Genomic DNA, 55,748 nt, shown 5'->3' with positions numbered 1-55,748 from the left:
CTCGTCGTCGACGTCCACGAGCGCGTGCAGCCCGGCCGCGATCCCCCGTACGCGCCGCCACGCCCCCGGAGGGTCCAGCAGGTCCTGTCGGCCCGACCGACCCGAGAGGCCAGTGAGGCCAGAGAGGCGCGACTGCTCCAGTCGGGCCAGGAGCTGGTCCCGGCGGCGCCGGTACCGCAGTCGGCAGGCCCGCACATGCCGGTCGTAGGCATGGCTGTCGATCAGCTCGGCCAGCGCCAACTGGCCGATGGACTCGGTGTGGTGGTCGCTGTGCAGCTTGGCGTCGGCCACCGCGTCCACCAGGTGCGGCGGCAGCACCATCCAGCCGAGCCGCAGCGCGGGCCCCAGCGTCTTGGAGACGGTACCCAGGTACGCCACGTGCCCCGGCGCCATCCCCTGGAGCGCGCCGACGGGCTGCCGGTCGTAACGGAACTCCCCGTCGTAGTCGTCCTCGACGACCAACGCTCCCCGCGCGCGGGCCCAGTCGGTGAGCGCCCGCCGGCGTTCCGGGTGCAGCGTCACGCCGGTCGGGTACTGGTGCGCGGGTGTGACGACCACGGCGGCCACCCGCCCCAACTCCTCCACCACGCAGCCCCGTTCGTCCACCCGGACCGGCACCACGCGCCCCCCGCCCCGCCGCACCACCTCCCGGTGGAAGGGCAGCCCGGGGTCCTCCATGGCGATCCGGGCCCCCTCCAGTACGCGGATGAGCAGCGAGAGCCCCTGCACGGCCCCGGAGGTGACGACGATCCGCTCCGGTGGCGCGACCACCCCGCGCGCCCGCCCCAGGTACCCCGACAACGCCGTCCGCAGCTCGATCCGTCCCCGCGGATCGCCGTAGGCGTACGCCGACGAGGGCGCCGTCGCGACGGCCCGCCGCAGGGCCCGTGACCAGGCGGCCACCGGGAACGCCCCGGTGTCCGGGCTGCCGGGCCGCAGATCGAACCGCGGCACCCGCGCCCGTGCGGCTGCCTGCTGCGGCTCGGCGGTGGCGGAGGGCAGCGGTGCGACCCGCGTACCGGCCCCCTGCCGAGCGGTCAGATAGCCCTCGGCGACGAGCTGGTCGTAGGCCGCCTTGACGGTCCCCCGCGACACCCCCAGCTCCTCCGCGAGCCGCCGGGTGGCCGGCAACCGCGCCCCGGGCGCCAGCCGCCCGTCGCGAACGGCGTCACGCAGGGCACGCTCGAGCCCGGCGCGACGCCCTTCGCCGGGGTCGGCCTCCAGGTGCAGGTCCACACCAGCACGCCCGGGGGCGGGGGTCGTCAGCTCTTCTTCAGGGCCGCCATCCACGTCTCGACCTCATCGGACCGGCGAGGCAGCCCGGCCGACAGATTCCGGTTCCCGTCCTCGGTCACCAGGATGTCGTCCTCGATCCGCACCCCGATCCCGCGGTACTCCTCGGGCACGGTCAGGTCGTCGGCCTGGAAGTACAGCCCCGGCTCGACCGTCAGCACCATTCCCGGCTCCAGCGTGCCGTCCACATACGACTCCACCCGCGCGGCGGCGCAGTCGTGGACGTCCATGCCGAGCATGTGCCCGGTGCCGTGCAGGGTCCACCGGCGCTGCAACCCCAGCTCCAGCACCCGCTCGACGGGTCCTTCGACGAGCCCCCACTGCACGAGCCGCTCGGTCAGCACCCGCTGGGCCGCGTCATGGAAGTCGCGGTACTTCCCACCGGGCCGCACCGCCGCGATACCGGCCTCCTGGGCCTCGTACACCGCGTCGTAGATCTTCTTCTGGATCTCGCTGTACCGGCCGTTGACCGGCAGCGTGCGCGTGACGTCCGCGGTGTAGTACGTGTGCGTCTCGACGCCCGCGTCGAGCAGCAGCAGGTCACCGGAGCGCACGGGCCCGTCGTTGCGCACCCAGTGCAGGGTGCAGGCGTGCGGACCGGCGGCGCAGATGGAGCCGTAGCCGACGTCGTTGCCCTCCACCCGCGCGCGGAGGAAGAACGTGCCCTCGATGTACCGCTCGGAGGTCGCCTCCGCCTTGTCGAGCACTCGGACGACGTCCTCGAACCCGCGGACCGTCGAGTCGACCGCCTTCTGCAGCTCACCGATCTCGAACTTGTCCTTGACCAGCCGCGCCTCGGACAGGAAGACCCGCAGTTCCTCGTCGCGCTCGGCGGTGACCTTGTCGGTCAGCGCGGCCTCGATACCGGCGTCGTGGCCGCGCACGACCCGGACCGGGCCGGTGGCCTCGCGCAGCCGGTCCGCCAGTTCGCGGACGTCGGAGGCGGGGATGCCGTACAGCTTCTCGGCCTCGGTCAGGGAGTGGCGGCGGCCGACCCACAGCTCCCCCTGGCCGGACAGCCAGAACTCGCCGTTCTCGCGGTCGGAGCGCGGCAGGAGGTAGATCGTCGCCTTGTGGCCGTCGGCGGTGGGCTCCAGGACGAGGACACCGTCCTCGGTCTGGTTTCCGGTGAGGTACGCGTACTCGACCGAGGCCCGGAAGGGGTACTCCGTGTCGTTCGAGCGGGTCTTCAGCTTGCCCGCGGGGACGACCAGACGCTCGCCGGGGAAGCGCGCGGAGAGCGCGGCGCGGCGGGCGGCGGTCTCGGCGGCCTGGGCGATCGGCTGCAGGTCGTGCAGCTCCGTGTCGGCCCAGCCGGACTTCATGTTCTCTGCCAGCTCGTCCGACACGCCCGGGTACAGTCCGTTCTTCCGCTGCTTGATCGGCTTTTCCGACTCGTCCGGCTCTTCCGGGACCGCTGCGGTAGCAGCGACATCCGAAGCTGCCGGGGTGAGCTCGTCGGCCACGGTCATCCTCCTAGATACGGCACTGGACCCCCTCCATCGTACGGTCGTACGGAAGGGGGCCCAGGGCCGAAGGGCCTGTTACCGACTCCGGTCAGCGCGGGCCCTACTCGAAGTGAGCGGCGAGCAGTACCACGTCCTCCGCGCTGTCCGCCTCGTCCAGCCCGTCCGGCAGAACGGCCCGCAGGACGTGGTCGACGACGGTGTCCGGGTCGTGCCGCAGCGCCTTGGGGACCGCGGCCGCCGCCGCGTGCAGCCGCGCGAAGGCACGGTCGGTGGGGTCGCCGGTGCGGTGCAGCAGACCGTCGGTGTACAGCAGAACCGTCTCTCCGGCCTCCGCCTGGATCTCCACGCTCGGTGCCTCCCAGCAGGCGAGCATGCCCAGCGGCGCCGACACCGAGGTCTCCACGAACTCCGTGCGCCGCTCGCCGATCAGCAGCGGCGGGCTGTGCCCGGCACCGGCGAGGGTGATCTTGCGCAGCGCGGGTTCGCAGTAGGCGAAGAGGGCGGTGGCGGAGCGGGCGGGCTCGGTGAGCCGCAGCAGCAGCTCCAGATCGGACAGCACCGCGACCGGGTCCTCGCCCTCCATCACGGCGTACGCCCGCAGGGACGCCCGCAGTCGGCCCATCGCGGCGATCGCGCTGGGCCCGGAACCCGTCACCGACCCGACGGCGAGCCCGAGCGCGGCGTCCGGCAGCGGCAGCGCGTCGTACCAGTCGCCGCCGCCGCGCGGGCCGCTGCGGTGCCGGGCGGCGAGCCGCACTCCGGCGACGCGGGGGAGCCGGGACGGCAGCAGTTCCTCGGCGATCGTCGCCAGGCACGCGCGGGTGCGCTCGAGCTCGACCAGCCGGGCCAGGTGCTCGCCCGCGTAACGGGCGTACAGGCCGACGAGGTGACGCTGGCGCTCGGTCGGCTGGGCGGCCTCGTCGTAGAGCCACACGGCGGCACCGAGACGGCCGACGCCCTTGCTGGAGATTCTGGGCGTGCCCCGGGTGTTGCCGCCCAGGGTGCCGTGGCCGATGACGCCGATGGTGCGGTCGGTTCCTTCGGCGGGGCCTTCGAGGGGCCCCTCGGCGGTCAGGGGAAGCGTGTAGCTGGCCGCGTATCCGAGGCGGGCGGCCACTTCGCGGTGCCGGGGGTCGAGTCCGTCCGCGGCGAACAGGTCGGGTTCGGTGATCTCACCCTCGCCGCCCGGCAGTCCGTCGAGGATGCGGCCGTACGCCAGTGAACTGCGCGGCACGGTCTCGATGTGGCCGACGTCGGCGCGGCCGAGGCCCAGGCCGATGGTGGTGTCGGGGCCGAGTCCGTCGCCCGGTTCCAGGACGGCCAGTCCGCGACGGGCCCCCACCAAGGCGGCGCCGGCGCTCAGGAGTTCCTGGAGGGCGTCGGCGAGCACGTCCGTGCGTGCCAGTCGTTCGGTGAGTTCGTGCAGCGTGGTGAGGTCCGAGACCCAGCCGGCCAGGCGGTCCTGGAGCAGGGCGCCCGGTGCGGTGGGCGAGAAGACCGCGGAGGCGCCAGAGGTGTCAGAGGCGCCCGAGGCGGCAGGCGCGGGCGCGACAGTGTGTGTGGGCGAGGGAACGGTTGAATCGATTCCAGCCACTTTCGAAGGGTGAGGGGCGGTCATGGCGTCCGGCCTTCCGACCGGTGCGTATTGCTCAAAAGCATCGCAAACCCCCATGTCATTCTGCGCCGCTAGCAGTGTCTCCACATGTACACGCACTCGTGAGGGGATGTCCAGCATTGTCCTGCCGGGATTACTGGTGTCCGTGGGCCACCAGTGGACGACGTGCGGAATGGTAAACTTGGCTTAAAAATGCCCCAGGTAAGGGCCTATTGAGGTCGACTGGGCTTGCTCCACAGAGCGTCACACCGGTCGTGATGGGTACGTACTCGGAGAAGGCCAGGGGTGGTTGGGATTCACCCGGAACCTGGCGACGGACCCGGGCGTCTTAGCCATCGACGATCGAGCCCCATCCTCCCGTGGCGGAGGCGAAGAGATACACGCGCGACAGCAAACGCCATACTTCGCCACCCCCACGCCAGCCCATGCTTTTGGTAGACCGCAGTATGGGCGAGGCTGCCGCGGACGCAGCCGACGTTCGACCCATAGGGGTTCCCCTTGTTTCCCACAGGGGTGTGATGCGCCAACAGGTACGCACAGTGAAGTGATCGACACATGTTGTGATGTGGTCCACGGTGTTGCCAGCGGTGCAACGGAAAGGAACGAGCGCTCATGCGCGAGATCCTCGGAAAGCGACGCAGGCTCCTGTCCCAGCGCAGCGACGGGAGGCCTGAGTTGATCAGCGCGGCCCTGACCTTCGCCACGGAATGGCAGTGGCCCGTACTCCCCGGTGTGGCGCCGGACCCGCAGGGGCGGGCCCGCTGCGGCTGCCCCGACCCCGAGTGCACGGTGCCCGGTGCCCACCCCTTCGACCCCGGCCTCCTCGCGGCCACCACCGACGAGCGCATGGTGCGCTGGTGGTGGGCCAACCGGCCCGCCGCCCCCATCGTCATGGCCACCGGTGACAAGGCGCCCTGCGCGGTCAGCCTGCCGGCGCTCCCGGCCGCCGACGCGCTCGGCGAGCTCGACCGTACGGGCATTCGCCTGGGGCCGGTCGTCGCCGCGCCCACCCGCTGGGCGATCCTCGTGAAGCCTTACTCCCTGGAGCAGTTGGGCGAACTCCTGTACGCCCAGGACCACGTCCCCGGCTCTCTCCGCTTCCACGGCGAGGGCGGCTACCTCGCCCTGCCCCCCTCGGAGACCGGCCAGGGTGAGATCCGCTGGGAACGCGCTCCCCTGCCCGGCTCGTCCTCCCCCTGGTTGCCCGACGTGGAGGCCGTGGTGGACGCGGTGGTCGAGGCCCTCACTCGTACGGGTGTGAGCGCACCCGACTTGTAAGGGTGTCGGGCGCGGCCGAACCGACCGGCCGTCGCCGCTCGTTATCTTCCGGTACATGAACTGTCGTCTGCTCGCCCTCGCGGGCGTCGCGGTATGCGCGGTCGCGCTGCCGTTGGCCGTGGCGTCCGCGGGACAGGTGGGCGACGAGCGGCGCCCGTCCGCTCGCGGTGCCGTACGTCCTTCCGCGCCCACCGACGCCCGCGGCGCCGTAGGCCCTTCCGCATCCACCGACGCCCGGGGCGCGGTGCTTCCTTCCGCATCGGCTGGAACGCGCGATGCCCTACGCCCTTCCGCACGCGCCGATGCCGAGATCCGCTCCGCCGAGCCCACCGGTTCCCCGCGGCTGCTCGGCCTGGGGCTGGCCACTGCGGCCCGCTGCGGTCCCGAACTCACCTCTCCCGACGGTGTCGAGGCCCAGACCTGCGTGTTGACGCAGGGTGAGGAGAACTGGGCGCGCACCTACTACCGCAACGTGACCGGCGAGTCGCTGAACGTGATGCTGAGCATGATGGGGCCCGGCGGCCGGACCGTGCAGATGCGCTGTGCCGTGGCCGCCGAGGACGACCCCGGAATGTGCGAGACACCTCGGGAACGCGGCCGGTCAGATGTGGACGCGTACACGGCCGTCGCGGAGTTCGCTCAGTCCGCGACGAAGGGCGGGCGCGGACCGCTGCTGCTGCGTTCCGGGAGCAACTCCGGTACGTCTACGGGCAGTTGACGCGCGATTCCATTCCGTAAAGGGAGTCCGCGCAAAGAAAGGCCCGGTTGCTGGCGACGGGGGATGCACCAGCAACCGGGCTACTCGAACGGTAACAAGAGATCGGCGGTTCGCAAATTCGATCTCGCTTTTTCCTCGGCTATTCGGACACCGACTGGCTTGTCCTGAGCGGGAGTTGAGAGCCGGTCCACCGAAGCGGGCGTGATCGCGTGCGGCTGACCGGTCAGTCAGCCGCACGGACTTCGTCAACTCAGCGTGACCTGCCGGTTGGTCAGTCCGCCGCGCGCGCGGCGCTCCTCGGCGGTCAGCGGCGCGTCCGACGCCAGGGCGGCGGAGAGGCGCTCGGCGAACTCGGTGGCGGGCTTCTCGATGTCCTCCGCCGTGACGTCGCTCGGCAGGTCCCAGACCGGCACGATGAGCCCGTGAGCGCGGAAGGAACCCACGAGTCGGGTGCCCTCGCCCAGGTTCGACCGGCCCGCCGCGTGCAGTCGCGCGAGAGCGTCCAGAAGCTGCTCCTCGGGGTGCGGCATGACCCAGCGCAGGTGGTTCTTCTCCGGGGTCTCGCACCAGTACGCCGCGTCCACGCCGGTCAGCCGCACGGTCGGGACGGCGGCGGCGTTGGCTCGCTCCAGGGAGGCGGCCACCTCCGGCGTCGCGTTCTCCGCGTCCGGGACCCAGAACTCGAAGCCCGCGTGCACAACTGGCTCGAACACGCCTTCGGGGTCGAGCAGGTCCTGCAGCCGCGGACCGTCGGCCGGTGCGCGGCGGCCCTCCACCGGAGTGCCCGGGTCCGCCGTGAGGGCGCGCTGCAGGGTGTCGGCGAGGTCGCGGCTGATGTCGCCGGACGCCGTGTCGTTCTGCAGGCCGAGCAGCACCGAACCGTCGTCACGGCGCAGGGCGGGCCAGGCCATCGGCAGGACCGTCGCCAGCGTGACCGACGGGACGCCCTCGGGGAGGCCGTCCTTCAGCGTCAGCGCGACCGTCGAGGCCGGCACCAGCTCGCGCAGGGCCACCCAGTCGCACTCGCCCGACAGTCCTTCGAAGGGCCGGTGCACCAGCTCGGTCGCGGCGTGCGCGGCCGCCCGGCCGTGGCAGGCCTTGTAGCGGCGGCCACTGCCGCACGGGCAGGGTTCGCGGGCACCGACGACCGGAACGGGCCCGTCAGCGCCTGCGGCGCGGGCCCCGTTGGTGGGCTGTGGCCGTGTGGCCTTCGTCTGGGGGCGCTTCTTGGCCATGGTGGGTGTCTCCCGGTTACGGCTCGTCTCGTACGGGCGCGAGCCTAGCCGTTCACGACGTCACGGACGGGAGCCTGTGGACAACGGGGCGGACGTGCCTCCGCCGAGCCGTGGCCTCGTCTTCGCCCTGTCAGCCGACCGCGCCTTCGCCCCCGTCGACCGGTCGGGTCACCTGGGTCCGTCGCTCGTGGTCAGTCCAGGTCGTCGAACGCGTCCGCGAAGTCCAGGCCTGGCACCGATGACACCGAGGGCCCCAGGGAGGCGCCTCCCGCCCGGGCGAAGTCGCGAGCCGGGGAGCGGGCGGCGAAGTCGTCGTGGCGGTGCCCGGCGTCCGGATCGTGCACGTCGACATGGACCACGACCCACACCGTGACCTCGCCCCGGGTGTCGTCGCGTACGCCCCAGTCGTCCGCCAGCGCGGTGATGATGTTCAGCCCGCGGCCGCCGTGCGCGGTGACCGAGGGCGTGGCCGGAGCGGGGCGGGTGGGCCCACCGCCGTCCGTGACCTCGACCGTGAGTCTGCCCAGGGGGTCCACCTGCCAGGCGGCGCGGACATCGCCGTCCCCGGCAAGGGCGTCGCCCAGCGGCCGGCCGTGCCTGCACGCGTTACTCAAGAGTTCGGACAGGATCAGTACGGCGTCGTCGATGACCGATTCCGACACACCGCCCCTGCGTAGCTGCGCCCGCATGCGGTGCCGCGCCTCGCCCACGCCCGCAGGGCCATGGGGTACGGCCATGCTCGACGACGCGGGCACCTCCTGTGCCACCACCAACGCCACCCCCGAGACCTCCTTTGCCCCACGCCACGGTGTGGATGCCCCATTGGCCTGAACCGGAAACCGGCCAATCCAGGTCCGATGACGCATTCGCACACTTCGAACACGGAACGAACGCGCCGGAGCACACCCTGTAGTGGTCTGGCCGGATTTCGTCGTTATGGCCGAGCTGGAGGATGGCGTCAGGGGAGTGGCTGGGTCAAGGGTTCTTTCACAGGTCTTGACCAATCAGCGGCCGAGGCGGTGCAGCACCGCCGCCGGACGGTTGGTGATGATGGCGTCGACCCCCAGGTCGAGGCAGAGGTCGACGTCCTCCGGCTCGTTCACGGTCCACACGTGCACCTGGTGGCCGACCCGCTTCAGACGCTCGATGTACGCGGGATGGTTGCGCACGATCCGGATCGACGGGCCCGCGATCCGGACACCGGCGGGCAGCCGCCCGTCGCGCAGCCGGGGCGAGACGAACTGCATCAGATAGACCGTCGGCAGGGTCGACGAGGCGGCCCGCACCCGGTGCAGCGAGCGCGCCGAGAAGCTCATGACCCGTACCGGCGAGTCACCGCAGGAGTCGGGGGCGTCGAGCCCGAAGCGCTTCAGCAGGAGCATCAGCCGCTCCTCGACCTGCCCCGCCCACCGGGTGGGGTGTTTGGTCTCGATGGCCAGCTCCACCCGCCGCCCGGAGTCCGCCACCAGCTCCAGCAGCCGCTCCAGGGTCAGCACCGAGGTCTCCTCGCGGTCCTCCGGACGGAACTCCCAGTCGGGCTCCTCGTCGCGCGTGCGCCAGAAGTCCCGCGTCCTGCGCGAGCCGAAGTCCAGAGCGGCGAGGTCGGCGAGCTCCAGCGCGGAGACGGCTCCGCGGCCGTTGGACGTACGGTTGACGCGACGGTCGTGGACGCAGACGAGATGGCCGTCCGCGGTGAGGCGTACATCGCATTCGAGGGCGTCGGCGCCGTCCTCGATCGCCTTCCTGTACGCGGCCAGCGTGTGTTCGGGGGCCTCCTCGGAGGCTCCGCGGTGGGCGACGACCTGAGTGCGGTGCTGTCGTACGTGGGTCACCGCGTCATGGTGCCACCGCCTGCGGGTACGCGTGCGAACGGAGGCCTCGGAATTGCGCCTCATATGTCCGAGGTGGCCTATATAAAGAGTGATCCCGGACGCACAGGCACCGCTTATGGTGCTCTGACGGCCCGTGGGAAAAGCTGACGGCATACAAATACACATGCACAGCTGCATCGCGCCGGACCGTTGAGCTACGTGACGAGCGTGACCGAGTGCGACCGAAAACAACAGCCGTGGACCGAGGAGACAAGCTGTGAGCACAGAGAACGAGGGCACCGCGGTACCCCCGGCCCCGTCCGCACCCCCTGTGCCGGTGGCTGCTCCCGCTGCGTCGGCGCCCGAGGAGCACCCCGCTCCCCCGCAGGGAGCCCCGACGACTCCGATCCCTCCGGTTCCGTCGGACAACCACGGCGGTCAGGAGCAGGCACCGCCGCATGCCGGCCAGACGCCCGCGTACCCCGCGGCGAGCGGCGGCGCTCCCCAGGGGCCGTACGGACAGCCCCAGGGACAGCAGCCCCAAGGCTCCGCCCCGCAGGGCGACTGGCCGCCGCCGGCACCGCCGACCGTCCCGTCGTACGGCGGCGGCTCCGGTGGCGGGGGTTCCGACTGGGGCGCCTCCTACCAGCAGCCCGCGCCGAAGCCCCGCAGCGGTCGTGGCGGACTGGTCGCCGGGATCCTGGTGGCCGCGCTGGTGGCGGGCGGCCTGGGCGGCGGTCTCGGTTACACCCTCGCCAAGGACAACGACTCCAGCTCCTCGACGACCGTCTCCGCCTCCGACAGCGGCGGCACCGTCAAGCGTGACCCCGGCACGGTCGCCGGCGTGGCCGCCAAGGCGCTGCCCAGCACCGTCACCATCGAGGCCGAGAGCAGCAGCGGCGAGGGCGGCACCGGCACCGGCTTCGTCTTCGACACCGAGGGCCACATCGTCACCAACAACCACGTGGTGGCGGACGCGGTCGACGGCGGCAAGGTCACGGCGACCTTCCCGACCGGCAAGAAGTTCGACGCGGAGGTCGTCGGCCACGCCCAGGGCTACGACGTGGCGGTCATCAAGCTCAAGAACGCGCCGTCGGACCTCAAGCCGCTGACGCTCGGCAACTCCGACCAGGTCGCCGTCGGCGACTCCACGATCGCCATCGGCGCCCCGTTCGGACTGTCCAACACGGTCACGACGGGCATCATCAGCGCCAAGAACCGCCCCGTGGCCTCCAGCGACGGAAGCGGCTCCAACGCCTCCTACATGAGCGCCCTCCAGACGGACGCCTCGATCAACCCGGGCAACTCCGGCGGCCCGCTGCTCGACGCCCAGGGCAACGTCATCGGAATCAACTCCGCGATCCAGTCCAGCAGCGGCGGCGGCCTCGGCGGCACCACCCAGTCCGGCTCGATCGGCCTCGGCTTCGCCATCCCGATCAACCAGGCCAAGTACGTCGCCCAGCAACTGATCCAGACCGGCAAGCCGGTCTACGCGAAGATCGGCGCGTCGGTCTCCCTGGAGGACGGCACGGGCGGCGCCCAGATCACCGAGAAGGGCGCCAGCGGCTCCGAAGCGGTCGAGGCCGGCGGCCCCGCCGCCAAGGCCGGCCTCAAGCCCGGCGACGTCATCACCAAGCTCGACGACCACGTGATCGACTCCGGCCCCACCCTGATCGGCGAGATCTGGACCCACAAGCCCGGCGACAAGGTCACGGTCACCTACGAGCGCGGCGGCAAGAGCCACACCGTGGACCTCACCCTGGGCTCCCGCCAGGGCGACAGCTGACACCCACCCGCCCGCACCGACCCGTTACTCTTGTCCCCGCGCCGCCGATCAGCCGGCGACGCGGGGTGGGTTGCCCGAGCGGCCTAAGGGAACGGTCTTGAAAACCGTCGTGGCAGCGATGTCACCGTGGGTTCAAATCCCACACCCACCGCAGTAGGTAAGAAAGTGCGGGTCAGAAGGGGTGCTCCGGTCACGGGGTGCCCCTTCCGCGTGTGTGGGGTGCCCACTCGCCGGTGCGCCGGCGGCCAGGAACGGTGCCGGAGTCGGTGGGCGGCCGGTCAGGCGGCGGTCGGGGCTGAGGACGCCGATCGCAGCAGCCGCAGTTGGCCGATCTCCGCCGCGTTCTTCATCAGCTCGGCGTTGGCCCAGGCGAGCATGTCGGCGAGGGTGTGTTCGGGGTCGTTCGGCCAGGGGAAGGGGGCCGTGGTGTCCAGGTCGTGGTCGGTGAGGCCGGCGAGGCGGGTCAGCCAGGACGTGCGCAGGTCGCGCAGCCAGTCCACGGTCGGCTTTCCGGGGCCGGGCCAGGTGACGTCGGTGCGGTCCCGGGGCGGGCGGCCCTCCAGGTGGTCGAGGGTCACGCTCCACCACCAGCCGATGTGCCAGCTCAGCCAGCCGACGGTGGGCACGGGCACGGGGTCGGGCTCGGTCTCCGCCCAGTCCGGTACCCAGGCGCCCTCGGCGGTCCGGCGGACCGTCCAGCAGTGGGGCGCCGGTTCCCACAGGAAGTCCTCGGGCTCCAGCCGGTCCAGGTGATATTCGAACAGGGACCAGGTCAGGTCGAACTGCCGGCGCAGCAGGTCGGATCGGGAGACGGTCACCGACCGACCTTGGCACACCGGCCGGTGTCCTGGGAAAGGGATTTCTACGGCTCCGATCCGGGAGGGGGATCTGGGAGGGGCTACAGCTCGTAGTCCGAGGCCAGCTCCTCCCAGGGGAGTTCCCGCAGCGTGGGTTCGGCCTCGCAGTCGTACGGCACTCGGGGAGTGGACTGGAACCAGATGACGGTGAGGGTGGAGCGGTGCAGGGTCGGGTCGCTGCCCGGGGCCAGCGCCGTGGAGTGGAACACTCCGACGCACGCCACCGACGGCAGCACCTCCACGGGGCCGAACGCGCCGGTGTATTGGTGGGGACGCTCACGCGGCGGCGGCACCAGATGCGTCGGCGCGGCCGGGAACGCCCGCTGGGCCGACCGTACGAGGCCCTCGATCCGTACGTCGTTCACCGGCTTGCAGGGATAGTGCTCCGGCATCCCGCCGTACGTCGAGGAGAGCCGCAGCTCGGCGAGGTCGAGTGAACGGCCGGATGTGAGGACCACGCGGCTGAGGGACATGGTCGGCGCTGCGGGACGGCGGCGGTGCATGGTGGTGCTCCTGTGTTCTTCACGACCTCACGGCCGGTGTCCCGACATCCGTGCCGCCGACGCGATCGTCGCCCGTGCCTCGCGTTCGCTGAGCCCCGTGTTCACGGCCGCGTCGACGAGCGGGGCGACGAGGTCGGGGCCGATGCCGTTCTCGTAGGCGCGGCAGGCGGCCCAGAACAGGCGGGTGTTGCGCTGGCCCGCGTGCGCGCCGAGGACGAACTGGACCAGGCCCTGGCCGTGGGCGCCAGAGGCCTGCGGCGTGGACTGGGGCGTGGGGTGGTGGGTTCGGGGCGGGGGCAGCAGGAGCCGCAGGAGCTCGGGTGGGCAGGGCGCGGGGGCGAGGTGGGCGGTGCCGGGGACGGTGGTGTACTCGCCGTGGTCGGTGCGCGAGCCGGGGCCGACGAGGTAGCCGCCGGCGCCCCGGATGTCGATGCCGGGGGCGAGCCGGCCGGCTGAGTTGGGGACGACCACGTCCGGCGGACCGCTCAGCCAGAGGTGCCGGCCGCCGCTCGGGGTGAGTACGACGACCGTGTCGGGGATCGTGAACAGGTGCCGGAGGGCGAGCTCGCGCAGGGCGGCCGAGGCGTCCGTACCGGACTTCGTGTCGAGGTCGACACCGACCAGGTGGTGGGGCGGGAGGCCGCACGCGATGCCGTACCCCGTGGCCCAGGGCGCGGCGGCGAACAGGTCGCGGATGCGCGCCGGGTCGGTGGCGGCGTCGTAGACGCCGTGGCCGAAGCGTCCGCACTCGCCGTGGCAGGGCGGGGCCGCGGGGTCGTCGCGGTGGGGTGAGCGCAGGGCCGGGAGCTTCGTCCGGGACAGGGGGAAGACGGCCAGTCCGCGTTCGGCGGCTGACAGGGCGTGCGCGAGGGCCAGCGTCGTGGCCTGCCGGTTGGTGGTGGCCATGGCTCTATTTTCGTACGGATGTTCGAAAAAGGGAAGAGGGGGTGACCATGGCTCCCGAGAGGTGGGGTGGGGGGAGTGGCTCTGGTCTCGCGGCGGTGGGCGGGGAGGGGGGCGTCGGAGCGGCCTGTCCGTGGGGCGATGCCTTGACACCTCTCCGTATCTGACGGACAGTCAGAAACCTTCGTGGGCACGTGATGTGGACGGTGAGGGGGCGAGGATGGGTGAGAAGGCGGAGGTGCGCGGGGCTCCCGAGCGCGGCCGGTCCGGTGACGGCACCCTGGACCTGCGGCTGAAGGCTTTCGAGGGGCGGCGGGCAGCCGTGGCCGGCATCGGCAAGGACCCCGTCAACGCGCCCATGATCCGGCACTGGTGCGAGGCGATGGGCGACGCCAATCCGGCGTACACCGGCGTGGACGCGATCGCCCCACCGACCATGCTCCAGGTGTGGACCATGGGCGGCCTGTCCGGTCACACCGCGCGGACCGGGGCGTACGACGAACTGCTCGCCCTCCTCGACGAGGCGGGCTGCACATCGGTGGTCGCCACCGACTGCGAGCAGGAGTACGGCAGAGCTCTGCGTCCCGGTGACGAGGTCACCTTCGATGCGGTCATCGAGTCGGTGTCCGAGCGGAAGACGACCAAGCTCGGCACCGGGTACTTCGTCACGACCCGGATGGACGTCCGGGCGGGCGACGACCTGGTCGGCACCCACCGCTTCCGCATCCTCAAGTACGCCCCGGCACGCAGACCGCCGTCCTCGGACAAGCCGCCACGATCCCGCCCCGCCACGCGCCCCCGTCCCGTCGTCAACCGTGACAACGCCGGGTTCTGGGACGGCGTACGACAGCACCGGCTGCTCATCCAGCGGTGTACCGCCTGCGCGACGCTCCGTCTCCCCTGGCTGCCGGGCTGCAACGCGTGCGGCTCCCCCGACTGGGACACCGTCGAGGCGGGCGGCGAGGGCCGGGTCTTCTCGTACGTCGTCCTGCACCATCCGCCCTTCCCCGCCTTCGACCCGCCCTACGCGGTGGCCCTGATCGAACTCGCGGAAGGCGTCCGCATGATCAGCAACGTGGTCGGCGTGCCGTACGACAAGGTGCGGATCGGGCAGCCGGTGCGACTCGAGTTCCAGGAGTACGAGGACGAGTTGGTGCTGCCGGTCTTCCGCGTCGGAGAGGAGACCGGATGAGGGCGGCCGGACATCGCATCAAGGCCGGGGACCAACTCCCGCCCCTGGAGATCCCGATCACCCGCACCCTCGTCGTCGCCGGCGCGATCGCCTCCCGCGACTACCAGGACGTGCACCACGACGCCGAGCTGGCCCGGCAGAAGGGCTCCCCCGACATCTTCATGAACATCCTGACGACGAACGGCCTGGTCGGCCGGTACATCACCGACCACTTCGGCCCCCGGGCGGTGCTCCGCAAGGTGGCCATCAGGCTCGGCGCCCCCAACTACCCAGGCGACTCGATGGTGTTGACGGGCACCGTCGAGGACGTGACCGACGAGGTGGGCGGCGAGGGGGGCGGCGACACCGTGACCGTCCGCGTGGTCGGAGCCAACGCGATCGGCAGACACGTGACCGGCACCGTGACGGTCACCGTGCCGAGAGCGGAGCCCGGGGAGCCGAGGAGGCCGCGGTGAGCGCCCGTTCGCGGGACGCCCTCGGCGGACGGGCGGCGATCGTCGGCATCGGGGCCACGGAGTTCTCCAAGGACTCGGGGCGCAGCGAGCTGCGGCTGGCGGCGGAGGCGGTGCGGGCGGCGCTGGACGACGCCGGCCTCGGGCCGGACGACGTGGACGGCATGGTGACCTTCACGATGGACACCAGCCCGGAGATCACCGTCGCCCAGGCCTGCGGGATGGGGGAGCTGTCCTTCTTCTCCCGAGTCCACTACGGCGGCGGGGCGGCCTGCGCCACCGTCCAGCAGGCCGCGCTCGCCGTGGCCACGGGCGTGGCCGAGGTGGTCGTCTGCTATCGCGCCTTCAACGAGCGGTCGGGCCGGAGATTCGGCTCGGGCGTGCAGCACCGGGAGCCGTCGGCCGAGGGGGTCGCCCTGGGCTGGTCCCTGCCCTTCGGGCTGCTCACTCCGGCGTCCTGGGTGGCGATGGCGGCCCAGCGGTACCTGCACACGTACGGTCTGACCCCGGAGGCCTTCGGGCAGGTGGCGGTGACGGACCGCCGATACGCGGCGACCAACCCTGCCGCCTACTTCCACGGCCGCCCCATCACCCTCGCCGACCACGCCGCCTCCCGCTGGATCGCGGAGCCGCTGCGCCTGCTGGACTGCTGCCAGGAGACCGACGGCGGCCAGGCCCTCGTCGTCACCTCCGTCGAGCGGGCACGGGACCTGCCCCACCCGCCGACCGTCGTCTCGGCGGCGGCCCAGGGCGCGGGCCGGGGACAGGAGCAGATGACGAGCTTCTACCGTGACGACCTGACCGGCCTGCCGGAGATGGGCGTGGTGGCCCGGCAACTGTGGCGGACCTCGGGTCTCGCCCCCGCCGACATCGACGTGGGGATCCTGTACGACCACTTCACGCCGTTCGTGCTGATGCAGCTGGAGGAGTTCGGCTTCTGCGAGAGGGGAGAGGCCGCGGATTTCGTCCGCCGGGCCGCGTTGCCGTTGAACACACACGGGGGGCAGCTCGGCGAGGCGTATCTGCACGGTATGAACGGCATCGCGGAAGGCGTACGACAGATTCGCGGCACGGCCGTGAACCAGGTACCGGGGGCGAGCCGGGTCCTGGTGACCGCGGGGACGGGGGTGCCGACATCGGGCCTGGTCCTGGCCTCGGACGGGTGAACCGTGGAGATCGCGGAGGGGATGACCCTCAGGGGTTATCCCGCAGTACGTCCGGTCTGCTCGTCCACCTTCAGGAGGTGCAGCCAGCTCCACCCCTACAACCTGAGGGGGACTCGTCTTCGGGACCTACGGCCGATGAGCCGCAGGTGCCCTCGCTCATAGCGTTGAGCCATGACCACAACCGTCTGCCCCAGCGCTTCGACGGCCGCCGCACCGGCGACGCAGACCCGTTCGTACCCCACTTCGTACCCCACGTTCGCGTCGTACGTGAAGGCCCGCCAGCCCGTGCTGCTGCGCACCGCCCGGTCGCTGACCGCGAATCCGAGCGACGCGGAAGACCTGCTGCAGACCGCGCTCACCAAGACGTACGTGGCCTGGGAGCGCATCGAGGACCACCGTGCGCTCGACGGCTATGTGCGCCGCGCGCTGCTCAACACGCGCACCTCGCAGTGGCGCAAGCGCAAGGTCGACGAGTTCGCGTGCGACGAGTTGCCCGAGCCGGAACCGATGCCCGCCGGCGACGACCCGGCCGAGCAGCAGGCACTGCACGACGCGATGTGGCAGGCGATCATGAAGCTGCCCGCCCGGCAGCGGGCGATGGTCGTCCTCAGGTACTACGAGGACCTCAGCGAGGTCCAGACGGCAGAGGTACTCGGGGTCTCCGTCGGCACGGTGAAGTCGGCGGTGTCCCGCGCCCTGGGCAAGCTCCGCGAGGACCCCGAGCTGGTCCTGGTCCGCTAGGTCCCGTCCGACGGGCCCTCGCACGGTTGCAACTCCTACGACCCATACGACCCCTCCGCCCCCTACCGTCCTCACGCCATGAGCGCAACATGACGTGATCGATCACCCTCCCTAGTGACATACCGAGCGGTATGCGCGCAGAATCTGCGGTGACCTTACTACCGCGTAGGCGATGTCGCCACGGGAGGACGCCGTGCTGAGCACCATGCAGGACGTACCGCTGCTGATCTCCAGGATCCTGACCCATGGGTCCACGATCCACGGCACATCGCAGGTGATCACATGGACCGGTGACGACGATCCGCACCGGCGCTCCTTCGCCGAGATCGGCGCGCGGGCCGCGCAGTTGGCGCACGCCCTGCGGGAGGACCTCGCGGTCTCCGGGGACGAACGGGTGGCGACGCTCGCCTGGAACAACGCCGAGCACGTCGAGTGCTACTTCGCGATCCCCTCCATGGGCGCGGTCCTGCACACGCTCAACCTCCGCCTCCCGCCGGAGCAACTGGCCTGGATCGTCAACCACGCCGCCGACCGGGTGGTGATCGCCAACGGTTCGCTGCTCCCGCTGCTCGCCCCGCTGCTCCCGCACCTCAAGACGGTCGAGCACGTGGTGGTGACCGGGCCGGGGGACCGCTCCCTCCTCGCGGACGCCGCCGTCCAGGTGCACGAGTACGAGGACCTGATCGCCGGGAAGCCGACGACGTACGACTGGCCGGAGCTGGACGAACGCCAGGCGGCCGCCATGTGTTACACCTCCGGGACGACGGGCGACCCCAAGGGCGTGGTCTACTCCCACCGTTCGGTCTACCTGCACTCCATGCAGGTCAACATGGCCCAGTCGATGGGCCTGACCGACCAGGACACCACGCTCGTCGTGGTCCCCCAGTTCCATGTGAACGCCTGGGGCCTGCCGCACGCGACCTTCATGACCGGCGTGAACATGCTGATGCCGGACCGCTTCCTGCAGCCCGCCCCGCTCGCCGAGATGATCGAGCGTGAGAAGCCGACGCACGCGGCCGCCGTCCCCACCATCTGGCAGGGCCTGCTGGGCGAGCTCTCCGCCAAGCCGCGCGATGTCTCCTCCCTCGTCCAGGTCACCATCGGCGGCTCGGCCTGCCCTCCCTCGCTCATGGAGGCGTTCGACAAGCTGGGCATGCGGGTCTGTCACGCCTGGGGAATGACGGAGACCTCGCCGCTCGGCACGATCGCCCGTCCTCCGGCCCACGTGGTGGGTACGGACGAGGAGTTCGGGTACCGGCTCACGCAGGGCCGTTTCCCGACGAGTGTCGAGGCGCGCCTGACCGGCCCCGGCGGCGAACGCCTCCCCTGGGACGGCGAGTCGGCGGGCGAGCTGGAGGTCCGGGGCCCCTGGATCGCCGGTTCCTACTACAACGGCCACGGCGCCGAACCTCTCCGCCCCGCCGACAAGTTCAGCGAGGACGGCTGGCTGAAGACGGGCGACGTGGGGTCGATCTCGGCGGACGGCTATCTCACCCTCACCGACCGCGCCAAGGACGTCATCAAGTCCGGCGGGGAGTGGATCTCCTCGGTGGATCTGGAGAACGCGCTGATGTCCCACCCGGCCGTCGCCGAGGCGGCCGTCGTCGCCGTCCCCGACGACAGGTGGGGCGAGCGCCCGCTGGCCACGGTCGTCCTCAAGGAGGGCGCCACCGCCGACTTCGAGTCCCTGCGCGCCTTCCTCGCCGACGAGGGACACATCGCCAAGTGGCAGCTCCCGGAGCGCTGGTCGATCGTCGAGGCGGTACCGAAGACGAGCGTCGGCAAGTTCGACAAGAAGGTGCTGCGCAGGCGGTACGCGGACGGAGAGTTGGACATCACACAGCTGTGAAGGTCACGCAGCTCTGATGGACGCAGAAGGCCGGGCAGGCGGTCGCAGCGCACAGTTCTCGGCGCCTGCCCGGCACCCGTCCGTCCCTGTCGTCGTAGGCGACCTCGCCACCGTCAGGGCGAGAAGGCGTCAGACGTGGCCGAGGCCTCGCAATCGCTCCTGCAGCCGCGCCGAGGCATTCTGGTAACGCTGTTCCAGATCCGCGAGGGGCGTGCCATACCGTTCGCCCCAAGACAGGTAAGTGTCGACCATCTTCTGTCGCTCGGCGGCGACGACGTCCTTCACGAGCCGTTGGAAGCTGAGCCCAAAGGTATGCAGCACCAGTTCCTGCAACGAACCGAGCTCGTCAGCGTCGTGTGCCTCGTCTCCCTCGCCTGCCCAGGGTTGCCCACGCCTGGAGAGGCTGACGCGCCCCGGCCTTGTCTGCCAGCGGTCGAGCACTCCCTGGAAACCGTCGGCCGTCAGCCTTCTGAGGTCGTCCCAGTGCATCGACCACCAGGAGGCCACGACGCCGATCACCTGCTGTCGATCCAGGAGGTCCGCGGACACCAGGGCGGCATGGAGCGAATCCTCCAGCTGGTCGTGCAACCGGGAGGTCAAGGAATGATTCCCGTCGGCCAGCTTCGTGACCAGAGGGGTCTGGCGCTGCCACCACCGTTGCACGTCCAGGAGGAAGGACTCTTCGCGCGGTTTGGCCAGTACGGGGATGCGAGCGGCCGTCGCCTCGTAGCCCTCAGGAAGGAAGTCGAGGTATCCGGGACGACCCGGGTCGAACAGGCTTTCCGCGTTGATGGCGAACACGTCGAATGCGTGGGCGTGTGCCTCGACCTCGGCCCGAGGAACACCGCCGACCAGGGCAGCGCTGATGTCCAACAGCGGTGCGGCGGGGGGGGCGGTATCGACGTACCGCCGAATGTTGAGGTTGAAGTCGTGGGCCGCGAGTTCCCCAACGGACACCACACGGGAGAATCCGGGGAGGTCCTGACGGCGGCGATACGCATCGACGATCTTCGCCACGTGCTGAGCTTCCATTCGATTCTTGGTCCGCCCTTTGGTCACCTCGCGTTCCGCGTTGATGAAGAGAACATTGTCCGGGCCCTCTGCTGGGGAGGTGCCGCGGCCGCGCAGGACGAGAATGCAGGCCGGGATACCGGTGTTGTAGAAGACGTTGGGGCCGATGCCGATCACGGCGTCAAGGCGGCCGTCCAGCACGATCCCTCGGCGGATCCCGGCTTCGGCGCCTCCTCTGAACAGCACCCCGTGCGGGGTCACCACCGCACCGACGCCTTGTGGGCGCAGCGCCGCGAGTGCGAGCTGCACGAACATGAGGTCTGCCTTGGACTCGGGCGCCCAGCCATATCTCACGCGTTCCGGGTGAGTGACTTCCTGCTGTGAGTACTTGACGGACAGGGGTGGTGCCATGAGGACACGGTCGAAGCGTGCGGGGTCGTCGGTGGTCGGGAGTGGGCCGACGAGGGAGTCACCGTGGGTCACGGTCGCGTTCCTGATTCCGTGCAGAAGCAGGTCGAGTTGCCCGGTGCGCCACACGGAGCTGTTGATCTCCTGGCCGTACAGGGCGAGAGACGAGTCCCTCCCGGTGTGCTCGGCGACGTACTGGGCTGCCTCCAGGAGCATGCCCCCGGTCCCCGCGCACGGGTCGGACACCGACTGCCCCTCCTGCGGGGCCGCCAGTTCCACCATCAGTCGGCACACCGCTCGCGGGGTGAAAAACTCCCCACCGCTCGGCCCGGCCGCTGTCGAGAAGTCGGCGAGGAAGCGGTCGTACGCCAGGCCGAGTCCGTCCGGAAACTCGAGATCCTCATCACCGAGGGGCAGTTGGTCGAGGTGTCCGACCAGCCGGTGGAGCGAGCGGACGCCGGGCACGCGGTCGAATCGGACCGTCTCGGAAAGGTCGGGGACGTCGGCCGGATTGCTGGCGTGGAACGCGGACAACGCCCGGTCGAGCGCCTCGCCCAAAGCGTTGCTGTGAGCGGTGACGCGTGGCCATCGGGCATCGTCCGGCACGAGCAGCAGGCCGGGTTGGTCCGACGCCCTCTTCAGGAGCAGCAGCGAGCCGATGACCTCGGGATAAGCCGTATTGCTGACGAGCCCACGCAGCTCGTCCACGGCGAGATCGATGTGTTCCTGCAGTTGGTCGACCGTGAGTCGCCCCGTGCGCGATTCCGCCATTGATCATTCTTCCTTGGTCAGCTGATCGAAAACCGACGGCCGCAGTGCCGTCAGACGGTCGAGCATCTGTTGTTGTACGGAGATCTGCTCGTCGATGTCGGCAAGTGCCGCCACCACCTCCCGCTGCCGGTGCAGGGGGACGACGGTCACGGGGAACTGCTTCAGGATCGACGAGTTCAGCGAGGGAACCGTGCCGTGCAGAGCCTGTCCGATCAGTTCTCGTTGAACCGGGGGGTGAGCCAGGCAGGCGGCCAGGTATTGGGGCAGGATCTGGTCCTGGTCGGGACGGATCCGGAGGCACGAGGAACTGTAGAACCAGTTGGTCTGGTCGGCTTCGATCAGCGCCAGTCGACCGAGCGTCCCCTGCCGGACCAGAAGGAGGTCTCCCTCGCGGACAGCGAACCGGTCGAGCCGTTCGGCCTGGTCCTTCGGCACCCGGCGCAGCCGCCTGGTGTCCACGGTCAGGTGATCCGTGATGTCCGGCGGAGCGATGACGGGGATGCCGCTCGGACCCTCGTGCAGGGTGTCGAGCAGGGAACCGGACGGGCCGGCCGTGATGCGGGAGAGGCGTCCCAGTGGGACCTGCGCAGCCTTGGCCGTACGCCAGTCCTGGCCCAGAACCATGGTGTGAACCCTCCTTGCACGGAACGACCCGTCTCAGTTTCCTCGACCTGGCTCAGACGGTGCGCAGCCAGTACCGCAGAGCGACGCGCACCAACTCCTCCACGAGCACGGCGAGCACGGCGAGGAAGATCGTGGCGAGCGCGGTCGCGCCGTGGCCCGCCGCGCAGGCGACGACCACGAGGACGATCACGATCAGTGCCATCGTGGCCTTCCTGGTCCGCACAGGCCAGTTCCAGGCATGATGGACATTGACAATTCGCATCAGAGTTGTCCCTCCGGCCCCACGAGTGGGGCGGTAGGGCCGCGTCGCCCTTCTTGGTTTGAGCCCCTGGTCGGGCGGCGCGGCACTTGTTTTTTGGTGTCACTTTTGCGGCGCGGTGGTGAGATGCGAGGCGATCGTGCCCACGCCAACCGCGAGCGAGCCTGGAGCCCCAGCCTCGATGTCCTCACGCTATCACGTTTGTGCGAAGACCACTTCGCACATTGCGAAGATACCTTCGCGTCACACGGTCCCGTGTGCTGCACCAAAGTGCGCGTCAAATGCTGCATCACTTCGATGATGCAGCAACAACATTGGCACCGGACTCGTCCATAGCCGGGAAACCCCAACGTGCCAGGGGTCAGCCACGCCCCGCCACCGCGGACACCCCGCCCCAGCCGAACTGGCTGAAGGCCGAGCCCGCCAAGGCGGAAGCGGTGGCGCCGCCCGCGAAGCCGGCCACAACGTACGCCGTGTTGGCGGTGGCAGGGGTGGAGGCAGCAGCGCGAGCGAGGTCCACAGGGCGCTCCAGGCACCGTACATACCGGCCTGGCGTACGCATGCGCGCCACAGGTCCGGTGAGCGGCGGACGACGGACGGCAGGGCGGCGAAGCCGGAGGAGAGGGAGCGGGTGCGAGGGTGATTCTCGGCGGGCAGGGCGTGGGCGGTCACGAGTCCGAGGACGGCCGTCAGAACGACCGCGCCCACGAACACCACCCACCAGCCGAAGGCCTGGCCGATCAGGCCGCCGAGCACCCGGGCCGCCACGATGCCGGTGAACAGGCCCGCGAGACAGCCTCGACGTGGCGGACGCGCCGGTCGGCGGGCGCGCGCTGGACGACCAGCCCGACGAGCAGTTGCGGCACGACGGTCGCGGCGGAGGCGACGAGGACCGCAGCGGCGAGTGCGGTGATGCCGCGCCTTTGCCCCTGACGCCGGCTGGTCCGTGTCGCCTCGTACGTCAGTTGGTGCCGATGCGGGCCAGCAGGTCGACGATTCGTGACTGCACCTCGGTGCTCGTGGACCGCTCCGCCAGGAACAGCACCGTCTCGCCGGATGCCAGCCGCGGCAGGTCCGCCTGATCGACGGCGGCGGTGTAGACGACGAGCGGGGTGCGGTTGAGCTGGCCGTTCGCGCGCAGCCAGTCGAGGATCCCGGCCTGTCGACGATGCACCTGCATCAGGTCCATCACGACGAGGTTCGGCCGGAGCTGCCCGGCGAGCGTCACCGCGTCCGCGTCACTCGCCGCACGGGCCACCTGCATCCCGCGCCGCTCCAGCGTCGCGGTCAGCGCGAGCGCGATCTCCGCGTGCTCCTCGATCAGCAGGACGCGCGGCGGGTGCTGCTCGGTGTCACGCGGCGCCAGCGCCTTCAGCAGTACGGCGGGATCGGCGCCGTACGCCGCCTCCCGCGAGGCCTGTCCGAGCCCGGCCGTCACCAGCACCGGCACCTCGGCCGCGACCGCCGCCTGCCGCAGCGACTGCAGCGCGGTCCGGGTGATCGGTCCGGTCAGCGGGTCCACGAACAGCGCGGCGGGGAAGGCCGCGATCTGTGCGTCGACCTCCTCGCGCGAGTGCACGATCACCGGCCGGTAGCCACGGTCGCTGAGCGCCTGCTGGGTGGTGACGTCCGGGGCCGGCCACACCAACAGCCGCCGCGGATTGTCGAGCGGCTCCGGCGGCAGCTCATCGTCCATCGGCTGCGGCCGTGGCGGGTCCGCCACCTCGATGGCACCGCCCGGACCGTCCAACGGCTCGGGGCCCTCGGCCGCGTTCTCGTCCGGTGCCCCTATGGCGTACGACCGCCCGGAGCCCTCGGTCGCCTGGGCGAGCCGGGACTGCCCGGCCAGTGAGGGATGCGGCTGCTGGGCCTGCGGCGGTACGAGGGACTGGTCGGCCTGCGGATGCGGGCGGGCCGTCTGCTCCGGGTGGCCGGCGGGTTCGGTCCTGGTACCGAGCTTGCGACGCCGACCCGAGCCGCCCGACTGATGCGGGGGAGGCGTGGCCGACGGAAGGGCGGAGGCGGGGGTGGTCACCGGATGGGGCGCCTGGGCCTGCCGCGTGAACGGCACCCCCTGCCCGAGCGTCCGCACGCTGATGGCCCTGCCCTGCGTGGAGTTCGGGTCGAACGCAGGGTCGGGAGGCGCGGTGGGCGGGGTGGGCGCGGGCACGGATGGTGCGGGTGTGGCGGCGGGGGCAGGTGCCGCGGGCGTCGCGGGCGCCGCGCCGGTCGCACTCGTCGCCTCGGCGGGGAGGGGCTGGGCGACGTGGGGGTGCGCTGCCGGGGCCGCCGGGGTGCCGGGAGCGGGGGTGGCGGTCTGCGCGGGCGGCGTCGGCGGTGCGCTCTGTGCCGGCGGTGCGGTCTGCGTGGGTGGTACGGGCTGTGGGTTCTGGGGGGCGCCGGGGATGCCCTGACCGGGAACGGCATGGCCAGGGGCGACCTGACCGGGGGCGACCTGACCGGGGGCGACCTGACCGGGCGCGGCCTCGGCCGGGAGCGGCCGGCCGGTGGCGTTGGCGTGCGGCACGTCGGGTGCGGCCGGGGCGGCCTGAGCCGGGACGCTCTGGGCGGGCACGGCCGAGTCCGGCACGGGCTGTCCCGCGACGGGCTGTCCTGGCGCGGGCTGACCGGGGCCGTTCTGCGCGGGAACCGCTTCGGGAGCCGTCGTGGGCGCGGGCGCGGCGGCAGGGACACCCTGCCCCGGTGCCGACGGCACCGCGGTGACCGGAGCGACTGCGGCCTGCGCTCCGATCGACAGGCCCGGCGCCATCTGAACCCCGTGGACGACCGTGCCCGGCATGGGCGCCGGCGCGCCCGGCTGACCCACCTGCCCGTCCGGCACCGGCTGACCGGGCAGCGCCGACTGTCCTGCCGTAGCGCCCTGCTGGGGCGCACCGGCCGGGACCTGCGTCGCCTGTGCCGCGACGCCCTGGGCCGGAACCTCCTGCGCGGGAGCCGCGGCGATCTCCGACTCCGCCGGCCGGCCGACTGCCCGCCGACGGCGCCCCGTGGGCGCGTTGGTCGGGTGCGGCTGCGGCGGAGTGTGGTCGTCGGCCTGGCTGTGCGGCACGGCGTCGTGCCGACCGTCGTCGACACCGGCGCCGGTGGCACCCGCCTGGCCGGGAACCTGCACCTGTTCCGGAATCGGGCCCGGAACCGGACCAGGGCCCGCGGCGGGCGCGGCAGCGGTGGCGGCGTCGGTGGTGTCGCCGGCGTCGGTGGTGGCCGCGGCAGGCGGCACGGCCTGCCCGGTCGGGCCCTCCGTGGTGCGGTCCGCCGCGGCGGGCGGCAGGGCGAACACCGTACGGGGCCCCGCCTCCTGCGCGGCGGCGGCGCGCTCCGTCGCGGCGGCCAGCGCCCGCCGTCGGCGCCCGGTCGGCTGCTGCGGACCCTCGGCGCCGGCCGCCGGACCGGCGGTCCGGGCCGGATCGGGGGAGGCCACGGCCGGCAGGGCCGGGGGCAGCGCGTGCTGTTCACCGGCGTCCCGACGGGCACGACTCCCCTCGGGCACGCCCTGCGGCGGTACCGTCCCGCCCAGACCGGTCCCGGCTGCCGCGGTGCCGGCCGCGTGCTCGGCGGCGGTGACGACCGCCCCTTCCGAAACACCGGCACCACCCGTGACATCGCCGCCGCCGGGAGCACCGGCGATCTCGGCGGGCCGTCCCCGGCGCCGCCCGGTACCGCCGGACGCCTCACCGGCCTCGCTCGTGGCCTGGGCCGGGACGGGCGCGGGTTCCTGCGCGGCGGCCGCCCGCCGCCTGCGCCGCCCGGTCGGCGCCACGGCCTCCGGGTCGGTTCCGTCGCCCTCGGGGCCCGCCGCCTCGATCTCCAGGAAGGCGTCCGTGGTGGCCCGCCGGGCCCGCCGCCGTCCGCCGCCCGAGGAGGCCTGTTCGGGCAGCGCGACCTCGCCGGGTCCGGCCTCCAGCGCCGCCGGTCCCGGAGCCGCGACCGCCCCGGCCCCACCCCCGAGAGGCACTTCGAGGACGTAGGCATTGCCGCTCATGCCCGGCACTTCGTGGGTCTGCAGCACGCCGCCGTGGGCCCGCACGATTCCGCGCACGATCGGCTCGTGCACCGGGTCTCCCCCGGCGTACGGCCCGCGCACCTCGATCCGTACGACCTCGCCGCGCTGCGCCGCGGCCACGACGACGGTGTTGTCCATGTAACCGCCCGTCGACACGGGCGCGTTGCCGGTCGCGTCGACGCCGGCGACATCGGCGACCAGGTGGGCGAGCGCGGTGGCGAGCAGCCGGGAGTCGACCTCGGCCTCGATGGGCGGCGCGTGCACGGCGAACTGCACCCGTCCGGGCCCGATCAGCTCCACCGCTCCCTCGACGCCCGCCGCCACCACGGCGTCGAGCATCGCCTTCGTACGGGTGATGCTCGCCGCCCCGGTGTCGAGGCGCTGGTAACCGAGGACGTTGTCGATGAGGGTCGTGATCCGCGAGTAACCCGCCGACAGGTGGTGGAGTACCTGGTTGGCCTCGGGCCACAGCTGCCCGGCGTCGTCGGCGGCCAGCGCGGACAGATCACGGCGCAGTTCGTCGAGGGGGCCGCGCAGCGACTGCGCGAGCAGCGTCAGCAGCTGCTCATGGCGTCCGGAGAGGGCCTCGTAGCGGTCCTTCTCCCGCTCACCGAGCGCCGCGTACCGCTCCTCGCCCGCGGCGAGTTCCTCCTCGTGCTGTTCCTGGATCTCCTCCAGCTCGGTCACGTGCTTCTGGCGCAGCGCGGTGAGCTCGGAGGCGTGCTCCTCGGAGAGCCGTTCCAACTCCTCCGCGTGGCGCTTCTCGACGGTCGTCTTCTCCTCGGCGAGCGCGTCGTACGGACGCCGGTCGGCGAAGGTCATCACGGCACCGACGAGTTGGTCGCCGTCACGGACGGGCGCGGTCGTCAGGTCGACCGGAACCCTGTCGCCCTTCTTCGACCACAGCACCTGCCCGCGCACCCGGTGCTTGCGCCCGGAGCGCAGGGTGTCGGCGAGCGGGGACTCCTCGTACGGGAAGGGCGTGCCGTCGGTACGGGAGTGCAGCACGAGTTCGTGCAGTTCACGGCCGCCGAGGTCGCTGGCCCGGTAGCCCAGTATCTGAGCGGCGGCCGGGTTGACGAGGACGATCCGCCCGTCCGTGTCCGTCCCCACGACGCCCTCGGACGCGGCGCGCAGGATCATCTCGGTCTGCCGCTGCGAGCGGGCGAGTTCGGCCTCGGTGTCGACGGTGCCGGTCAGGTCCCGCACGACGAGCATCAGCAGCTCGTCGCCGCTGTAGCCGTAGCCGTCGTAGGCCTGTTGGCCGTTCTCGAGGTTCGCGCTGGTGACCTCGACCGGGAACTCGGTGCCGTCGGTCCGCCGGGCGATCATCCGGGCCGGCTTGGTCCGCCCGCGCGGATCCATGTGGTCGGGCCGCCGCATGGACCCGGGGATGAGCTTGGAGTCGAACTGCGGCAGCAGATCGAGCAGCCCGCGCCCGACCAGAGCGGTCCCCGGCGTCTCGAAGGCCTCGAGCGCGATGGTGTTGGCGTTGACGACGGTCCCATTGGCGTTGACCAGCACCAACGCATCGGGAAGCGCATCCAGTATGGCTGCGAGGCGAGCAGCGCCTCGGGATGGCCTGCTGCTCACGCGACGCTTCCTCCCTGTTACCGCACCTTGCCGACCGCTCGGGCCATCTTGCCAACCTGCCCGCGACGTGTCACCCGAGGGAGTCTAAGGGCAGCGGTTGCGCTCGCGACGCCGGATGGGAGGGAGGTCGCACGACGAAGTGACGTAGAACATGTGACCGCATACCCCTCCGCATGCCTGGGCTCCCGGTTCACCGCGATGTGACCTGGCGGAACCTCTCAGGGACCGTTACGGAGCCGGGGCGTCCGCCATGGAAGGGCGGGAGTCAGAAACCTGAGCTCAACTTGGGCAACAGGGGCACGAAGCGGTCCCAGCGCCCGATCTCGCAGCCGTTGCTGCGGTCGAACGTCGCGTCGACGGGTCGCCCGGCCCAGGTTCCGGTGACATGAGCGGTGGCGGGCCCGCCGTACTGCAGGGTGCACACGCTGTCCGCGGGCACCGGCCCGAAGACGTCCCTCCCCCACCAGGTGTTCCGGTCGACGACGGCACAGGCGCCGCTGACGTCGGGGTGAGTCCCCCGACCGGGATGACAGTTCACCTCGTACGTCCCGTCGGCGGGAGCGCCCGCCTGCCGCACGGTGACGATGAGGTGATCACCGACCGGCTCGCCCCGGCCCTCGTCCGGAACGGGCGGGGGTGCGAGGACGGCGAGGGCGGCGGGGGTGGAAGGGGTGAACCCGGTGGACGGCGGGGCAGGGGCGGCTGCCGCCGGCAGGGCGGAGGCCATGGGCACGGACCCGACGGCGCCGACTGAGCCGACGGCGAGAAGGAGAGGAGTGAACCCTGCGAACCGGCTGCGCCGGGCGACGTGTGTCATGACCTGACTAACGCGGTGGGCCGCGGGACGTTGCGCCCCCCGACCGCCGGTAACGACTTTGCCCTGCGGCCCGCCCGCCTAGTACCGTGGGAGGCGATTGGTGACACCGCGCTCGACTGTGTCATCATCTGCACGCACCACTCGCGCTCGCGCGGGAGGTTGTGCTGGAGGCGTCGCCTAGTCCGGTCTATGGCGCCGCACTGCTAATGCGGTTTGGGACTTCAATCCCATCGAGGGTTCAAATCCCTCCGCCTCCGCACCAGATCACGAAGCCCCGGCCCACAGGCCGGGGCTTCGTTGTCTCTCCGACATCCCTCTTCTGGAGTATTTCCGCAGGTCACAAGGGGTATGGCTAACGGATTTCACATGGCGGCGGCAGTCATGTAATGTTCTTCCTGTCGCCGCGAGCGGGCCAGAAGGACCAGGAACGGCGCAAAAACAAAGCAAGCACTCGTAGCTTAACGGATAGAGCATCTGACTACGGATCAGAAGGTTGCAGGTTCGAATCCTGCCGAGTGCACACAGGTGAGAGGCCCCGGAGAGATCCGGGGCCTCTTGCGTTTCCTGGGCGTACAGCCGTGAAGTACGGCGACCGCGTCAACCGGTACCGCCCATGGCGTCAGACAGGGGGAGACGGGTAGATGTCAGGCGTCGAGTGCACCGCATGCAGGTTTGTCGGGGGCATTGAGCCGCTCCCGGGTGGGACACTCCTCAGGACAACGAAGTGGGTCGTGCAGCATTCGAAGGGCCCGCTGGGTCTGGGCACGCTGGCGGTCATGCCGATCCGGCATGTCGTGCATATGTCCGACCTGTCGCGCAGTGAATCCGCCGAGCTTGGTCCCCTGCTGCAGCGAACAAGCGCAGCGGTGACCGCCACCATGAGCCCAGAACAGGTCTATGTCTGCCTCTGGTCCCACGCCGACGCGACACCCGGACACCTTCACTTCGTGGTGCAGCCTGCATGCCGAGATGACATGACCCGCTACAACGCCTACGGGCCGGTACTGCAACTGGCCATGTCCGAAGCCAATCTGCTGCCGAGCGAGGCAGCAGTCGAAGAGGTCTGTGTCCGCCTACGGGCCGAGCTCCGCGCCTCTGGGTAACGCTCACCTCGCGGATGCCTCTCCGGGTATGCGACTTGGGGACTCGCTCGTGGCTTCCCGTGGCCCCAGGTCAGTCCAGGTCGGACAGGTCGAGTACGAAGCGGTGGCGGACGTCGTTGCGTTGTAGGCGGTCGAGGGCCTCGTTCACGTGCGACGAGGGGAGCAGTTCGATGTCGGCGGTGACGCCGTGTTCGGCGCAGAAGTCCAGCATGGCGGCGGTCGCGGGCCTGCCTCCGCTGCCCGCGGAGCTGAGCTTCTTGCGTCCCACCAGCAGGTCGGTCATCTCCACGGCGACGGGGCCGAGATGCCCCAGCTGGCTGAGCGTTCCGTCCAGGGCGACCAGGCGCAGGTAGGGGGCGAGGTCGTGTGGGGCGGAGACGGTGTCGATGACGACGTCGAACCGTTCGCGGGCGTCGGCCATCTGCTTCGGGGCGGTGGAGACGATGAGATCGCCGGCGCCGAGACGACGGGCGTCGTCGATCTTGTCCGGTGAGCGGCTGATGACCGAGGTGTCGGCACCGAGCGCCACGGCGATCTTGACGGCGAGATGGCCGAGGCCGCCCAGCCCCGCGACGGCGACGCGCGTTCCCGGACCCACGCCCAGAGCACGGAGCGGTTCCCAGACAGTGACTCCGGCACAGAGCAGCGGAGCCGCGGCGGCAGGGTCCAGGGCGGCGGGGAGGGGGTAGGCGAACCGGTCGCGGACGACGTACTCGCGGCTGTAGCCGCCCAGGGTGGTCGACCCGTCGTGGCGGTCCCGGCCGCCGTAGGTGAGGGTCGGGAAGGCGTGGCAGAAGTTCTCCTGGCCGAGCCGGCACATGGCGCAGGTGCCGCACGAATCGACGATGTTGCCCACCGCCACCCGATCACCGACGGTGAAACCGGTGACCTCGGGTCCGGTCTCGGTCACCACACCCGTGAACTCGTGCCCCGGCACCAGGGGCGTGCTTCCGGTGCCGCCCTTGTCGGCGTGTTCGTCGTGGGTGCGGACGGCGTGCAGGTCGGTGTGGCAGACGCCGCAGTGGTCCACGCGGATCGCGAGGTCGTCGGGGCGTAGGTCGCGCCGTTGCAGTGGTGTCCGGTGCAGTGTTCCCAGCGCCGGCCGCCGCGATGGCGTCCCCGTGGTCGTCGCCTGCCAGCCGACTGTGGTCCTCATGGCACTCCGCTCCTGATCGGTAGCGATGGACAGCGATGGACAGCAATAGACAGACTGTTCGGTCTATTTGGCTGGCAAGTTACAGGGGTGGCGGGGCATCAGGCAAACCAACTGTTCTGTTTGGTAGCGTGACGGAATGCGTGACGGAACGGTTGACCAGCCCCTGACCCCGCGTGGCGCTGCGACGCACCGGCGCATCATCGAGGTGGCGACCCAGGAGTTCGCCGAGCACGGGATCGCCGGAGCGCGCGTCGAGCGGATCGTGGCCGCCGCACGCACCAACAAGGCCCAGCTCTACGCCTACTTCGGCAGCAAGGAAGGGCTCTTCGACGCGATCTTCTTCGGCTCCCTGGAGCGGATCGTGAACGTCGTCCCGATCGACGCCACCGACCTCGCGGACTGGGCCGTGCGTCTCTACGACGAGTACCTGCGCCGCCCCGACCTGATCCGCCTGGCCACCTGGGCGCGTCTGGAGCGACGCCCGGCGGGTCACCTGGTCGACGACCCCGACCGCCTCGACGACGGCAAACTGCGTGCCATCGCCGAGGCGCAGGCCGCCGGCCTGGTGCGCCGGGGGGACCCGTTCGACGTGATGGCCATGGTGATCGCCATGTCCATGGCTTGGTCGCCGGTCAGCAACGTCTACGCGGCGACCGCCCAGGAGCCCGCGGAGGTGCACGAGCGGCGTCGTGCCCTGCTGCATGAGAGCGTCCGCCGCACGATGGCGGCCGACTAGCGCCGACTGGCAGCCGACTGGCGTAGCCGGAAGGCCTAGCCGTAGAACGGGCCCGGGGTGCTCCATGTCGTGTGGCCGAAGACGTTGTCGTCGGCGATGGTGACCTTGATGTTGCTGACCTTGAGGCCGTACTGGGCCGGGGTCATGCCCGTGGGGCAGTTCACCGTGACGGCGGGGAAGTTCATGTAGAAGTGCGGGCCCGCCTCCCAGGTGGGGTTCTGGCGGTGCTCGTGGAGGACCCAGTTGGCGTCCGGGTAGTAGTAGGTCGGCAACAGCTCCTGCTGCTCGGTGCGGACGACGAAGCTGGTGCCGTGGTCGAAGGTGCCGTCGGGGCGCAGACACCCGAAGGTGCGGGCGGTGTCCGCGTAGGCCTCGAACCGGTTGTCGGTGCTGCTCAGGCCGGCGATGTAGCCCGGCTGGTTGCGGACGTTGTGCAAGGTGACGCCCAGTTTGAAGCCGCCGCAGCCCGGAGTCGGGTCGTAGTCGTGGTAGATGTTCAGGCACTTGCGGTCGCCGAAGGCGGCGGCGGGGTCCGGGTCGTAGGGCTTCGGGACGACCGTGCCGTAGAACTTCACCGTCGCCGAGACGCCGTCGGCGGTGGGCGCTGGGATGTCGACCGTGGTGGTGGCGTGGGCGGTGCCCGGGCCGGACAGGGCGAGGCCGGTGGCGGCGAGCAGGGCGATGGTCACTCGCGCCAGTGCTCTTCGGGATGCTTTTCGCATGTGAAGGAAACCCCCGAACAATGACAGACGAAGCGTGACAGACGAACTGTGACTGACGAACAGTGGCATGTGCACGCTAGTCGGTCATCGCTCGGTCATCCGGCAAAAGCCTTGGTCCTCACAAACGGAAGGTTCCAGTCGTCCGGTGGGCTGGGCGTCCTTGTCGCCGACTGCTTTCGGTCGCCGTCGGCGAAGACGAACAGGCGCAGGATCAGGAAGCGGCCGATTCCGGCGAGGCCGGACGCGGTGAGGTAGACGGCCTGCTCCCACAGCAGACTCGGCGACGGGCGCACCGTGTGGAGGATGAACACCGCTGCGCAGGTGGCCACGTACGCCGCCGTCGCCGAGCCCGCGGACTGCAGGTGGCGGCGCAGGCTGGGGCGGCGGCCGGTGCCGAAGGTGAAGAGCGCGTGCAGCTCGGTGCACAGGAGAGTGGACGCGACGGTGATCACCGCGTTCGCGGCCACCCAGGGCATCGTCCTGGCCAGCAGCGGTACGGCGAGGCCGGCGAGGAGACCGACACCGCCGCCGCAGATCACGAAGCGTAAGAAGGAGGCGAGGGGGCCCACAGTCGCGAAGGTGCCGCGGACGGGCCGGGGCTCGCCGCGCGTCGGCTGCAACTGCGGCGGGAGCGGCGACTCCATGACGTTTCCTTCCGGACGGGGCGGGCTTCGTCGATCGGGCTTCGGCCGGGGCCAGTTGGGATCAGCCGGGGGTCGGCGGGATCCGCTGGGATCGGCTGGGTCCAACGATGCCGTCGTCCGCTAGCGGGAACGATGGAGCGGGCTACCGAACTGGGGGTAGGGCCAGCTCCACCACGCGGGGGTCAGGCCGGGAGCCGCGCCAGGTGTCACGTCCCCTTTGCGTCACTTCTCCTTGGCGTCACGGTCCCGGAGTTCCTCGATGTAGCTGTGGGCCAGGGTCGTCGCGCGGGTGAACCAGTCGGTGATGGCGGCCAGTTCGTCGGCGGAGTAGTCGGAGAAGAGGTCGTTCAGGCGGGCGTAGTGGGGCTCGTAGAGGGCGACCACGCGGGTCACGGCGTCCGGGACGGCGGCCACGCGGACGCGGCGGCGGTCCGCCGGGTCGGGGACGCGGGTGACGTAACCGGCGCGTTCGAGGCGGTTGAGGATGCCGGTCACGCCGCCGGTGGTGACGTGCGCGCGTTCGGCGATGTCGCCGGCCGTGAGGAGGTTCTCGCCCGCCTGGAGGACGTAGGCGAAACACAGGAGGTCGGAGACGTTCAGGCCCAGTCGCTGGGCCATCTCCTGCTGTCCGAGCAGGTGGGCCGCGACGAGAGAGTCCATCGCCGACAGCGCCTGGGCCGGAGTGGCAGGGGGGCGCGACGTGGCTGGCATTGCGGGTTCCTGTTTCCCTTAGCTCGTGAGAGGTTCATGGGGTAAATTACTTACGCTGTGAGATACCCGTACGGGGGAAGGCGGGCACGTGAGCGCACATCAGTATGACGAGGGGCACACGGTCGCGGGCTGGGCCGGTTTCGGCATCGCGACCGTCGGGACGGCGGTGCTGGGGCTGGGCGTGTGCGCGGTGTCCGCCCCGCTCCTGGTGGCCGGGGCCGCGATCGACGTCGTGAGCCTCCTCGTCGCCTGGGCCCTGCATCTCGCAGGCTGGGGCAAGGCACCGGGGAGACGGCCGAGGGAGCAGTGGGGGATGCGGGTGCGGGACACGGGGGCGCGGGGCGGGCACCCCGGGTGTGTCGGGTGCCGGATGGCGGGGCGGGGAGTTCGGCGTGCGACTGTGACTGCGACTGCGACTGCGACTGCGACTGCGACTGCGACTGCGGCTGCGGCTGCGGCTGCGACCGCGACTGCGACCACGGACGCCGCCACCTCCGGTGGCTGACCCGCGCGAAACCGGCATTGTCAGTGGTGCCCTCTACTCTCGGAAGCGATGGCACAGGCATGGAAGTGCTCGGGGCTGCGGTGGTCCGCGGACGGTCCCGTGCTGCTGTGGGACGGCGGGCGGCGCAGTGCGCTGACCTGGGGGAAAAGGGTGGCCTTCGGGGTCGCGGAAGGGGGCGGTCGGACATGTGTGGGGGCGCGGGGGCATCCCTGTCCGGTGCGGGCGGCCGTGTCGGGGCGGAGTACGGGGGCGCGGTGCGAGGAGTGCGCGCGGCTGGACCGGGCGCACTCCGTCGCCGCCGACACCCTCGCGGACGACCCGCGACCGTACCGGGTGTATCTGGCGTGGTTCGGGCCCGGAATGGTCAAGGTCGGGATCACCGCCGAAGAGCGCGGCTCGGCCCGGCTGCTGGAGCAGGGCGCCGTCTGCTTCAGCTGGCTGGGCACCGGCCCGCTGATGGCGGCCCGGCGTACCGAGGAACTGCTGCGCGCCGCGCTAGGCGTGCCGGACCGGATTCCCTACGCCGAGAAGCGGGCGGTACGGGCCCGGTTGCCGGGATCGGCGGCGGAACGGGCCGCTGAGGTCACGGAGTTGCACGGGCGTGCGGTGGCCCTCGGCGGCTGGCCGGAGTCGCTCGCGCCCGCGCCCTGCCGCCCCGTCGATCACGTCGACACGTTCGGGCTCACCGACCTTCCGGCCGCCGTCGGAGAGGTCGCCGAGCTTGCCGCCGGGGGCATGGTGAGCGGTCGGCTGGTGGCGGCGGCCGGACCGGACCTGCACCTGGCGACGGGGTCCGGCGGAGCGGTCGTTCTCGACACGCGGCTGATCACCGGGTGGGAGCTGGTTCCCGCCGAGGGTGAGCAAGTCACCGTGCCGGTACGGCAGTTCAAGGCGTCGCCGAGCGTGCAGTCGGGGCTGTTCTGACCCAGCGCGCTCCCGGATGCTCCGGCCCGGTGAGAGAGCCAGCCGGAATCATGAGGCGCCCATGAAGGGTTCCCAGGGCGTCCCTGAGAGTGGCCTGTGCGTTTCTCAGGAAAATCACAGACTGGCGAAAGGGTGTTCTCAGGGGGCCCCGACATGGTTCCACCATGACCACGACCTCGCCCCAGGGGCGCACCGAACTGCTGAGGCCGGACGGGAGCCCCGTCCGAGTGCTTGTGGTGGACGACGAGTTGTCGATCACCGAACTGCTGTCCATGGCCCTCCGCTACGAGGGCTGGCAGATCCGGAGTGCCGGTGACGGCACGGGCGCCCTGCAGACCGCCCGTGAGTTCCGCCCCGACGCCGTTGTCCTGGACATGATGCTGCCGGACATGGACGGACTGGCCGTGCTGGGACGGCTGCGGCGTGAGCTGCCGGACGTGCCGGTGCTGTTCCTGACGGCGAAGGACGCCGTCGAGGACCGGATAGCCGGGCTCACCGCCGGGGGCGACGACTATGTCACCAAGCCGTTCAGCCTCGAGGAGGTCGTGGCCCGGCTGCGCGGTCTCATCCGGCGCTCCGGAGCGGCCGACCGGCGCTCCGAATCCGTCCTCGTCGTCGGGGACCTCACCCTGGACGAGGACAGCCACGAGGTGTCGCGGGCCGGGGAGGGCATCCACCTCACCGCCACCGAGTTCGAGCTGCTGCGGTTCCTGATGCGTAACCCGCGGCGCGTGCTCAGCAAGGCGCAGATCCTCGACCGTGTGTGGTCGTACGACTTCGGCGGCCAGGCCAATGTGGTCGAGCTCTACATCTCCTACCTGCGCCGCAAGATCGACGCGGGTCGTGAGCCGATGATCCACACCCGGCGCGGCGCCGGTTACCTGATCAAGCCCGCCGTGTCATGAGCGGACGACGACGGCCGCGTACGCAGAAGCGAGCAGGTAAGCCGCGCACCCTGCGGAGTCGGCTCGTCGTCGCGTCGGTGGTGCTGATCGCGGTGGTCTGCGCGGTGATCGGAACGGTGACGACGCTGGCGTTGCGGTCGCATCTGTACGAGCAGTTGGACGACCAGGTCTTCGACGCCGGCAAGCGTCTTTCCGGACCGCCGTTCGGCAAGCCGGACAGCCAGAGCAGCCAGAACGGCCAGCAGAGCCCGAACAGCCAGCAGAGCCTGCCCGGTCAGTACAGCTCGTCCCAGCCGAACAGCATGAAGCGCACCCCGCAGGAGCAGTTGGAGGGCTTCGCCAGCCACGGCCCGACGCAGGAGAAGACCGTGGCCGCCGCGGTCGACGCCAAGGGCACCATCATCAAGGCGGTCGTCGCCGATCAGCAGGCCGACAGCACCAGCCAGCAGATGAACGCCACCGATCTTTCCGAGGCCCAACGGTCCGTGCTCGCTGACGTCCCCAGGACCGGTCGGCACACCGTGACCATCCCCGGCCTCGGCGAATACCGGGTGAGGTACGTCCAAGCGAAGGACGGAACCGGCGGCTACTACGTCGCCCTCCCCACCGACGACGTCAACAGCACCATCAACACCCTGATCCTCGTGGAGCTCAGCGTCACCGCCGCGGGTCTCGGCGCCGCCGTCATCGCCGGGTACGTCCTGGTCGGAGTCGCCACCCGCCCCCTGCGCAGGGTCGCCGCCACCGCCACCCGGGTCTCCGAACTGCCCCTGCACACCGGCGAGGTGAACCTCAGTGAGCGGGTGCCCGAGTCCGAGACCGACCCGCACACCGAGGTCGGGCAGGTGGGCGCCGCGCTCAACCGGATGCTGAACCACGTCCACGGGGCCCTGCACTCCCGTCAGCAGAGCGAGATGCGGGTACGGCAGTTCGTCGCGGACGCCAGCCATGAGCTGCGCACCCCGCTCGCCTCCATCCGCGGGTACGCGGAGCTCACCAGACGTGGCAGGGAGGAGGTCGGGCCGGACACCCGGCACGCCCTCGGGCGCATCGAGTCCGAGGCCGGCCGGATGACCCTCCTCGTCGAGGACCTGCTGCTGCTCGCGCGCCTGGACGCCGGGCGGCCGCTCCAGTTCGAGCAGACGGACCTCGTACCGCTCGTCGTGGACACCATCAGCGACTCCCGCGCGGCCGGCATGGACCACAACTGGCGTCTCGACCTGCCCGACGAACCGGCCCTCGTCTCCGCGGACGCGGCCCGGATCCAGCAGGTGCTGGTCAACCTGCTGGGCAACGCCCGCAAGCACACACCGCCCGGTACGACCGTCACCGCGCGGGTGCAGCGGCGCGGCACCTGGATGTGCGTGGACGTCGAGGACAACGGTCAGGGCATCCCGTCCGACCTGCTCCCGCACGTCTTCGAACGGTTCGCGCGCGGCGACTCGGCGCGTTCCCGGGCCACCGGCTCGACCGGTCTGGGGCTGGCGATCGTGCAGGCCGTGGCGACCGCGCACGGCGGTGCGGTGACCGTGGACAGCGTTCCCGGGCGCACCGTGTTCACCATGCACTTGCCCGCGCAGGGTCCCGCGGTCCCGCATCCGGCGCCCGAAACGAACTGGCAGTCAACCTCACAGGCACAGCACAGCGCCGCCATATGGGTGCAACAGGGGACCTGACCAGAGTCGTTGGCATGCGAACCGACTCTTCTCCCGGCACCCTGCCGGCGCGGGAGCACCTCCCGGCCACAGACGCCGGAACGCCTGTCCTGGACGTAGTGATCCCCGTCTTCAACGAGGAGAAGGACCTCCAGCCGTGTGTGCTGAGACTGCGCGAGCACCTCAAGCGCACGTTCCCGTACGCGTTCCGCATCACGATCGCGGACAACGCGTCGACGGACACCACCCCCCAGGTGTCCGCGCGGCTGGCGGCGGAGCTCCCGGAGGTGCGGGCGTTCCGGCTGGAGCAGAAGGGCCGCGGCCGGGCGCTGCGGACCGTCTGGTCCGCCTCGGACGCCCCCGTCCTCGCCTATATGGACGTGGATCTGTCCACCGACCTCAACGCCCTGCTGCCGCTGGTGGCACCGCTGATCTCGGGCCACTCCGACCTGGCGATCGGCTCCCGGCTCGCCCGTAGCTCCCGGGTGGTGCGCGGGCCCAAGCGTGAGTTCATCAGCCGCGCCTACAACCTGATCCTGCGGGGCTCTCTCCAGGCCCGCTTCTCGGACGCCCAGTGCGGTTTCAAGGCGATCCGCCGCGATGTCGCGCAGGTGCTGCTGCCGCTGGTGGAGGACACCGGCTGGTTCTTCGACACCGAGATGCTGGTGCTCGCCGAGCGCGCGGGACTGCGTATCCACGAGGTCCCCGTCGACTGGGTCGACGACCCGAACTCCACGGTGCACATCGTGAAGACGGCGACCGACGACCTCAAGGGGGTGTGGCGGGTCGGCAAGGCCCTGGCCACCGGGTCGCTGTCACTGGACCGGATCACCCGGCCGTTCGGCGACGACCCGCGCGACCGGGAGATCCAGGACGTACCGAAGGGGCTGGCCCGCCAGCTCGTCGGGTTCTGTGTCGTCGGCGGGCTGTCCACCCTCTTCTACCTGCTGCTGTACACCCTCTTCCGGCAGTTCGGCGGCTCCCAGGTGGCCAACGCGCTCGCGCTGCTGGTCTCGGCGGTCGCGAACACGGCGGCCAACCGGCGACTGACCTTCGGGGTGCGCGGGCGGGGCGGCGCCGTCCGACACCAGGCGCAGGGGCTGGTCGTCTTCGGTATCGGCCTCGCGCTGACCAGCGGCTCCCTCGCCGCCCTGAACGCGGCGAGCTCCGAACCGGCGCACTCCACCGAGCTGGCGGTGCTGATCGCCGCGAACCTGGCCGCGACCGTGCTGCGCTTCCTGCTCTTCCGGGCCTGGGTGTTCTCGGACCGGCGTGCGGACGACAGCCCGTACACCGTCCCCGTCCCGCACGACCCGGCCTCGCCCGCCCACCCCACGGCGCCGCCGGCCCAACAGCCGTACGCGGCACAGTCCTACGGCGGGCGGGCGTACGCACCCCAGCCCCTCAGCGGGCAGCCGTACGCGGCACACCCCGACGGCCGGCAGCCGTACCCACCCCAGCCCGAAGGACCGCACCCGTACGTCCAGCCGCCGCCGCTCCCGCAGCGGCCCACGGCACCGACGTACACCACCGGGCCCGAGGGCTCGTACCAGACCACCCAGTTCCGCGCCGGTGAAGCCGCGGACCGCACCCGGGGGGACACGACCGCGCGACTGCAGCCGGTGCGCCCCGCAGACACCGACCCGAGGAACTCCTGATGACCATCCACACCGACCGGACGACCCCACCGGGCCCCAGCGCCTGGGGACCGCCGACGGCCACCACGAGTACGGCCGTGCGCGAACCGTCGCCTCCCGACGCGCCCCCGCCGACCGCTCCCGAATCCGGTGAACCCCGGCAGCCGTTCGCACGGAGACTGTGGCGGGGCCGACCCGAGGACCCGCGCTGGGCGCGCCCGGCGTTCCTCGGCCTGCTCCTCGTGACCACCGTGCTCTACCTGTACGACCTGAGCGCCTCCGGATACGCCAACTCCTTCTACTCCGCGGCCGTCCAGGCCGGCAGTCAGAGCTGGAAGGCGATGTTCTTCGGCTCGCTGGACGCGGGCAACGCCATCACCGTCGACAAGCCCCCGGCCTCGCTGTGGCCGATGGAGCTCTCGGTCCGGATCTTCGGCCTGAACTCGTGGGCGATCCTGGCCCCCGAGGTACTGATGGGCGTCGGCACGGTCGCCGTCGTGTACGCCTCCGTGCGCCGCCGGTTCAGTCCCGCGGCCGGTCTGATCGCGGGCGCGGTGCTCGCGCTCACCCCCGTCGCGGCGCTGATGTTCCGGTTCAACAACCCGGACGCCATGCTGGCCCTGCTGATGGCTCTGGCCTGCTACTTCGTCGCCCGGGCCGTGGAGGACGGCCGGACGAAGTGGCTGGTGTGGGCCGGGGTCGCGATCGGTTTCGCGTTCCTCGCGAAGACCCTTCAGGCCTTCCTGATCCTGCCGCCGCTGGCGATCGTGTACGCGGTCTGCGCGCCGGTGAGGCTGAAGAAGCGTCTCGGACAGCTGGCCCTCGCGACGGTCGCGCTGGTCGTCTCGGGCGGCTGGTGGGTCACGATCGTCGAGCTGTGGCCCGCCTCCTCCCGCCCGTACATCGGCGGTTCGCAGAACAACTCCTTCCTGGAGCTGACCTTCGGCTACAACGGCTTCGGCCGGCTGAGCGGCGACGAGACCGGCAGCGTCGGCGGCGGTGGTGGCGGAAACACCGGTACCGGCATGTGGGGCGAGACCGGCTGGAACCGGATGTTCAACTCCGAGATCGGCGGCCAGATCTCCTGGCTGCTGCCCGCCGCGCTGATCCTGCTGGTCGGCGGCCTGGTCGCCACCCGGAAGCTCAAGCGGACCTCGACGACCCGCGGCCTGTTCCTGGTGTGGGGCGGCTCACTGCTGATCACCATGGTCGTCTTCAGCTACATGGCGGGGATCTTCCACCAGTACTACACGGTCGCCCTCGCTCCCTACCTGGCCGCCGTGATCGGCATGGGCGCGGGGCTCCTGTGGGAGAGGCGCTCCGACATCCGGGCGTCACTCACCCTGGCGGCGGCGGTGGTGGCGAGCGCCGCCTGGGGGTACGTCCTCCTCAACCGCACCCCCGACTACCTGCCCTGGCTCAAGTGGCTGGTCCTGGTCGGGGGGTTGACCGGGGCGCTCGGGCTGATCTTCGTCGCCCGGCTGGGCCGACAGCTCGCGCTGGCCGCGGTGGGGCTGGGCCTGGTGGCCGCACTGGCCGGGCCGACGGCGTACACCCTCAGCACCCTGGCGGAGGGCCACACCGGCTCCATCGTCACGGCCGGTCCGGCGGGCGCGAGCATGATGGGCGGTCCGGGCGGCGGCGGCCGGGGCGGCTTCGGGGGTGGGCGCATGCCCGGGCAGAACGGCAACGGCACCACCCAGAACGGCAACGGCTTCCCGGGCGGCGGCGCCGGCGGCTTCGGCGGCGGGATGCCGGGCCAGAACGGAAACAGCCAGAGCCAGCAGAACGGCAACGGCAGCACCCAGGGCAACGGCACCACCCAGGGTCAGAACCAGCAGGGTGGCCCGACGATGGGCGACGGCGGCGGCATGCGCGGTGGTGGCGGTGCCGGTGGCCTGCTCAACGGCGCCTCCGTCGGCTCCGAGGCCAAGAAGCTGCTGGAGGCCGACTCCGACACCTACACCTGGGCGGCCGCGGCCATCGGCGCCCAGAACGCCGCGAGCTACCAACTCGCCACGGGTGACGCGGTGATGGCGATCGGCGGCTTCAACGGCACCGACCCGTCCCCGACGTTGGCCCAGTTCAAGAAGTACGTGGCGGACGGCAGGATCCACTACTTCATCTCCTCCGGCACCGGCGGCGGTATGGGCGGCAGCAGCACCGGCACGTCCTCGCAGATCACCACCTGGGTCGAGGCCAACTTCAAGAAGGTGACGGTCGGTTCGGCCACCTTCTACGACCTGACGCAGAAGGCATAGCCGAGCAGCAGGCGTGAGTGTCCGGTGTGGACCGGACGACAAGGGCGGTGGCCCGGGGTCAGCACGATCCCCGGGCCACCGCCCTTCCCGTCCCATTCCTCGCCTCCCCGCCTCCCCGCCTCCCCCGTCCTTTCCGTACGGCGAGAATGAGTGTTGTACGCCGTATAGCGACTGTTCTACGGTGTACGGCATGACCGCATCCCCCCAGGAACAGGCCCCAGCCCCCGCACGGGCCGACGGCCACCCCCAGCGCTGGCTGATCCTCGGTGTCATCTGTCTCGCGCAGCTCACCGTGCTGCTCGACAACACCGTCCTGAACGTGGCGATCCCCTCGCTCACCCGTGAGCTGGACGCGTCCACCTCCGACATCCAGTGGATGATCAACGCGTACTCGCTGGTGCAGTCGGGCCTGCTGCTCACCGCGGGCAGCTCCGCGGACCGCTACGGCCGCAAGAAGCTGCTGGTGGCGGGGCTGGCCCTGTTCGGCATCGGTTCACTCGTGGCGGGTCTCGCGACCACCAGCGGTCAACTGATCGCGGCGCGCGCCGGGATGGGGGTCGGCGGGGCGCTCCTGATCACCACCACGCTCGCCGTCGTGGTCCAGATCTTCGACGACACCGAGCGGGTGAAGGCGATCGGGCTGTGGTCGACGGTCAACTCGCTCGGGTTCGCCGTCGGCCCGCTGCTCGGCGGGGTGATGCTCGACCACTTCTGGTGGGGCGCGATCTTCCTCATCAACATCCCGGTCGCGGGCATCGGTCTGATCGCCGTGCTCGTCCTCGTCCCCGAGTCCAGGAACCCGCGGGGCGACCGCCCCGACCTGCTCGGCGCGCTGCTGTCCACCATCGGCATGACGAGCGTCGTCTACGCGATCATCTCCGGACCGGACGACGGCTGGACCTCGGCGCCCACCCTCACCTCCGCCGCGATCGGTGTCGTGGTGCTGGGCGGGTTCGTGGCGTGGGAGCTGCGCACCCCGTACCCGATGCTGGACATGCACTTCTTCCGCAACCAGAGGTTCACCGGAGCGGTCGCGGGCGCGGTCCTCGTCGCCTTCGGGATGGCCGGCTCGCTCTTCCTGCTCACCCAGCACCTCCAGTTCGTGCTCGGATACGACCCGTTGGAGGCCGGCCTGCACACGGCGCCGTTCGCGCTCACCATCGTCGCGCTGAACCTCACCGGGGTGAGCGCGCTGCTGCTGCCGAGGCTGGGCACACCCCTGACCATCGCGTCCGGGATGACGTGCCTGGCCGCGGGGCTCGCGTCGATCGCGCTGCTCGGCGGGGACGGGTACGGCGGCATGCTGCTCGGGCTGATCGTCATGGGCGTCGGTGTCGCCTTCGCCATGCCGGCCATGGCCAACGCGGTGATGAGCGCGATACCGCCGCAGAAGGCGGGCGTGGGCGCGGGCGTCAACGGGACGCTGGCGGAGTTCGGGCAGGGGCTGGGGGTCGCGGTGCTCGGCGCCGTACTGAACTCACGGTTCGCGGCGGCGGTCTCCGTGGCGGCGGTCTCGCTGCCGACGGCATTGGCCGAAGCCGGGTCGGCCGGGGAGCGGCGGCAGATCACGGACGCGTTCGCCTCCGGGCTGGAGACCAGTCAGTTGGTGGGGGCGGTGGCCGTGCTGGTCGGGGGGTTGGTCGCCGCCGCGTTGTTGCGGCGGGCTGAGCGGGCAGACTCCGCTTAGGCGACTCGGGTGGCCAGGCCGGGCGGCGGCCGCGGGTCCGTTGTGTCGTGGTCGCGCGCCACGCGGCGGTGCCGTATCCGGGTGCGGGCCGGCGCCCCGCCCGGCGCCTAAGCTGGCCGGCGTGTGACGTCGAGGAAGGTGCGCCATGGTGAAAGCGGCCCAGAAGGCGGCGCGGACCAGTGTGTGGCTGGAGGGAAAGACGCGTCGCGGTGGGCGGGGTGGCGGGCAGCCGTCCGGGCTGGACCGGGAGCGGATCACCGAGGTCACCGTGCGGCTGCTGGACTCCGAGGGACTGGACCGGTTCTCCATGCGTCGGCTCGCCGCCGAGCTGAACGTCACCGCGATGTCCGTCTACTGGTACGTCGACACCAAGGACGACCTCCTCGAACTCGCCCTGGACGCGGTCTTCGGCGGGCTGGACCTGCCCGACCCGGACGCCGACGAGGACTGGCGCGACCAGCTGCGCACCCTGGCCCGGGCGTACCGGGCCCTGCTGGTCCGCCACCCCTGGCTGTCGCCGCTGGTCGGCCGCTACCTCAACATCGGCCCCAACAACATGGCCTTCGTCCGGGTGATGCAGCGTGTCATCCGCAAGGCCGCCCTGCCCGTGCACGGCATCACCGGGGCCATCTCGGCGGTCTTCCAGTTCGTGTACGGCTACGGCACGATCGAGGGGCACTTCTTCGCCCGGGTCGCGGACGCCGGCATGTCGCCGGACGAGTACTTCCGGCACTCCCTGAGCACGGTGACGCTGGCCCCGGACGCCGCCGAGGTCATCCAGGAGTCCACGGAGATCATGGAAGCCCGCGGCGGCGACACCGTCGAGGAGATGATGGAACGCGACTTCGAGTTCGCGCTGGAGCTGCTGCTGGCCGGGATCGAGGCGATGGTGGAGCGGGGCCGGAACAGGCCCTGAGGCCGCCCTACGGGGTGTCGTTCACCCCTGGTCGCCCTGGTCGCCGGAGACCAGCCGGGCCGGGAAACCGCCGGTGGCGACCGGGCCCCAGCGTTCCGGTGTGATCCGGATGATCGACTTGCCCTGCTTGAGCATGGCCGCCCGGTACTCGTCCCAGTCGGGGTGCTCGCCGGCGATGTTGCGGTAGTACTCCACGAGCGGCTCGACGGAGTCCGGCGAGTCGACGACCTCGGCGGTGCCGTCGACCTGGACCCACGGCCCGTTCCAGTCGTCGCTCAGCACGATCAGGCTGGCCCGCGGATCCCGCCGGGCGTTGCGGGTCTTGGCGCGTTCCGGGTAGGTGGACACGACGATCCGCCCGGAGTCGTCGACGCCGCAGGTCAGCGGGGACCCCTGGGGGCCACCGTCGGACCGGCGGGTCAGCAGGATCGCGTGGTGCCGGGGCCGTACGAAGTCCAGCAACTCGTCCAGCGATACGGAGGTGTTGGTCGCGATGTTCGGTGCCATGGCGTCAGCCTAGGACCCCGGCCCTGGACAGCCGCCCAGGACACCCGGCCCGTACACCAGTCCGCCACGGGCGACGCGCCCTACTCCTGCAGCGCCTCACCCAGGTTGTCGTACACCGGAACGTCCCGCCGCGCCCCCGTCAGCTCCAGGACCCGGCTGGCCGCCCCGTCGGGCAGCGCCACCACCCGCACCCGCACCCGGGGACCGAGGCGCAGGCGGACCTCGTCGATGAGGCGGACACCCTGGGAGTCCATGAAGCGGGTCGAGGTGAGGTCAAGGACCAGGACCCGCAGCCGGCCGGTACGGGCGTCGGCGGCGGACATGACCCGGTGCAGCAGGCTCTCGGCGTTGCTGTGGTCGATCTCGGGCGGGAGGACCATCAGGGTCGTGGAGCCGGGCAGATCACGTAGATCACGCAATTCGGAGGGGCTCGGGAGGAAGGTCACGGCACTCACCTGGCAGACGTTCGTCCGGATTCCGGGGAGGCCACTTCCTGACCTGTCGGCCCCATTCCACCACGCCGACCCCCGCGCCCGGAAGTGGCCACCGCCTCCGTCAGCCGGACGTCACTTCGACGCAACCAAGCAAGTAAAGTGCTGTCCATCCTGTGCTCGCAGTCAGGAATGTGCTGCGGAGCTCTCCTGCGCACGTCCTTTGGGCGTGCATGCCGAAGAGGTTCGTGGTGGCTGCGTCCGAGTTTCCTGCTTTGCCCCCTTTTGCTGCCGATTTCGAGTTGGCAGAGGCCCTGACGGTGGCAGCTCAGCAACTGCACGACACGCTGACCCCGCACAACACCATGCGCACCGCGGTCCGGCTGGCCGTACACCTGCTGCCCGCCGCCGACCACGCCGGCATCTCCGTGATCGAGCGCAGCCAGCACCGCCGTACCGTCGCCTGGACCGACGAGGTGGTGCGCTCCGCGGAGTCCCAGCACACCGGACGCGAGCAGGCGCCGTACTGGGAGAACCTGTGGACCGCGCCCGTCGTACACCTGGAGGACAGCGAGGCCGACGACAGCGGGGCCGCCCTGTCCGAACTGGGCCTGCGCTCGGCGCTGGCGCTGCGGCTGCGCGCCGACCGCCGCCGGCTGACCGTCCTCACGGCCTACTCCCGCAAGCCGCGCGCCTTCGACGAGGCGTCCACCCGCCTGGGCCGGCTGTTCACCGCGCACGTCAGTCTCGCCCTCGACTCGGCCACCGTCCGGGAGCAGTTGACGGAGGCGATGCGTACCCGGGACCTGATCGGGCAGGCCACCGGCATCCTCATGGAACGGATGGACATCGACGCGGCGGAGGCGTTCGAGTCCCTGGTCAAGGCCTCGCAGCGGGAGAACATCAAGCTGCGCGACCTGGCCCGGCGCATCGTGGATGCGAACAACGCCACATGACCGGCCGGAGGACCCGGGGAGTTAACAGGCGTTGACGGGATATCCGTACGGGCATGAGCCCCGAGATGTCCGACACGCTGGAAATGGCCATCGTGCGCAGCAACGGTCTCGACACGCTGCTGCGCGATCTGACCGACCGCGCGGTGCAGGCGGTACCCGGTGCGGCCGCGTGCAGCATCACGGTGCGCCGCGCCGACCGGCTGCTGACCCTGGCCGGCAGCCAGGGCCTGCCCAGTGGCCTCGACCAGCGCCAGTACGAACACGACTCGGGGCCCTGCGTGGAGGCCGCCGCGACGGAGAGCGAGCAGTACGCCCCCGACCTGGAGACGGAGACCCGCTGGCCCACCTACACGTCGTACGCGCTCTCCACGGGCGTGCGCTGTGTGCTGGCCATCCCCATCGAGGTGGAGGGCGAGCGGGGCGCCGCCCTCAACCTCTACGGTGTCGAACCGGGGGCGCTCGGCCCGGGCAGGGACGCGGCCCGGGCCTTCGCCGCCCGGGTGGGGGACGCGATCAACGTCGCCCTGCGCGTCGAACGTCGCCAGGAGTCGGTCGCCGACGTGCGCACCGCGCTGCTCTCCCGCAGCGTCATCGACCAGGCCGTCGGCATCCTCATGGCGCAGGAGCGGATCGACGCCGGGATCGCCCTGGAACGCCTGCGCCGGGTCTCGCAGAACCACAACGTCAAACTCCGCGACCTGTGCACCGACCTGGTGGCACGGGCGAGCGGCGGCCACGGGCGCGCGTCCGACCGCTCGTCCGGACGGAACTGAGTTCCGCGCGGCGGGATGCGGGGCGTGCCCCGGTCCCGGCCGAGGAGCGCCCAGTTCGTACGGACGCCTGCGGGGCCGGGTCCGCAGCACCTACCGTGGCCCGCATGAGCGCGGAAGACCTCAGCCCCGAGGACCAGTGGCCGCTGCCACCCGCCTGGATGTGGGACTGCGCCGAGTGCGTCCGCCGCTACGAGGCGATGAAGCACGTGCAGGCCGTCATCGCCGGGCTCACCGCGGAGGATCCCGGCGTCGACTGGGACGTCACCGACAGCATCGTCGGCACGCAGGTCAGCCTGAGCCGTCATCTGGCCGACGCGCACCGCGCGTCACTGCCCGACTGGGACCCCTCCTGTACGACCTGCGCCGACCACCGCGACTCCCTCGCCAGGGCGGCCCGGTCCCCCGAACTGCTCCCGGGCGCGGTCATGGTGGCCGAGGAACACCGCGCCCGTCATCTGTTCGCCCCGCCGCGCGTCGTCGGACTGATGTAGGCGCTGCCGGGCAGGACCGGCCGCATGAGACCCCTCAGGCCGCCTGCGGCAGCGACTCCCCCTGCACCGCCTGGACGTCCAGCTCCACCTTCAGCTTGGTGCCGATGGCGGCGATGCCCGCCTGGACGACCTGGTTGTAGTTCATGGCGAAGTCCTCGCGGTGCAGTTCCGTCGTCGCCCGGTAGGCCGCCCGGGTGCCGCCCCAGGGGTCGGAGCCGGTGCCGAGGTAGGCGAGGTCCAGGTCGACCGGCCGGGCGACGCCGTGCAGGGTCAGCTCCCCGTGCACGGTCCAGCGGTCCGAACCGGCCGCCGTCAGTCCGGTCGAGTGGTACGTGATCTCCGGGAACCGCTCGACGTCCAGGAAGTCCGCGGACCGCAGGTGGGTGTCGCGCATGCCGTTGCCGGTGTCGATGGACGCCGCCTGGATGACCGCCTCCACACGGGACTTGGTCACGTCGTCCGGAGCCACCTCGATCGAGGCCGTGAACTCCGTGAACCGTCCGTGCACGGTGGAGATACCCAGGTGCTGGGCGGCGGCGGCCACACTGGAGTGCGCCGGGTCCACGGTCCACGGCCCCGGCGGCGGCAGTTCGGTCCCGCCCTGCCGGGCCAGCGTCACCGTGCCGACCTCGGCCCGGCCGCTCGCCGTGACCACGGCGCTCGCGGCGGCGGGCGCGTACCCGACGGCGGTGACGATGACGGTGTACGCCCCCGGCGCCAGCGCGGTCGTGTCCCGTACCGCGCCCTCGGCGTCGGCCTCGGCGCGCAGCACCTGCGAGCCGGTCATGTCGGTCACCGTGACCACTCCGTGCGAGACGGCCCATCCGTCTCGCGTACGGATCTTCGCGGTCAGTCCCATCACGTGTCTCCCTGCGAAAGTATTACAAATTGACCATCAAGAGACCGGCCCGTGCCGGGCACACTCCGAGGGAGACGTGCCCGGCACGGACCGGTTCGAACTACTCGCCGGGGTGGGAGAGTTCGATGTCGTGGCCGTCGACGCCCTGGCCGTGCACGGTCAGCGCGGTCGCGACCGGCGCGTACCCGGTCGCGATGACCGTGTAGTCGCCCCCGTCCAGATCGGTGAAGGCGTACGCCCCGTCGACACCGGTGGTGGCGGTGGCGACGACGTTGCCGGCCGCGTCGACCAGCGTCACCCGGGCGTCCGCCAGCGGACCGTGCGGCGCCCGCACGACCCCCTGCAGCTGAGCCCCCGCGTCCAGATCCACCTCGACCCGGGTCACCCCGGTGCCGCCGACCTCCACCGGCAGGGCGCGCGGACGGTATCCGGCGGCGTTCACCGCGACCGTCACCGCACCGGGCACCAGCTCCGTGAAGGAGAACTCACCCTGCTCACCGCTGACCGCGGTGGCCAGCAGATCCCCGCGCACGTCGGTGACGATGACCATGGCGTCCTTCACCGGGCTGCCGGTGTGGGCGGCCCGCACCAGCCCGCTCAGGCCACTGGTACCGCTCAGCAGGATGTCGTACGCCACCGGCTCCTCGCCCACCACGACGGTGGACGCCTGCGGCTGGAAGCCGTCCGCCGAGGCGATCAGCACGTACGAGCCCGTGCCCGGAGCGTCCAGCCCGTAGGAGCCGTCCGACTGCGCGACCGCGCGGCCCAGCTGACGGCCGGCCAGCGAGATCAGCGTGACCGCCGCACCCGGGACCGGAACACCCTCCGCGCCCCGCACGAAACCGTGCACCGGCACGCCGGCGGAACCCTCGGGACGGGCGATCGTGGCCACCGCGGCGAGCCGCTGGGTGCCCTCGGGACCCGTCTGGGTCTCGGTCGTGGACTCGGTGACGGCCCAGCTCGGGACGTGCGCCTGGGCGGAAGCGGCAGCCCCGGCGGGAGCCTGCGCCTCGGCCGGTGCCTGCACCTCGGCGGGAGTCTGCGCGGCGGCCGGGGCCGCCTGGTCCGGGGTCTCCTCCGAGGCCGTCTGCGCGAGTGCGCCCTTCGTCCGCAACGGGACCTCCTTGATGAACAGCGTGATGAGGAAGGCGAGCAGGGCCAGGCCCGACGCGATCAGGAAGACGTCGGCGATGCCGTGGCCGTACGCGCTCTCCATGACCGTGCGCAGCGGCGCGGGCAGCTTGTCCATGTCCGGGATGGAGCCGGAGTCGGAACCCCCGGCCATGGCGGCGTACTTGGGGCCGAGGTCGGCGATGCCGTCCTTGGCGTAGTCGGTGATGCGGTGGGCCATGACGGCGCCCAGCGCGGAGACGCCGACCGCACCGCCGAGGGAGCGGAAGAACGTGACCGTGGAGCTGGCCGAGCCGAGGTCGGCGGGGGCCACCTGGTTCTGCGTGGACAGCACCAGGTTCTGCATCATCATGCCGATACCGAGGCCCAGCAGGGCCATGAAGATGGCCATCTTCCAGTAGTCCGTGTCGTACCGGACGGTGCCCAGCAGGCCCAGGCCCGCCGTCACCAGCACGCCGCCGGTGACCAGCCAGATCTTCCACTTGCCGGTCCGGGTGATGAACTGCCCGGAGACGGTGGAGGAGATGAACAGACCGCCGATCATCGGGATCGTCATGACACCCGACATCGTCGGCGACTTGTCCCGGGCCAGCTGGAAGAACTGGCTGAAGAAGACGGTGCCGGTGAACATCGCGACGCCCACGAAGAGCGAGGCCAGCGACGACAGGGTGATGGTGCGGTTGCGGAACAGCCGCAGCGGGATGATCGGTTCGCTGGCCTTGGACTCGACGAGCACGAACAGCAGGCCGAGCACGATCGAGCCGCCGACCATCGCGTAGGTCTGCCACGACACCCAGTCGTACTTGTCACCGGCGAAGGTGACCCACAGCAGCAGCAGGGAGACCGCGGCGGAGATGAAGAACGCGCCGCCCCAGTCGACCTTCACGTCCCGCTTCACGACGGGCAGGTGCAGGGTCTTCTGCAGCACGATCAGCGCGATGATCGCGAACGGCACACCGACGTAGAAGCACCAGCGCCAGCCGAGCCACGAGGTGTCGGTGATGACACCGCCGAGCAGCGGACCGCCGACGGTCGCGATGGCGAAGGTGGCGCCGAGGTAGCCGGAGTAACGCCCGCGCTCACGCGGGGAGATCATCGCGGCCATCACGATCTGCGCGAGGGCGGACAGGCCGCCGACGCCGATGCCCTGCACCACGCGGCAGGCGATCAGCATGCCGGGGTTCTGCGACAGACCCGCGGCGGCCGATCCGAGCACGTAGATGACGAGGGCTATCTGGACGAGAGCCTTCTTGCTGAACAGGTCGGAGAGCTTGCCCCACAGGGGCGTGGCCGCCGTCATGGACAGCAGCGCGGCGGTGACGACCCAGGTGTAGGCGGACTGGCCGCCGCCGAGGTCGCCGATGATCTCCGGAAGCGCGTTGGTGACGATCGTGGACGACAGGATCGCCACGAACATCCCGAGCAGCAGCCCGGAGAGCGCCTCCATGATCTGCCGGTGCGTCATCGGCTCGTCGTGGGAGGCCCCTCCTCCGTGTTTGGTGTGGGCCCGCACACCGGCTGGTGTGGTCGTTGCCATGAGCTTCCTTCTCTTACTTGGTGATCGCGGGTGTACGGGTGGACCGGTCCGTGGACCGTTCGAGGGAGAGCGTGGTGGGCGGCCGGGGTTCCGGGTGCGTGACACGGCAGTCGTCGAAGCTCGACCTGAGCCGTGTCATGAGGTGGGTGAGCTGCACGACCTCGTCGTCACTCCAGTCGCTCAGCCGTTCGGCGAGCATCTGGCAGGTCTGTCGCGACAGCTCGTCCAACCGGCCCCGGCCCGCGGGCGTGAGGCGCAGAATGCGCGAGCGCTTGTCCGCCGGGTCGGGGGAGCGTTCGATCCAGCCCCGGTCCGCGACGTGGGCCACGTGCCGGCTGGTCACCGACATGTCCACGGCGAGCAACTCGGCGAGCTTGCTCATGCGCATGTCGCCGTAGCGGCCGAGGAGGGTCAGCACGGCGGCGGAAGCGCTGGGGCAGTCGGACGGCAGAAGGCGTCCCAACTCCCTGCGTACGGCGCCGAAGGCACTGAACTGACGCATCAGCTCCTCGTACTGCGCCTGCCCTGCCATCACACCTCCCTTGTTTGTTGCTTAGGGCAACCATAGAAGCTGTTGGTTGCTACAGGCAAATAGAATCCGAGGGTGGCCGACCAAAAACTTGGCAAAGGCATGTATTGCGAACGTAAACGTGCAGGTAAGGGGGTGTTGTGAGGGCTGACTGTCTCCACTTGGGCCTCACCCCCGGATTCGCTAGGGTCTCGGGGCATGGCTAACACCCAGGGCCCCCAGGGCAACAACGACCCGGCCGGCAGCACCCAGATGTTCCGCGCGTTCGTCGACGAGCCCCCTCAGGGCCGCCGGCAGCAGGCTGCCGCCTCCAGCGGTCCCCGCCTCGGCCTCATCATCGGCGTGGTCGTCGCGGTGGTGGTCGTCGCCGCCGTGGCCTGGCTCGCGCTGAAGTAACCACGTCCACCGGCCGGTCGCGTCGCACGTCCCGATGTGCGTGCCCGGCGGCACGCACCCACTTCGGTCTCGCTCCGAGCGGGGGGTACCCCCCTCGCGTCGACGCACACCATCCAAGTACTCAGCCGTCCGCGTACGCCCGGAGTCGGGGTGCGCGGACTCGGCGCGTTCGGCTTGGTGTGCTCGGCCTTTGGCGCGCTCGGACGCGGGCGGAAGTGAGCCGTCCGTCCCGCCGTCCCGCCGGACGGCTTGGTCCGCGAGGCTCGTGCGGGCTCCGCGACGTGCCGCTCCCGGCGGGTGCGCGGGGCGGGTGCGCGGCCGTACCCGGAGTCGTACGCGCCGGGACGGACGACGGCCGCCGGCGCGCCGATCAAGGCGCCCCGACGGCCATGTGGTCACGTCGCTCGGAGCACCGCGCCGTTCATGGCTGGCGCTCCGTCATACCGGAACCCCGGGTCAGTCCGAGATGAGGCCTTCCCGCAGCTGCGACAGCGTCCGCGTCAGCAGCCGGGAGACGTGCATCTGGGAGATGCCGACCTCCTCGCCGATCTGCGACTGGGTCATGTTCGCGAAGAAACGCAGCATGATGATCTGCCGCTCGCGGGGCGGGAGCTTGGCCAGCAGGGGCTTGAGGGACTCGCGGTACTCCACGCCCTCCAGGGCGGTGTCCTCGTAGCCGAGGCGGTCCGCGAGGGAACCCTCGCCGCCGTCGTCCTCCGGGGCCGGGGAGTCCAGCGAGGAGGCGGTGTACGCGTTGCCGACCGCGAGGCCGTCGACGACGTCCTCCTCCGACACCCCGAGCACCGAGGCGAGTTCGGCCACCGTGGGCGAGCGGTCCAGCTTCTGGGAGAGCTCGTCGCTGGCCTTGGTGAGGGCGAGCCGCAGCTCCTGGAGGCGGCGCGGGACGCGCACCGACCAGGACGTGTCCCGGAAGAACCGCTTGATCTCGCCGACCACCGTCGGCATCGCGAAGGTCGGGAACTCCACGCCCCGTTCGCAGTCGAAACGGTCGATCGCCTTGATCAGGCCGATGGTGCCGACCTGGACGATGTCCTCCATCGGCTCGTTGCGCGAGCGGAAGCGCGCGGCCGCGTAGCGGACCAGCGGGAGGTTGAGTTCGATGAGGGTGTCCCGGACGTACGCGCGCTCGGGGCTGTTCTCGTCGAGTGCGGCGAGCCGCAGGAAGAGGGAGCGGGACAGGGTGCGGGTGTCGAGAGCTCCCGAGCTCGGGAGGGCCGGGGCCGGCGCGGCCTCGACGGCCGTTACGTCGTCGAGTGCGGGCGCGGGCTCGCTCTTTGTGAGCGTGAGCACCTTCGAGCTGCCCTGGTCTGCGGACATGCCACCCCCTTTGGGTCGCGAGGACGGTCGCGGCGGACGCTCCCACGGAGGAACGCAGCCTTCACCTGAATACCGGAGCCGAAGCCTCGGCAAACGCGCTTCCGGCAGAATGTCACATGTCGGCAACACGCTGTAGTGACATGTCGACATGCGAGATGCGAATACGCCCTGGAAGGAGGGGGTCTGACGGCCTTTCGGCAGAGAAATCCAGGGATCCGCGCTGGTGAGCGATTCGCTCGCGACGGTGACTTGTCGCTCATGTATTCGGTTATGCCCCGAACCGGTATGCGGCTACGCCTCAAAGCGGTATGCGGTTATGCCTCGATCCGGTTCGCCGAGCGCAATCGCTGGAAGCTACGCGCGAGTAGCCGCGAGACGTGCATCTGGGACACGCCGAGTTCCGCGCTGATCTGTGACTGGGTGAGGTTGCTGTAGTAGCGCAGCAGCAGAATTCGCTGTTCGCGTTCCGGAAGCTGGACGAGCAGATGGCGGACCAGGTCGCGGTGCTCGACGCCGTCCAGGGCCGGGTCCTCGTAGCCGAGCCGGTCCAGCAGTCCCGGCATGCCGTCGCCCTCCTGGGCGGCCTCCAGCGAGGTGGCGTGGTAGGACCGTCCGGCCTCGATGCAGGACAGCACCTCCTCCTCGGTGATCCGCAGCCGCTCGGCGATCTCGGCGGTCGTCGGGGTGCGTCCGAAGGACGTCGTCAGGTCCTCGGTCGCCCCGTTGACCTGCACCCACAGCTCGTGCAGCCGACGCGGTACGTGGACCGTGCGGACGTTGTCCCGGAAGTACCGCTTGATCTCGCCGACCACCGTGGGCATCGCGAACGTCGGGAACTGCACGCCCCGGTCCGGGTCGAAGCGGTCGATGGCGTTGATGAGCCCGATGGTGCCGACCTGGATGACGTCCTCCATCGGCTCGTTGCGGGAGCGGAAGCGGGCGGCCGCGTAGCGCACGAGCGGGAGGTTCGCCTCGATGAGCGCCCCACGCACGCGGTTGTGCTCCGGCGTACCCGGCCGCAGGTCCTTGAGCTGAGCGAAGAGCACCTGTGTCAGGGCCCGGGTATCGGCACCGCGGCTGCGTTGGGGTGCCGTCGGCACCGGGGGCTGGGCGGGAGCCTCTTCCTGAGGCGGCGCAGTACTGGCCGACACGGACAACGCCACCTCTTCATCGGTCTTCACCATCGGTCAACTCATCCATCAAAAGCGGTCATAGCATCACAAGACATGTGCACTGTGTGCAAGCACCGCATAACACCGTGTTGAGGGACGAATTGAGCAGTAAAGCCCAAAAGCCCCCGCCGTGCAGGCAGGGGCTTGGAAGGTGGCGTCGCCTACGCGGCGCCTACGCGTCGCCTAGTACTCGTAGTCCGCGATCACCCAGGTGGCGAACTCTTTCCACAGGGTGACGCCGGCCTGGTGCGCCGGGTGCTCCAGGTAGCGGCGCAGCGCGGCCGCGTCGTCGAAGCCGGAGTTGATGGCGAAGTCGTACGCGACGGGCCGGTCGCTGAGGTTCCAGCCGAGCTCCCAGAAGCGGATCTCGGGAATCGTGCCCTCGAGGGAGCGGAACGCCTCCTCGCCCTTGGCGACCCGGGGGTCGCCGCGCTCGACACCTTCGTTGAGCTTGAAGAGGACCAGGTGGCGGATCATGAGTTCCCTCCCTGGGCGACCCAGGACATGAAGTCGCCGATGGACTTCGCGGCGTCCGATATGCCCTCGAAGCCTATCTGGACGTAGTCCGCGGCCTTGGCCGGGTCTGTGATGATCACGTACAGCACGAAGACCACGAGCACATAGACGGCGATCTTCTTCGAGTTCACCGCCATCGCGGCCTCCCCTGTCTCTCCTGTCACGGAGCCTGCTTCTGGCCCGCCCGACGCGCGCACATGATCGCACGAAGGGCCCCGTCTGACGACGGGGCCCTTCTCAAGCGGTAGCGGAGGGATTTGAACCCTCGGTGACTTGCGCCACACTCGCTTTCGAGGCGAGCTCCTTCGGCCGCTCGGACACGCTACCGAGGGAGACCTTACAGCACGCCGGGGGATGGTTCGAAATCCGTTTCCCCGGCCCTTGTGACGGCAGGTCAGCGGGACCGGAAGAAGGCGGTGAGCAGCCCGGCGCACTCCTCGGCGAGCACTCCTTCAATGACCTCCGGCCGGTGGTTGAGCCGCCGGTCGCGGACGACGTCCCAGAGGGAGCCGGCCGCGCCCGCCTTCTCGTCCCGGGCGCCGTAGACCACCCGGTCCACGCGGGACTGGACGAGGGCGCCCGCGCACATCGTGCAGGGCTCCAGCGTCACGACCAGCGTGCAGCCGGACAGCCGCCACTGCCCCAGCTCGGTGGCGCCCCTCCGGACGGCGAGGACCTCCGCGTGGGCCGTGGGGTCACCGGTGGCCTCGCGTTCGTTGTGTCCGGCCGCCAGCACCGTCGTGCCGTCCGGGGACAGCAGGACGGCACCGACGGGGACGTCCCCGTCGCGGCCGGCCTGCTCGGCCTCGGCCAGGGCGAGCCGCATCGCGGCCCGCCACCGGTCACGTACCGGGTCCGGCGGTCCTGGCAAGGAGGGGTCTGTCAGCGGACCATCTCCAAGGTCTCCGAGGCGCCCAGGGACTCGGCGATCTCGGTGACCGCGTCCGTGGCGAGCGCCTTCAGTTCCTTCTCGCCGACGCCGAGATCGTCGAGGATCTCGGCGTCGCCGACCGGGCCGTGCGGCACGGCCTCGGCGGAGCCGGCGGCGTCATCGCCGTCGTCGTCCTCGCCGTCCTCTCCGTCCTCGGTGCCGTCGAGGTCGAGGGAGTCCAGGTCGGCGAGGTCGTCGTCACCCGGATTCCGTCCGAGCAGTTCGTCGGTGAGCAGGATCTCGC

51 protein-coding genes, 4 tRNA genes and 1 pseudogene (2 of these 56 cut by a window edge) are annotated in these 55,748 nt (G+C 70.9%); 25 read left to right on the top strand and 31 right to left on the bottom strand.

What is annotated here, in order from left to right; all coding sequences use genetic code 11:
• The 3 genes from ACFYRY_RS36800 to ACFYRY_RS36790 all read right to left on the bottom strand — a co-directional run.
• Window positions 1-1,236, bottom strand: partial view of a PLP-dependent aminotransferase family protein gene (locus tag ACFYRY_RS36800; protein WP_389155879.1) — the 5' portion only. The gene continues 183 nt to the left of window position 1, outside the view; 1,236 of the gene's 1,419 nt are visible here — the first part of the coding sequence; its start codon is at window positions 1,234-1,236; the stop codon falls past the left edge of the window.
• Window positions 1,237-1,262: 26 nt separating this feature from the next.
• Window positions 1,263-2,759, bottom strand: a complete 1,497-nt coding sequence (locus tag ACFYRY_RS36795) for an aminopeptidase P family protein (protein WP_389155876.1) — start codon at window positions 2,757-2,759, stop codon at window positions 1,263-1,265.
• 103 nt (window positions 2,760-2,862) lie between these two features.
• Window positions 2,863-4,497: a PP2C family protein-serine/threonine phosphatase gene (locus tag ACFYRY_RS36790; protein WP_389155873.1), complete on the bottom strand. Its 1,635-nt coding sequence runs from the start codon at window positions 4,495-4,497 to the stop codon at window positions 2,863-2,865.
• A 492-nt stretch (window positions 4,498-4,989) separates the two neighbouring features.
• Here ACFYRY_RS36790 and ACFYRY_RS36785 point away from each other — a divergent pair, with 492 nt between their 5' ends.
• Both ACFYRY_RS36785 and ACFYRY_RS36780 read left to right on the top strand, forming a co-directional pair.
• The gene (locus ACFYRY_RS36785) at window positions 4,990-5,655 is read left to right on the top strand and encodes a bifunctional DNA primase/polymerase (RefSeq protein WP_356764653.1); all 666 of its coding nucleotides are present in this window, start codon (window positions 4,990-4,992) and stop codon (window positions 5,653-5,655) included.
• 55 nt (window positions 5,656-5,710) lie between these two features.
• A complete protein-coding gene (locus tag ACFYRY_RS36780; protein ID WP_389155870.1) occupies window positions 5,711-6,373 on the top strand; it encodes a hypothetical protein in 663 nt (220 codons plus the stop codon).
• Window positions 6,374-6,618: 245 nt separating this feature from the next.
• On the opposite strand, the gene ACFYRY_RS36775 is transcribed toward ACFYRY_RS36780, so the two are convergent.
• The 3 genes from ACFYRY_RS36775 to ACFYRY_RS36765 all read right to left on the bottom strand — a co-directional run bounded on the left by ACFYRY_RS36775 (window position 6,619) and on the right by ACFYRY_RS36765 (window position 9,440).
• Window positions 6,619-7,608: a DUF5926 family protein gene (locus ACFYRY_RS36775; protein ID WP_389155867.1), complete on the bottom strand. Its 990-nt coding sequence runs from the start codon at window positions 7,606-7,608 to the stop codon at window positions 6,619-6,621.
• A gap of 191 nt (window positions 7,609-7,799) precedes the next feature.
• Window positions 7,800-8,474, bottom strand: coding sequence for an ATP-binding protein (locus ACFYRY_RS36770; protein WP_389155864.1), 675 nt, complete (start codon window positions 8,472-8,474; stop codon window positions 7,800-7,802).
• A 138-nt stretch (window positions 8,475-8,612) separates the two neighbouring features.
• Window positions 8,613-9,440, bottom strand: coding sequence for a glycerophosphodiester phosphodiesterase (locus ACFYRY_RS36765; RefSeq protein ID WP_389155861.1), 828 nt, complete (start codon window positions 9,438-9,440; stop codon window positions 8,613-8,615).
• Between the two features lie 256 nt (window positions 9,441-9,696).
• Between ACFYRY_RS36765 and ACFYRY_RS36760 the strand changes: the two genes are divergently transcribed.
• Together ACFYRY_RS36760 and ACFYRY_RS36755 are read left to right on the top strand one after the other, a co-directional pair.
• Window positions 9,697-11,205 carry a S1C family serine protease gene (locus ACFYRY_RS36760; protein ID WP_389155858.1) on the top strand — a complete coding sequence of 503 codons (1,509 nt, stop codon included), beginning with the start codon at window positions 9,697-9,699 and terminating at the stop codon, window positions 11,203-11,205.
• A 64-nt stretch (window positions 11,206-11,269) separates the two neighbouring features.
• A tRNA-Ser gene (locus tag ACFYRY_RS36755) sits at window positions 11,270-11,356 on the top strand.
• Between the two features lie 127 nt (window positions 11,357-11,483).
• On the opposite strand, the gene ACFYRY_RS36750 is transcribed toward ACFYRY_RS36755, so the two are convergent.
• From ACFYRY_RS36750 to ACFYRY_RS36740, 3 genes are all read right to left on the bottom strand, one after another.
• Window positions 11,484-12,023, bottom strand: coding sequence for a DinB family protein (locus ACFYRY_RS36750; protein WP_389155856.1), 540 nt, complete (start codon window positions 12,021-12,023; stop codon window positions 11,484-11,486).
• Window positions 12,024-12,103: 80 nt separating this feature from the next.
• Window positions 12,104-12,565, bottom strand: coding sequence for a hypothetical protein (locus tag ACFYRY_RS36745; RefSeq protein WP_389155854.1), 462 nt, complete (start codon window positions 12,563-12,565; stop codon window positions 12,104-12,106).
• Window positions 12,566-12,592: 27 nt separating this feature from the next.
• On the bottom strand, window positions 12,593-13,471 hold the full coding sequence (locus ACFYRY_RS36740) for a bifunctional DNA primase/polymerase (protein ID WP_389155851.1): 879 nt from the start codon (window positions 13,469-13,471) through the stop codon (window positions 12,593-12,595).
• 217 nt (window positions 13,472-13,688) lie between these two features.
• On the opposite strand from ACFYRY_RS36740, the gene ACFYRY_RS36735 reads away from it, so the two are divergent.
• From ACFYRY_RS36735 to ACFYRY_RS36715, 5 genes are all read left to right on the top strand, one after another.
• Complete coding sequence (locus ACFYRY_RS36735) at window positions 13,689-14,660, top strand: bifunctional MaoC family dehydratase N-terminal/OB-fold nucleic acid binding domain-containing protein (RefSeq protein WP_389155848.1); 972 nt, start codon at window positions 13,689-13,691, stop codon at window positions 14,658-14,660.
• A 17-nt stretch (window positions 14,661-14,677) separates the two neighbouring features.
• Complete coding sequence (locus tag ACFYRY_RS36730; protein WP_389156251.1) at window positions 14,678-15,115, top strand: acyl dehydratase; 438 nt, start codon at window positions 14,678-14,680, stop codon at window positions 15,113-15,115.
• Window positions 15,112-16,278 (top strand): lipid-transfer protein, encoded by a 1,167-nt coding sequence (locus ACFYRY_RS36725; RefSeq protein ID WP_389155845.1) that lies wholly within the window; start codon window positions 15,112-15,114, stop codon window positions 16,276-16,278. Before ACFYRY_RS36730 ends, ACFYRY_RS36725 begins: the two co-directional genes overlap by 4 nt.
• Window positions 16,279-16,449: 171 nt before the next feature.
• Window positions 16,450-17,019 (top strand): SigE family RNA polymerase sigma factor, encoded by a 570-nt coding sequence (locus ACFYRY_RS36720; RefSeq protein WP_389155842.1) that lies wholly within the window; start codon window positions 16,450-16,452, stop codon window positions 17,017-17,019.
• Between the two features lie 172 nt (window positions 17,020-17,191).
• On the top strand, window positions 17,192-18,868 hold the full coding sequence (locus tag ACFYRY_RS36715; protein ID WP_389155839.1) for a long-chain fatty acid--CoA ligase: 1,677 nt from the start codon (window positions 17,192-17,194) through the stop codon (window positions 18,866-18,868).
• A gap of 129 nt (window positions 18,869-18,997) precedes the next feature.
• Here the strand turns inward: ACFYRY_RS36715 and ACFYRY_RS36710 are convergent, their stop codons facing one another.
• The 6 genes and pseudogenes from ACFYRY_RS36710 to ACFYRY_RS36685 form a co-directional block, all read right to left on the bottom strand.
• Window positions 18,998-21,058: an N-6 DNA methylase gene (locus tag ACFYRY_RS36710; RefSeq protein WP_389155836.1), complete on the bottom strand. Its 2,061-nt coding sequence runs from the start codon at window positions 21,056-21,058 to the stop codon at window positions 18,998-19,000.
• A 3-nt stretch (window positions 21,059-21,061) separates the two neighbouring features.
• Window positions 21,062-21,682, bottom strand: a complete 621-nt coding sequence (locus ACFYRY_RS36705) for a restriction endonuclease subunit S (RefSeq protein ID WP_389155833.1) — start codon at window positions 21,680-21,682, stop codon at window positions 21,062-21,064.
• Between the two features lie 52 nt (window positions 21,683-21,734).
• Complete coding sequence (locus ACFYRY_RS36700) at window positions 21,735-21,884, bottom strand: hypothetical protein (protein ID WP_389155829.1); 150 nt, start codon at window positions 21,882-21,884, stop codon at window positions 21,735-21,737.
• 418 nt (window positions 21,885-22,302) lie between these two features.
• Window positions 22,303-22,858 (bottom strand): annotated as a pseudogene (locus ACFYRY_RS36695) (hypothetical protein); the annotation flags it as partial.
• A gap of 44 nt (window positions 22,859-22,902) precedes the next feature.
• Window positions 22,903-27,558 carry a PAS domain-containing protein gene (locus ACFYRY_RS36690; RefSeq protein ID WP_389155826.1) on the bottom strand — a complete coding sequence of 1,552 codons (4,656 nt, stop codon included), beginning with the start codon at window positions 27,556-27,558 and terminating at the stop codon, window positions 22,903-22,905.
• A gap of 265 nt (window positions 27,559-27,823) precedes the next feature.
• A complete protein-coding gene (locus tag ACFYRY_RS36685; RefSeq protein ID WP_389155823.1) occupies window positions 27,824-28,375 on the bottom strand; it encodes an SSI family serine proteinase inhibitor in 552 nt (183 codons plus the stop codon).
• 166 nt (window positions 28,376-28,541) lie between these two features.
• On the opposite strand from ACFYRY_RS36685, the gene ACFYRY_RS36680 reads away from it, so the two are divergent.
• The 3 genes from ACFYRY_RS36680 (at window position 28,542) to ACFYRY_RS36670 (ending at window position 29,478) form a co-directional block, all read left to right on the top strand.
• Window positions 28,542-28,632, top strand: a tRNA-Ser gene (locus ACFYRY_RS36680).
• Between the two features lie 190 nt (window positions 28,633-28,822).
• Window positions 28,823-28,895, top strand: a tRNA-Arg gene (locus tag ACFYRY_RS36675).
• 211 nt (window positions 28,896-29,106) lie between these two features.
• Window positions 29,107-29,478, top strand: coding sequence for an HIT family protein (locus ACFYRY_RS36670; RefSeq protein ID WP_389155821.1), 372 nt, complete (start codon window positions 29,107-29,109; stop codon window positions 29,476-29,478).
• A 70-nt stretch (window positions 29,479-29,548) separates the two neighbouring features.
• On the opposite strand, the gene ACFYRY_RS36665 is transcribed toward ACFYRY_RS36670, so the two are convergent.
• A complete protein-coding gene (locus ACFYRY_RS36665; RefSeq protein WP_389155818.1) occupies window positions 29,549-30,634 on the bottom strand; it encodes an NAD(P)-dependent alcohol dehydrogenase in 1,086 nt (361 codons plus the stop codon).
• A gap of 136 nt (window positions 30,635-30,770) precedes the next feature.
• On the opposite strand from ACFYRY_RS36665, the gene ACFYRY_RS36660 reads away from it, so the two are divergent.
• The gene (locus tag ACFYRY_RS36660; protein WP_389155815.1) at window positions 30,771-31,370 is read left to right on the top strand and encodes a TetR family transcriptional regulator; all 600 of its coding nucleotides are present in this window, start codon (window positions 30,771-30,773) and stop codon (window positions 31,368-31,370) included.
• A gap of 35 nt (window positions 31,371-31,405) precedes the next feature.
• On the opposite strand, the gene ACFYRY_RS36655 is transcribed toward ACFYRY_RS36660, so the two are convergent.
• The 3 genes from ACFYRY_RS36655 to ACFYRY_RS36645 form a co-directional block, all read right to left on the bottom strand.
• Window positions 31,406-32,059, bottom strand: a complete 654-nt coding sequence (locus ACFYRY_RS36655) for a hypothetical protein (RefSeq protein WP_389155812.1) — start codon at window positions 32,057-32,059, stop codon at window positions 31,406-31,408.
• A 128-nt stretch (window positions 32,060-32,187) separates the two neighbouring features.
• Complete coding sequence (locus ACFYRY_RS36650) at window positions 32,188-32,736, bottom strand: hypothetical protein (protein ID WP_389155809.1); 549 nt, start codon at window positions 32,734-32,736, stop codon at window positions 32,188-32,190.
• Window positions 32,737-32,958: 222 nt separating this feature from the next.
• Window positions 32,959-33,447: a MarR family winged helix-turn-helix transcriptional regulator gene (locus tag ACFYRY_RS36645; RefSeq protein WP_389155807.1), complete on the bottom strand. Its 489-nt coding sequence runs from the start codon at window positions 33,445-33,447 to the stop codon at window positions 32,959-32,961.
• 88 nt (window positions 33,448-33,535) lie between these two features.
• Between ACFYRY_RS36645 and ACFYRY_RS36640 the strand changes: the two genes are divergently transcribed.
• The 8 genes from ACFYRY_RS36640 (at window position 33,536) to ACFYRY_RS36605 (ending at window position 43,937) form a co-directional block, all read left to right on the top strand.
• On the top strand, window positions 33,536-33,952 hold the full coding sequence (locus ACFYRY_RS36640) for an HGxxPAAW family protein (protein ID WP_389155804.1): 417 nt from the start codon (window positions 33,536-33,538) through the stop codon (window positions 33,950-33,952).
• 48 nt (window positions 33,953-34,000) lie between these two features.
• Window positions 34,001-34,876, top strand: a complete 876-nt coding sequence (locus ACFYRY_RS36635) for a DUF2797 domain-containing protein (protein WP_389155801.1) — start codon at window positions 34,001-34,003, stop codon at window positions 34,874-34,876.
• Between the two features lie 164 nt (window positions 34,877-35,040).
• Window positions 35,041-35,781: a response regulator transcription factor gene (locus ACFYRY_RS36630; protein WP_389155798.1), complete on the top strand. Its 741-nt coding sequence runs from the start codon at window positions 35,041-35,043 to the stop codon at window positions 35,779-35,781.
• Window positions 35,778-37,457: a sensor histidine kinase gene (locus ACFYRY_RS36625; RefSeq protein ID WP_389155796.1), complete on the top strand. Its 1,680-nt coding sequence runs from the start codon at window positions 35,778-35,780 to the stop codon at window positions 37,455-37,457. Before ACFYRY_RS36630 ends, ACFYRY_RS36625 begins: the two co-directional genes overlap by 4 nt.
• A gap of 14 nt (window positions 37,458-37,471) precedes the next feature.
• Window positions 37,472-39,094 (top strand): glycosyltransferase, encoded by a 1,623-nt coding sequence (locus ACFYRY_RS36620; RefSeq protein ID WP_389155793.1) that lies wholly within the window; start codon window positions 37,472-37,474, stop codon window positions 39,092-39,094.
• The gene (locus tag ACFYRY_RS36615) at window positions 39,094-41,334 is read left to right on the top strand and encodes a glycosyltransferase family 39 protein (protein WP_389155790.1); all 2,241 of its coding nucleotides are present in this window, start codon (window positions 39,094-39,096) and stop codon (window positions 41,332-41,334) included. The genes ACFYRY_RS36620 and ACFYRY_RS36615 overlap by 1 nt, the downstream gene beginning before the upstream one ends.
• A gap of 190 nt (window positions 41,335-41,524) precedes the next feature.
• Window positions 41,525-43,021 (top strand): MFS transporter, encoded by a 1,497-nt coding sequence (locus tag ACFYRY_RS36610; RefSeq protein WP_389155787.1) that lies wholly within the window; start codon window positions 41,525-41,527, stop codon window positions 43,019-43,021.
• A 145-nt stretch (window positions 43,022-43,166) separates the two neighbouring features.
• Window positions 43,167-43,937 (top strand): TetR/AcrR family transcriptional regulator, encoded by a 771-nt coding sequence (locus ACFYRY_RS36605; RefSeq protein WP_389155784.1) that lies wholly within the window; start codon window positions 43,167-43,169, stop codon window positions 43,935-43,937.
• Window positions 43,938-43,958: 21 nt separating this feature from the next.
• Here ACFYRY_RS36605 and ACFYRY_RS36600 read toward each other — a convergent pair whose 3' ends face one another.
• Both ACFYRY_RS36600 and ACFYRY_RS36595 read right to left on the bottom strand, forming a co-directional pair.
• Complete coding sequence (locus tag ACFYRY_RS36600) at window positions 43,959-44,444, bottom strand: PPOX class F420-dependent oxidoreductase (RefSeq protein WP_389155781.1); 486 nt, start codon at window positions 44,442-44,444, stop codon at window positions 43,959-43,961.
• An 80-nt stretch (window positions 44,445-44,524) separates the two neighbouring features.
• A complete protein-coding gene (locus tag ACFYRY_RS36595; RefSeq protein ID WP_389155778.1) occupies window positions 44,525-44,899 on the bottom strand; it encodes an STAS domain-containing protein in 375 nt (124 codons plus the stop codon).
• Window positions 44,900-45,108: 209 nt separating this feature from the next.
• Between ACFYRY_RS36595 and ACFYRY_RS36590 the strand changes: the two genes are divergently transcribed.
• From ACFYRY_RS36590 to ACFYRY_RS36580, 3 genes are all read left to right on the top strand, one after another.
• Entirely contained in the window at window positions 45,109-45,831 is a 723-nt protein-coding gene (locus tag ACFYRY_RS36590; protein WP_389155775.1) for an ANTAR domain-containing protein, read from the top strand.
• Between the two features lie 53 nt (window positions 45,832-45,884).
• Window positions 45,885-46,604 carry a GAF and ANTAR domain-containing protein gene (locus ACFYRY_RS36585; RefSeq protein WP_389155772.1) on the top strand — a complete coding sequence of 240 codons (720 nt, stop codon included), beginning with the start codon at window positions 45,885-45,887 and terminating at the stop codon, window positions 46,602-46,604.
• 104 nt (window positions 46,605-46,708) lie between these two features.
• On the top strand, window positions 46,709-47,095 hold the full coding sequence (locus ACFYRY_RS36580) for a hypothetical protein (protein ID WP_389155769.1): 387 nt from the start codon (window positions 46,709-46,711) through the stop codon (window positions 47,093-47,095).
• Between the two features lie 34 nt (window positions 47,096-47,129).
• On the opposite strand, the gene ACFYRY_RS36575 is transcribed toward ACFYRY_RS36580, so the two are convergent.
• The 3 genes from ACFYRY_RS36575 to ACFYRY_RS36565 all read right to left on the bottom strand — a co-directional run bounded on the left by ACFYRY_RS36575 (window position 47,130) and on the right by ACFYRY_RS36565 (window position 51,154).
• The gene (locus ACFYRY_RS36575) at window positions 47,130-47,954 is read right to left on the bottom strand and encodes a YceI family protein (RefSeq protein ID WP_389155766.1); all 825 of its coding nucleotides are present in this window, start codon (window positions 47,952-47,954) and stop codon (window positions 47,130-47,132) included.
• A 100-nt stretch (window positions 47,955-48,054) separates the two neighbouring features.
• Window positions 48,055-50,622 (bottom strand): MFS transporter, encoded by a 2,568-nt coding sequence (locus ACFYRY_RS36570; RefSeq protein ID WP_389155763.1) that lies wholly within the window; start codon window positions 50,620-50,622, stop codon window positions 48,055-48,057.
• A 13-nt stretch (window positions 50,623-50,635) separates the two neighbouring features.
• The gene (locus ACFYRY_RS36565; RefSeq protein ID WP_389155760.1) at window positions 50,636-51,154 is read right to left on the bottom strand and encodes a MarR family winged helix-turn-helix transcriptional regulator; all 519 of its coding nucleotides are present in this window, start codon (window positions 51,152-51,154) and stop codon (window positions 50,636-50,638) included.
• A 195-nt stretch (window positions 51,155-51,349) separates the two neighbouring features.
• Between ACFYRY_RS36565 and ACFYRY_RS36560 the strand changes: the two genes are divergently transcribed.
• Entirely contained in the window at window positions 51,350-51,547 is a 198-nt protein-coding gene (locus ACFYRY_RS36560) for a hypothetical protein (protein WP_389155757.1), read from the top strand.
• 456 nt (window positions 51,548-52,003) lie between these two features.
• On the opposite strand, the gene ACFYRY_RS36555 is transcribed toward ACFYRY_RS36560, so the two are convergent.
• The 7 genes from ACFYRY_RS36555 to ACFYRY_RS36525 all read right to left on the bottom strand — a co-directional run.
• Window positions 52,004-52,885: an RNA polymerase sigma factor SigF gene (locus ACFYRY_RS36555; protein WP_389155754.1), complete on the bottom strand. Its 882-nt coding sequence runs from the start codon at window positions 52,883-52,885 to the stop codon at window positions 52,004-52,006.
• Window positions 52,886-53,199: 314 nt separating this feature from the next.
• Entirely contained in the window at window positions 53,200-54,069 is an 870-nt protein-coding gene (locus ACFYRY_RS36550) for an RNA polymerase sigma factor SigF (protein ID WP_356764575.1), read from the bottom strand.
• A gap of 171 nt (window positions 54,070-54,240) precedes the next feature.
• Window positions 54,241-54,534, bottom strand: a complete 294-nt coding sequence (locus ACFYRY_RS36545) for a Dabb family protein (RefSeq protein ID WP_389155751.1) — start codon at window positions 54,532-54,534, stop codon at window positions 54,241-54,243.
• Window positions 54,531-54,710, bottom strand: coding sequence for a hypothetical protein (locus ACFYRY_RS36540; RefSeq protein WP_356764906.1), 180 nt, complete (start codon window positions 54,708-54,710; stop codon window positions 54,531-54,533). Before ACFYRY_RS36540 ends, ACFYRY_RS36545 begins: the two co-directional genes overlap by 4 nt.
• A gap of 105 nt (window positions 54,711-54,815) precedes the next feature.
• Window positions 54,816-54,900, bottom strand: a tRNA-Ser gene (locus ACFYRY_RS36535).
• Window positions 54,901-54,967: 67 nt separating this feature from the next.
• Window positions 54,968-55,399, bottom strand: a complete 432-nt coding sequence (gene tadA, locus ACFYRY_RS36530; RefSeq protein ID WP_389156248.1) for a tRNA adenosine(34) deaminase TadA — start codon at window positions 55,397-55,399, stop codon at window positions 54,968-54,970.
• A gap of 56 nt (window positions 55,400-55,455) precedes the next feature.
• On the bottom strand, window positions 55,456-55,748 hold the 3' portion of the coding sequence (locus tag ACFYRY_RS36525) for a hypothetical protein (RefSeq protein ID WP_389156245.1). It continues 244 nt past the right edge of the window; the window shows 293 of its 537 coding nt (coding positions 245-537); its start codon lies off the right edge, out of view; its stop codon occupies window positions 55,456-55,458.

Source organism: Streptomyces sp. NPDC005263 (assembly GCF_042872365.1).
Lineage (GTDB): Bacteria > Actinomycetota > Actinomycetes > Streptomycetales > Streptomycetaceae > Streptomyces.
The sequence above is the reverse complement of the archived record's forward strand: the minus strand, read 5'-3'. Positions and strand labels throughout refer to the sequence as shown.

Bases quoted from the DNA above. Each gene is read 5' to 3' on its own strand.
- ACFYRY_RS36580 (WP_389155769.1), top strand. From the start codon at position 46,709: ATGAGCGCGGAAGACCTCAGCCCCGAGGACCAGTGGCCGCTGCCACCC.
- ACFYRY_RS36735 (WP_389155848.1), top strand. From the start codon at position 13,689: ATGGGTGAGAAGGCGGAGGTGCGCGGGGCTCCCGAGCGCGGCCGGTCC.
- ACFYRY_RS36715 (WP_389155839.1), top strand. From the start codon at position 17,192: ATGTCGCCACGGGAGGACGCCGTGCTGAGCACCATGCAGGACGTACCG.
- ACFYRY_RS36710 (WP_389155836.1), bottom strand. From the start codon at position 21,058: ATGGCGGAATCGCGCACGGGGCGACTCACGGTCGACCAACTGCAGGAA.
- ACFYRY_RS36540 (WP_356764906.1), bottom strand. From the start codon at position 54,710: ATGGCGGTGAACTCGAAGAAGATCGCCGTCTATGTGCTCGTGGTCTTC.
- ACFYRY_RS36780 (WP_389155870.1), top strand. From the start codon at position 5,711: ATGAACTGTCGTCTGCTCGCCCTCGCGGGCGTCGCGGTATGCGCGGTC.
- ACFYRY_RS36600 (WP_389155781.1), bottom strand. From the start codon at position 44,444: ATGGCACCGAACATCGCGACCAACACCTCCGTATCGCTGGACGAGTTG.
- ACFYRY_RS36545 (WP_389155751.1), bottom strand. From the start codon at position 54,534: ATGATCCGCCACCTGGTCCTCTTCAAGCTCAACGAAGGTGTCGAGCGC.
- tadA (WP_389156248.1), bottom strand. From the start codon at position 55,399: ATGCGGCTCGCCCTGGCCGAGGCCGAGCAGGCCGGCCGCGACGGGGAC.
- ACFYRY_RS36685 (WP_389155823.1), bottom strand. From the start codon at position 28,375: ATGACACACGTCGCCCGGCGCAGCCGGTTCGCAGGGTTCACTCCTCTC.
- ACFYRY_RS36590 (WP_389155775.1), top strand. From the start codon at position 45,109: ATGCCGAAGAGGTTCGTGGTGGCTGCGTCCGAGTTTCCTGCTTTGCCC.
- ACFYRY_RS36610 (WP_389155787.1), top strand. From the start codon at position 41,525: ATGACCGCATCCCCCCAGGAACAGGCCCCAGCCCCCGCACGGGCCGAC.
- ACFYRY_RS36785 (WP_356764653.1), top strand. From the start codon at position 4,990: ATGCGCGAGATCCTCGGAAAGCGACGCAGGCTCCTGTCCCAGCGCAGC.
- ACFYRY_RS36740 (WP_389155851.1), bottom strand. From the start codon at position 13,471: ATGGCCACCACCAACCGGCAGGCCACGACGCTGGCCCTCGCGCACGCC.
- ACFYRY_RS36705 (WP_389155833.1), bottom strand. From the start codon at position 21,682: ATGGTTCTGGGCCAGGACTGGCGTACGGCCAAGGCTGCGCAGGTCCCA.
- ACFYRY_RS36650 (WP_389155809.1), bottom strand. From the start codon at position 32,736: ATGGAGTCGCCGCTCCCGCCGCAGTTGCAGCCGACGCGCGGCGAGCCC.
- ACFYRY_RS36720 (WP_389155842.1), top strand. From the start codon at position 16,450: ATGACCACAACCGTCTGCCCCAGCGCTTCGACGGCCGCCGCACCGGCG.
- ACFYRY_RS36630 (WP_389155798.1), top strand. From the start codon at position 35,041: ATGACCACGACCTCGCCCCAGGGGCGCACCGAACTGCTGAGGCCGGAC.
- ACFYRY_RS36620 (WP_389155793.1), top strand. From the start codon at position 37,472: ATGCGAACCGACTCTTCTCCCGGCACCCTGCCGGCGCGGGAGCACCTC.
- ACFYRY_RS36575 (WP_389155766.1), bottom strand. From the start codon at position 47,954: ATGGGACTGACCGCGAAGATCCGTACGCGAGACGGATGGGCCGTCTCG.
- ACFYRY_RS36790 (WP_389155873.1), bottom strand. From the start codon at position 4,497: ATGCTGGACATCCCCTCACGAGTGCGTGTACATGTGGAGACACTGCTA.
- ACFYRY_RS36645 (WP_389155807.1), bottom strand. From the start codon at position 33,447: ATGCCAGCCACGTCGCGCCCCCCTGCCACTCCGGCCCAGGCGCTGTCG.
- ACFYRY_RS36565 (WP_389155760.1), bottom strand. From the start codon at position 51,154: ATGGCAGGGCAGGCGCAGTACGAGGAGCTGATGCGTCAGTTCAGTGCC.
- ACFYRY_RS36745 (WP_389155854.1), bottom strand. From the start codon at position 12,565: ATGCACCGCCGCCGTCCCGCAGCGCCGACCATGTCCCTCAGCCGCGTG.
- ACFYRY_RS36770 (WP_389155864.1), bottom strand. From the start codon at position 8,474: ATGCGTCATCGGACCTGGATTGGCCGGTTTCCGGTTCAGGCCAATGGG.
- ACFYRY_RS36560 (WP_389155757.1), top strand. From the start codon at position 51,350: ATGGCTAACACCCAGGGCCCCCAGGGCAACAACGACCCGGCCGGCAGC.
- ACFYRY_RS36550 (WP_356764575.1), bottom strand. From the start codon at position 54,069: ATGGTGAAGACCGATGAAGAGGTGGCGTTGTCCGTGTCGGCCAGTACT.
- ACFYRY_RS36555 (WP_389155754.1), bottom strand. From the start codon at position 52,885: ATGTCCGCAGACCAGGGCAGCTCGAAGGTGCTCACGCTCACAAAGAGC.
- ACFYRY_RS36570 (WP_389155763.1), bottom strand. From the start codon at position 50,622: ATGGCAACGACCACACCAGCCGGTGTGCGGGCCCACACCAAACACGGA.
- ACFYRY_RS36585 (WP_389155772.1), top strand. From the start codon at position 45,885: ATGAGCCCCGAGATGTCCGACACGCTGGAAATGGCCATCGTGCGCAGC.
- ACFYRY_RS36615 (WP_389155790.1), top strand. From the start codon at position 39,094: ATGACCATCCACACCGACCGGACGACCCCACCGGGCCCCAGCGCCTGG.
- ACFYRY_RS36665 (WP_389155818.1), bottom strand. From the start codon at position 30,634: ATGAGGACCACAGTCGGCTGGCAGGCGACGACCACGGGGACGCCATCG.
- ACFYRY_RS36775 (WP_389155867.1), bottom strand. From the start codon at position 7,608: ATGGCCAAGAAGCGCCCCCAGACGAAGGCCACACGGCCACAGCCCACC.
- ACFYRY_RS36660 (WP_389155815.1), top strand. From the start codon at position 30,771: ATGCGTGACGGAACGGTTGACCAGCCCCTGACCCCGCGTGGCGCTGCG.
- ACFYRY_RS36605 (WP_389155784.1), top strand. From the start codon at position 43,167: ATGGTGAAAGCGGCCCAGAAGGCGGCGCGGACCAGTGTGTGGCTGGAG.
- ACFYRY_RS36700 (WP_389155829.1), bottom strand. From the start codon at position 21,884: ATGGCACTGATCGTGATCGTCCTCGTGGTCGTCGCCTGCGCGGCGGGC.
- ACFYRY_RS36635 (WP_389155801.1), top strand. From the start codon at position 34,001: ATGGCACAGGCATGGAAGTGCTCGGGGCTGCGGTGGTCCGCGGACGGT.
- ACFYRY_RS36625 (WP_389155796.1), top strand. From the start codon at position 35,778: ATGAGCGGACGACGACGGCCGCGTACGCAGAAGCGAGCAGGTAAGCCG.